The organism is Microbacterium sp. F1-18, assembly GCF_052921305.1.
Genome location: NZ_JBREVD010000003.1, coordinates 111,390 through 166,595 on the forward strand (window position 1 = coordinate 111,390; position 55,206 = coordinate 166,595).

General features: G+C 69.5%; 60 protein-coding genes and 1 tRNA gene (1 of these 61 cut by a window edge). 31 read left to right on the forward strand and 30 right to left on the reverse strand.

The genetic code is table 11. The features are described from left to right. Positions 1-38 precede the first annotated feature (38 nt). A complete protein-coding gene (locus tag ACU6RU_RS09200) occupies positions 39-683 on the forward strand; it encodes a TetR/AcrR family transcriptional regulator (RefSeq protein WP_446726377.1) in 645 nt (214 codons plus the stop codon). Between the two features lie 16 nt (positions 684-699). Here ACU6RU_RS09200 and ACU6RU_RS09205 read toward each other — a convergent pair whose 3' ends face one another. From ACU6RU_RS09205 to ACU6RU_RS09215, 3 genes are all read right to left on the reverse strand, one after another. Further along, positions 700-1,197, reverse strand: coding sequence for an HNH endonuclease (locus tag ACU6RU_RS09205; protein WP_120265052.1), 498 nt, complete (start codon positions 1,195-1,197; stop codon positions 700-702). Positions 1,198-1,511: 314 nt separating this feature from the next. Then, positions 1,512-2,387, reverse strand: a complete 876-nt coding sequence (locus ACU6RU_RS09210) for a M23 family metallopeptidase (RefSeq protein ID WP_259455392.1) — start codon at positions 2,385-2,387, stop codon at positions 1,512-1,514. 262 nt (positions 2,388-2,649) lie between these two features. Further along, entirely contained in the window at positions 2,650-3,348 is a 699-nt protein-coding gene (locus ACU6RU_RS09215; protein WP_446726378.1) for a metal-dependent transcriptional regulator, read from the reverse strand. A 124-nt stretch (positions 3,349-3,472) separates the two neighbouring features. On the opposite strand from ACU6RU_RS09215, the gene serC reads away from it, so the two are divergent. Next, positions 3,473-4,585 (forward strand): phosphoserine transaminase, encoded by a 1,113-nt coding sequence (serC, locus tag ACU6RU_RS09220; RefSeq protein ID WP_289329811.1) that lies wholly within the window; start codon positions 3,473-3,475, stop codon positions 4,583-4,585. Between the two features lie 76 nt (positions 4,586-4,661). Here the strand turns inward: serC and ACU6RU_RS09225 are convergent, their stop codons facing one another. Beyond that, a complete protein-coding gene (locus ACU6RU_RS09225; protein WP_446726379.1) occupies positions 4,662-5,324 on the reverse strand; it encodes a DUF3027 domain-containing protein in 663 nt (220 codons plus the stop codon). Beyond that, positions 5,308-5,691, reverse strand: a complete 384-nt coding sequence (locus tag ACU6RU_RS09230) for a cold-shock protein (RefSeq protein WP_023954781.1) — start codon at positions 5,689-5,691, stop codon at positions 5,308-5,310. Before ACU6RU_RS09230 ends, ACU6RU_RS09225 begins: the two co-directional genes overlap by 17 nt. A gap of 112 nt (positions 5,692-5,803) precedes the next feature. Between ACU6RU_RS09230 and ACU6RU_RS09235 the strand changes: the two genes are divergently transcribed. Genes ACU6RU_RS09235 through ACU6RU_RS09245 form a run of 3 tightly spaced genes read left to right on the forward strand, consistent with a single transcriptional unit; the run spans position 5,804 to position 9,512 of the window. Beyond that, entirely contained in the window at positions 5,804-6,079 is a 276-nt protein-coding gene (locus ACU6RU_RS09235; protein ID WP_120265034.1) for a multidrug ABC transporter ATPase, read from the forward strand. 1 nt (position 6,080) lies between these two features. Beyond that, positions 6,081-7,808 (forward strand): helicase-associated domain-containing protein, encoded by a 1,728-nt coding sequence (locus ACU6RU_RS09240; protein WP_446726380.1) that lies wholly within the window; start codon positions 6,081-6,083, stop codon positions 7,806-7,808. A gap of 60 nt (positions 7,809-7,868) precedes the next feature. Then, complete coding sequence (locus tag ACU6RU_RS09245; protein ID WP_120265032.1) at positions 7,869-9,512, forward strand: DNA repair helicase XPB; 1,644 nt, start codon at positions 7,869-7,871, stop codon at positions 9,510-9,512. A gap of 24 nt (positions 9,513-9,536) precedes the next feature. On the opposite strand, the gene ACU6RU_RS09250 is transcribed toward ACU6RU_RS09245, so the two are convergent. Beyond that, complete coding sequence (locus ACU6RU_RS09250; RefSeq protein WP_446726381.1) at positions 9,537-10,541, reverse strand: CPBP family intramembrane glutamic endopeptidase; 1,005 nt, start codon at positions 10,539-10,541, stop codon at positions 9,537-9,539. Positions 10,542-10,629: 88 nt separating this feature from the next. Between ACU6RU_RS09250 and ACU6RU_RS09255 the strand changes: the two genes are divergently transcribed. The 3 genes from ACU6RU_RS09255 (at position 10,630) to ACU6RU_RS09265 (ending at position 13,542) form a co-directional block, all read left to right on the forward strand. Then, entirely contained in the window at positions 10,630-11,322 is a 693-nt protein-coding gene (locus ACU6RU_RS09255; protein ID WP_023954791.1) for a response regulator transcription factor, read from the forward strand. 142 nt (positions 11,323-11,464) lie between these two features. Beyond that, complete coding sequence (locus ACU6RU_RS09260; RefSeq protein ID WP_446726633.1) at positions 11,465-13,123, forward strand: sensor histidine kinase; 1,659 nt, start codon at positions 11,465-11,467, stop codon at positions 13,121-13,123. A 131-nt stretch (positions 13,124-13,254) separates the two neighbouring features. Continuing rightward, the gene (locus tag ACU6RU_RS09265; protein ID WP_446726382.1) at positions 13,255-13,542 is read left to right on the forward strand and encodes a WXG100 family type VII secretion target; all 288 of its coding nucleotides are present in this window, start codon (positions 13,255-13,257) and stop codon (positions 13,540-13,542) included. A 60-nt stretch (positions 13,543-13,602) separates the two neighbouring features. On the opposite strand, the gene groL is transcribed toward ACU6RU_RS09265, so the two are convergent. The 5 genes from groL to ACU6RU_RS09290 form a co-directional block, all read right to left on the reverse strand. Beyond that, positions 13,603-15,222, reverse strand: coding sequence for a chaperonin GroEL (gene groL / locus ACU6RU_RS09270; RefSeq protein ID WP_120265029.1), 1,620 nt, complete (start codon positions 15,220-15,222; stop codon positions 13,603-13,605). A 173-nt stretch (positions 15,223-15,395) separates the two neighbouring features. Then, positions 15,396-15,599, reverse strand: a complete 204-nt coding sequence (locus tag ACU6RU_RS09275; protein WP_023954799.1) for a cold-shock protein — start codon at positions 15,597-15,599, stop codon at positions 15,396-15,398. A gap of 121 nt (positions 15,600-15,720) precedes the next feature. Next, positions 15,721-16,305, reverse strand: coding sequence for a LytR C-terminal domain-containing protein (locus ACU6RU_RS09280; protein WP_120265028.1), 585 nt, complete (start codon positions 16,303-16,305; stop codon positions 15,721-15,723). A gap of 29 nt (positions 16,306-16,334) precedes the next feature. Continuing rightward, on the reverse strand, positions 16,335-16,577 hold the full coding sequence (locus ACU6RU_RS09285) for a DUF3263 domain-containing protein (protein ID WP_120265027.1): 243 nt from the start codon (positions 16,575-16,577) through the stop codon (positions 16,335-16,337). Between the two features lie 9 nt (positions 16,578-16,586). Further along, a complete protein-coding gene (locus ACU6RU_RS09290; RefSeq protein ID WP_120265026.1) occupies positions 16,587-17,582 on the reverse strand; it encodes a DUF2332 domain-containing protein in 996 nt (331 codons plus the stop codon). Between the two features lie 66 nt (positions 17,583-17,648). Here ACU6RU_RS09290 and msrB point away from each other — a divergent pair, with 66 nt between their 5' ends. Both msrB and ACU6RU_RS09300 read left to right on the forward strand, forming a co-directional pair. Further along, a complete protein-coding gene (gene msrB / locus ACU6RU_RS09295) occupies positions 17,649-18,056 on the forward strand; it encodes a peptide-methionine (R)-S-oxide reductase MsrB (protein ID WP_120265025.1) in 408 nt (135 codons plus the stop codon). Next, complete coding sequence (locus ACU6RU_RS09300) at positions 18,053-18,589, forward strand: nitroreductase family protein (protein ID WP_120265024.1); 537 nt, start codon at positions 18,053-18,055, stop codon at positions 18,587-18,589. The genes msrB and ACU6RU_RS09300 overlap by 4 nt, the downstream gene beginning before the upstream one ends. A 24-nt stretch (positions 18,590-18,613) precedes the next feature. Here ACU6RU_RS09300 and ACU6RU_RS09305 read toward each other — a convergent pair whose 3' ends face one another. Next, positions 18,614-18,883, reverse strand: a complete 270-nt coding sequence (locus ACU6RU_RS09305; protein WP_120265023.1) for a helix-turn-helix domain-containing protein — start codon at positions 18,881-18,883, stop codon at positions 18,614-18,616. A gap of 56 nt (positions 18,884-18,939) precedes the next feature. Here ACU6RU_RS09305 and ACU6RU_RS09310 point away from each other — a divergent pair, with 56 nt between their 5' ends. The 6 genes from ACU6RU_RS09310 to ACU6RU_RS09335 are packed head-to-tail and all read left to right on the forward strand — an operon-like array spanning position 18,940 to position 24,904. After that, positions 18,940-19,278 (forward strand): helix-turn-helix domain-containing protein, encoded by a 339-nt coding sequence (locus tag ACU6RU_RS09310; RefSeq protein WP_183045419.1) that lies wholly within the window; start codon positions 18,940-18,942, stop codon positions 19,276-19,278. A gap of 49 nt (positions 19,279-19,327) precedes the next feature. Further along, entirely contained in the window at positions 19,328-19,693 is a 366-nt protein-coding gene (locus tag ACU6RU_RS09315; protein WP_289329816.1) for a helix-turn-helix domain-containing protein, read from the forward strand. Then, positions 19,662-20,111, forward strand: coding sequence for an ImmA/IrrE family metallo-endopeptidase (locus tag ACU6RU_RS09320; RefSeq protein WP_446726383.1), 450 nt, complete (start codon positions 19,662-19,664; stop codon positions 20,109-20,111). Before ACU6RU_RS09315 ends, ACU6RU_RS09320 begins: the two co-directional genes overlap by 32 nt. A 52-nt stretch (positions 20,112-20,163) precedes the next feature. After that, entirely contained in the window at positions 20,164-21,258 is a 1,095-nt protein-coding gene (locus ACU6RU_RS09325; RefSeq protein WP_120265020.1) for a 3-oxoacyl-ACP synthase III, read from the forward strand. Then, a complete protein-coding gene (locus tag ACU6RU_RS09330; RefSeq protein WP_446726384.1) occupies positions 21,252-23,933 on the forward strand; it encodes an alpha/beta fold hydrolase in 2,682 nt (893 codons plus the stop codon). Before ACU6RU_RS09325 ends, ACU6RU_RS09330 begins: the two co-directional genes overlap by 7 nt. Further along, the gene (locus ACU6RU_RS09335; RefSeq protein WP_120265018.1) at positions 23,930-24,904 is read left to right on the forward strand and encodes an NAD-dependent epimerase/dehydratase family protein; all 975 of its coding nucleotides are present in this window, start codon (positions 23,930-23,932) and stop codon (positions 24,902-24,904) included. The genes ACU6RU_RS09330 and ACU6RU_RS09335 overlap by 4 nt, the downstream gene beginning before the upstream one ends. 7 nt (positions 24,905-24,911) lie before the next feature. On the opposite strand, the gene ACU6RU_RS09340 is transcribed toward ACU6RU_RS09335, so the two are convergent. Next, positions 24,912-25,865 carry a DMT family transporter gene (locus ACU6RU_RS09340; RefSeq protein ID WP_446726385.1) on the reverse strand — a complete coding sequence of 318 codons (954 nt, stop codon included), beginning with the start codon at positions 25,863-25,865 and terminating at the stop codon, positions 24,912-24,914. Between the two features lie 119 nt (positions 25,866-25,984). Between ACU6RU_RS09340 and ACU6RU_RS09345 the strand changes: the two genes are divergently transcribed. From ACU6RU_RS09345 to ACU6RU_RS09355, 3 genes are all read left to right on the forward strand, one after another. Beyond that, on the forward strand, positions 25,985-26,350 hold the full coding sequence (locus ACU6RU_RS09345) for a DUF7882 family protein (protein WP_446726386.1): 366 nt from the start codon (positions 25,985-25,987) through the stop codon (positions 26,348-26,350). 22 nt (positions 26,351-26,372) lie between these two features. After that, complete coding sequence (locus ACU6RU_RS09350) at positions 26,373-26,648, forward strand: hypothetical protein (protein ID WP_289329821.1); 276 nt, start codon at positions 26,373-26,375, stop codon at positions 26,646-26,648. An 85-nt stretch (positions 26,649-26,733) separates the two neighbouring features. Then, entirely contained in the window at positions 26,734-27,093 is a 360-nt protein-coding gene (locus ACU6RU_RS09355) for a hypothetical protein (RefSeq protein ID WP_147374439.1), read from the forward strand. Between the two features lie 96 nt (positions 27,094-27,189). On the opposite strand, the gene ACU6RU_RS09360 is transcribed toward ACU6RU_RS09355, so the two are convergent. After that, a complete protein-coding gene (locus tag ACU6RU_RS09360) occupies positions 27,190-27,519 on the reverse strand; it encodes a DUF7882 family protein (RefSeq protein WP_446726387.1) in 330 nt (109 codons plus the stop codon). A gap of 201 nt (positions 27,520-27,720) precedes the next feature. Between ACU6RU_RS09360 and ACU6RU_RS09365 the strand changes: the two genes are divergently transcribed. Continuing rightward, the gene (locus tag ACU6RU_RS09365; RefSeq protein ID WP_289329825.1) at positions 27,721-28,068 is read left to right on the forward strand and encodes a hypothetical protein; all 348 of its coding nucleotides are present in this window, start codon (positions 27,721-27,723) and stop codon (positions 28,066-28,068) included. A 131-nt stretch (positions 28,069-28,199) separates the two neighbouring features. Here ACU6RU_RS09365 and ACU6RU_RS09370 read toward each other — a convergent pair. Then, positions 28,200-28,272, reverse strand: a tRNA-Thr gene (locus ACU6RU_RS09370). A gap of 65 nt (positions 28,273-28,337) precedes the next feature. Next, positions 28,338-29,318: a DsbA family protein gene (locus ACU6RU_RS09375; RefSeq protein ID WP_446726388.1), complete on the reverse strand. Its 981-nt coding sequence runs from the start codon at positions 29,316-29,318 to the stop codon at positions 28,338-28,340. A 246-nt stretch (positions 29,319-29,564) separates the two neighbouring features. Between ACU6RU_RS09375 and ACU6RU_RS09380 the strand changes: the two genes are divergently transcribed. Both ACU6RU_RS09380 and ACU6RU_RS09385 read left to right on the forward strand, forming a co-directional pair. Then, positions 29,565-30,668: an ABC transporter ATP-binding protein gene (locus ACU6RU_RS09380; protein WP_446726389.1), complete on the forward strand. Its 1,104-nt coding sequence runs from the start codon at positions 29,565-29,567 to the stop codon at positions 30,666-30,668. Positions 30,669-30,753: 85 nt separating this feature from the next. Continuing rightward, positions 30,754-32,061, forward strand: a complete 1,308-nt coding sequence (locus ACU6RU_RS09385) for a DUF4032 domain-containing protein (protein ID WP_446726390.1) — start codon at positions 30,754-30,756, stop codon at positions 32,059-32,061. A 6-nt stretch (positions 32,062-32,067) separates the two neighbouring features. Here ACU6RU_RS09385 and ACU6RU_RS09390 read toward each other — a convergent pair whose 3' ends face one another. From ACU6RU_RS09390 to cysS, 4 genes are all read right to left on the reverse strand, one after another. Further along, positions 32,068-32,706, reverse strand: a complete 639-nt coding sequence (locus ACU6RU_RS09390; protein ID WP_289329827.1) for an NAD(P)-dependent oxidoreductase — start codon at positions 32,704-32,706, stop codon at positions 32,068-32,070. A 55-nt stretch (positions 32,707-32,761) separates the two neighbouring features. After that, positions 32,762-35,212, reverse strand: coding sequence for a glycogen/starch/alpha-glucan phosphorylase (locus tag ACU6RU_RS09395; protein ID WP_446726634.1), 2,451 nt, complete (start codon positions 35,210-35,212; stop codon positions 32,762-32,764). 162 nt (positions 35,213-35,374) lie between these two features. Then, positions 35,375-36,364 carry a 23S rRNA (guanosine(2251)-2'-O)-methyltransferase RlmB gene (gene rlmB, locus ACU6RU_RS09400; protein ID WP_120264961.1) on the reverse strand — a complete coding sequence of 330 codons (990 nt, stop codon included), beginning with the start codon at positions 36,362-36,364 and terminating at the stop codon, positions 35,375-35,377. Beyond that, complete coding sequence (gene cysS, locus ACU6RU_RS09405) at positions 36,357-37,757, reverse strand: cysteine--tRNA ligase (protein WP_446726391.1); 1,401 nt, start codon at positions 37,755-37,757, stop codon at positions 36,357-36,359. The genes rlmB and cysS overlap by 8 nt, the downstream gene beginning before the upstream one ends. A gap of 72 nt (positions 37,758-37,829) precedes the next feature. Here cysS and ACU6RU_RS09410 point away from each other — a divergent pair, with 72 nt between their 5' ends. Beyond that, positions 37,830-38,759 (forward strand): DMT family transporter, encoded by a 930-nt coding sequence (locus tag ACU6RU_RS09410; RefSeq protein WP_446726392.1) that lies wholly within the window; start codon positions 37,830-37,832, stop codon positions 38,757-38,759. 1 nt (position 38,760) lies between these two features. Then, positions 38,761-39,255 (forward strand): GNAT family N-acetyltransferase, encoded by a 495-nt coding sequence (locus ACU6RU_RS09415; protein ID WP_446726393.1) that lies wholly within the window; start codon positions 38,761-38,763, stop codon positions 39,253-39,255. Between the two features lie 108 nt (positions 39,256-39,363). Here the strand turns inward: ACU6RU_RS09415 and ispD are convergent, their stop codons facing one another. Further along, entirely contained in the window at positions 39,364-40,545 is a 1,182-nt protein-coding gene (gene ispD / locus ACU6RU_RS09420) for a 2-C-methyl-D-erythritol 4-phosphate cytidylyltransferase (protein WP_446726394.1), read from the reverse strand. A gap of 22 nt (positions 40,546-40,567) precedes the next feature. Beyond that, complete coding sequence (locus ACU6RU_RS09425; RefSeq protein WP_076690104.1) at positions 40,568-41,050, reverse strand: CarD family transcriptional regulator; 483 nt, start codon at positions 41,048-41,050, stop codon at positions 40,568-40,570. Between the two features lie 155 nt (positions 41,051-41,205). On the opposite strand from ACU6RU_RS09425, the gene ACU6RU_RS09430 reads away from it, so the two are divergent. Further along, a complete protein-coding gene (locus ACU6RU_RS09430; protein ID WP_120264956.1) occupies positions 41,206-41,721 on the forward strand; it encodes a DNA modification methylase in 516 nt (171 codons plus the stop codon). A 131-nt stretch (positions 41,722-41,852) separates the two neighbouring features. Here the strand turns inward: ACU6RU_RS09430 and ACU6RU_RS09435 are convergent, their stop codons facing one another. Continuing rightward, on the reverse strand, positions 41,853-42,536 hold the full coding sequence (locus ACU6RU_RS09435; RefSeq protein ID WP_289329832.1) for a response regulator transcription factor: 684 nt from the start codon (positions 42,534-42,536) through the stop codon (positions 41,853-41,855). Next, positions 42,533-43,741 carry a sensor histidine kinase gene (locus tag ACU6RU_RS09440; protein ID WP_120264954.1) on the reverse strand — a complete coding sequence of 403 codons (1,209 nt, stop codon included), beginning with the start codon at positions 43,739-43,741 and terminating at the stop codon, positions 42,533-42,535. The genes ACU6RU_RS09435 and ACU6RU_RS09440 overlap by 4 nt, the downstream gene beginning before the upstream one ends. Positions 43,742-43,912: 171 nt before the next feature. On the opposite strand from ACU6RU_RS09440, the gene phoU reads away from it, so the two are divergent. Beyond that, the gene (phoU, locus tag ACU6RU_RS09445; RefSeq protein ID WP_289329833.1) at positions 43,913-44,599 is read left to right on the forward strand and encodes a phosphate signaling complex protein PhoU; all 687 of its coding nucleotides are present in this window, start codon (positions 43,913-43,915) and stop codon (positions 44,597-44,599) included. A gap of 64 nt (positions 44,600-44,663) precedes the next feature. Here phoU and ACU6RU_RS09450 read toward each other — a convergent pair whose 3' ends face one another. Then, positions 44,664-45,413, reverse strand: coding sequence for a phosphoglyceromutase (locus ACU6RU_RS09450; RefSeq protein ID WP_446726395.1), 750 nt, complete (start codon positions 45,411-45,413; stop codon positions 44,664-44,666). Positions 45,414-45,453: 40 nt separating this feature from the next. Between ACU6RU_RS09450 and ACU6RU_RS09455 the strand changes: the two genes are divergently transcribed. After that, complete coding sequence (locus ACU6RU_RS09455; RefSeq protein WP_446726396.1) at positions 45,454-46,272, forward strand: class I SAM-dependent methyltransferase; 819 nt, start codon at positions 45,454-45,456, stop codon at positions 46,270-46,272. Positions 46,273-46,296: 24 nt separating this feature from the next. Here the strand turns inward: ACU6RU_RS09455 and ACU6RU_RS09460 are convergent, their stop codons facing one another. The 5 genes from ACU6RU_RS09460 to ACU6RU_RS09480 all read right to left on the reverse strand — a co-directional run bounded on the left by ACU6RU_RS09460 (position 46,297) and on the right by ACU6RU_RS09480 (position 50,669). After that, on the reverse strand, positions 46,297-46,971 hold the full coding sequence (locus tag ACU6RU_RS09460; protein ID WP_120264950.1) for a HEAT repeat domain-containing protein: 675 nt from the start codon (positions 46,969-46,971) through the stop codon (positions 46,297-46,299). Between the two features lie 409 nt (positions 46,972-47,380). Next, positions 47,381-48,499 carry an FUSC family protein gene (locus ACU6RU_RS09465; RefSeq protein ID WP_446726397.1) on the reverse strand — a complete coding sequence of 373 codons (1,119 nt, stop codon included), beginning with the start codon at positions 48,497-48,499 and terminating at the stop codon, positions 47,381-47,383. Position 48,500: 1 nt separating this feature from the next. After that, complete coding sequence (ygfZ, locus tag ACU6RU_RS09470; RefSeq protein ID WP_289329836.1) at positions 48,501-49,589, reverse strand: CAF17-like 4Fe-4S cluster assembly/insertion protein YgfZ; 1,089 nt, start codon at positions 49,587-49,589, stop codon at positions 48,501-48,503. Further along, positions 49,589-50,194: an FABP family protein gene (locus ACU6RU_RS09475; protein ID WP_446726398.1), complete on the reverse strand. Its 606-nt coding sequence runs from the start codon at positions 50,192-50,194 to the stop codon at positions 49,589-49,591. The genes ygfZ and ACU6RU_RS09475 overlap by 1 nt, the downstream gene beginning before the upstream one ends. Positions 50,195-50,378: 184 nt before the next feature. Beyond that, positions 50,379-50,669 carry a hypothetical protein gene (locus ACU6RU_RS09480; protein WP_120265182.1) on the reverse strand — a complete coding sequence of 97 codons (291 nt, stop codon included), beginning with the start codon at positions 50,667-50,669 and terminating at the stop codon, positions 50,379-50,381. A gap of 108 nt (positions 50,670-50,777) precedes the next feature. Here ACU6RU_RS09480 and ACU6RU_RS09485 point away from each other — a divergent pair, with 108 nt between their 5' ends. From ACU6RU_RS09485 to pstS, 4 genes are all read left to right on the forward strand, one after another. Then, positions 50,778-51,476: a winged helix-turn-helix domain-containing protein gene (locus tag ACU6RU_RS09485; protein WP_446726399.1), complete on the forward strand. Its 699-nt coding sequence runs from the start codon at positions 50,778-50,780 to the stop codon at positions 51,474-51,476. A 50-nt stretch (positions 51,477-51,526) separates the two neighbouring features. Then, positions 51,527-53,695, forward strand: a complete 2,169-nt coding sequence (locus ACU6RU_RS09490) for an RNA degradosome polyphosphate kinase (RefSeq protein ID WP_120264946.1) — start codon at positions 51,527-51,529, stop codon at positions 53,693-53,695. Continuing rightward, a complete protein-coding gene (locus ACU6RU_RS09495) occupies positions 53,692-54,630 on the forward strand; it encodes an NUDIX hydrolase (RefSeq protein ID WP_446726400.1) in 939 nt (312 codons plus the stop codon). The genes ACU6RU_RS09490 and ACU6RU_RS09495 overlap by 4 nt, the downstream gene beginning before the upstream one ends. A 162-nt stretch (positions 54,631-54,792) precedes the next feature. Continuing rightward, a protein-coding gene (gene pstS / locus ACU6RU_RS09500) for a phosphate ABC transporter substrate-binding protein PstS (protein ID WP_120264944.1) crosses the window boundary here: on the forward strand, positions 54,793-55,206 show its 5' portion. 690 nt of this gene lie beyond the right edge of the window; 414 of the gene's 1,104 nt are visible here — the first part of the coding sequence; the start codon lies at positions 54,793-54,795; the stop codon falls past the right edge of the window.

The window sequence follows — 55,206 nt, forward strand, 5'->3', positions numbered from 1 at the left end:
AGCGGTGTAGATTTGGGCTTGCGAGAAGAAGGATGGCGATGATCGATGCGAGCCCGGTCCGGCAAGGCCAAGAGCAGAAACGCTCCGCGATACTGACGGCGGCGCGAGAGCTTTTCGTCGAGGTAGGCGTCGAGCGATCGAGTATGGATGCGGTCTCCGCACGCGCAGGCGTGTCCAAGCGCACCGTCTACGACTACTACGGCGACAAGCGGAGGCTCCTGCTCGGAGTGGTCGAGAACGCGGGCGAGACAGCCGTGAGCACCCTTCGCGAGCTGGCCGAGAAGCACCTGCCCGACGCCATCGCGCTCGAAGCGCACGGCGGTCTGCACCGGGCCGTGAGCGCATTCGCGGCCGAACTCGGGGGCTTCCTCGCCACATCGACGAACTACGCTGCCGCGATCAAGCTGATCTCGGAGAACGAGTCACTCCTGCCCGAGCTCGAGGACCACCCTCTGGACCGAGCGCACGCCGAAGTCCTCGCCGAGCGCTTCGCTCACTTCGCGACCGCGGGCCTGCTCGACCTCGACGACCCGCGACTCGCCGCCGAGCACTTTCACGCACTTACGACGCTCCGCGTGCTCAACGAACCGGCTCGCCGCCGGACCGACACCGAACGGGTTCGGCAGATCATGACCGATGGCGCCGACGCGTTCCTGCGCGCCTACGGCCGACAACCGGAGTAGCAGCGCACAGCGACGATCAGGCCGCGAGCGACAGGTAGGGCTCCCACCGCGGATCGGATCGCTCCGTTCCGCGCACCGTCCACTGCGGTCCGCGCGGCGGCTTCGGCGACCACCGCAGCTCCCATCCCATCTCCTGCGGCGTGTGATCGCTCTTGAGGTTGTTGCACCGCAGGCAGCAGGCGACGAGGTTCTCCCACGAGTTGCTACCGCCGCGCGAACGAGGCATGACGTGATCGATAGTCGATGCCGCCTTTCCGCAGTAGGCGCATCGGTGTGCATCGCGACGGAGCACCCCGCGTCGCGTCACCGGCACTCGGCGCGCATTCGGGATACGGACATACCGGGTCAGGACGATCACCGCCGGGCGCTCGTACGTCCCGTCGATCCCGAGAACGGGGTCGTGGACGACGTGCTCGACGATCGTCGCCTTGTCGTTCAACACCAGGAGGAGGGCCCGACGGAACGACACCACAGCGAGTGGCTCATACCCGGCATTCAGTACCAGAGTGCGCATTTCCTGTCCTCACGAACTGCCCTGACGGCTTCAGCGGATGTTCGATGACCGACGTCGCGCATGCCGTGCGGGCAGGTCCCGCGAGGGTGCGAGCACGAAAAAAGGCGCCGTCATGAAGACAGCGCCTTGATTCACGGCCGAGGCCGCAGTGGTGCACACGATGCCGCAGGACGTAGCGACCGATCGCATTCACGGTTCGAATGCCCGGTACTGGTCCCATCAGCTCCCCCTCGGCGTGCGCGAGCGTCGCGTTCAGGGTAATACACCCTCGACCCCGGAAAGGTCGACGGAAGATGAACGGATGATGCGTGTCGTCAGCCCGCGTTCGCGACGAGCCATGACTCGGCGTTGACGTACGCGCCGTCGACCACGATCTCGAGATGCAGGTGCGTGCCGAACGCGCGCCCCGTGTCGCCGACCTGGCCGAGCAGCTGACCCGCAGAGACGGTGTCGCCGACCTGCACCGCGCGGGTGCCCCAGTCCATGTGGGCGTAGAGGCTCGTGACGTTGGTGCCGTTGATGTTGTGGGCGACCTTCACGTACACGCCCCAACCCGGTCCGCTCTCGCTCGACGCGACGACCGTGCCGTCGGCGACCGAGTAGATCGGGGTGCCGCGGTCGGCCATGTAGTCGGTGCCGCGGTGGCCGGCATACGGGGTGCCGAAGTTGTTGAACGACATCAGCGGACGACGCACGAGGCCTGAACCCGGAGCGACGAGCGGAATGGGCTCGCCGTACGAGGACGACGCGGTCGAGCTGCTCGCCGAGATGCGGTTCGCGAGGGCCTCGGCGGCGGCCTTGGCGGCAGCCTCCTCGTCCTTCTTCTTCTGGATCTCCTCGGGCGTGGTCGCGGTGAACCCACTGCGGTCGAGGGAGGCGGGGCCCACCTCGGACGCGACGACGATCGACTGCGCGTTGTCGGCGGCGACCTGCTGCAGCGTCATCGCGTCGGCCGACGTGCCGCGTACAGCGGCGAAAGCCGGGATGGCGACGGTGGCGACGAGACCCACCACGGCCGCGACCGTGAAGGTGCTGCGCACGGGGTGCACCCGGCGATTACGGCGGCGGGCAGCGCGATTTTCGACGGTCGCGACTTCCCGCGATTGCTTCTTCGCCAGCGGGAAGCGGCGGCCACGCAGAGCGCGACCGGAACGGTCGGGATTCGTCGCGTCGACCTCGGGTACGTCCACCGACGAATCGTTGTTTTCAGCCAAATCAGTCCTCCGGCGCCTCTGCGCGATGACCTGCGCTGGCTCGTCGATACTGCGTGTAGGTCCACGCGACGTTCGGGTGTCACCGCGGAGACGACGAGCCGAAGAGGCAATCCACGCAGCGGTCTCGGGCGGGCTTCTCGCCTGAAGACTTCTCGAGGCTACCGGAAGGTAACGAATAAGTCACGCCGTCACTCCCATCCCCACCCGACGCTCAGGGTCGGGCGGCGGGGAGGCGACCTCAGTCGCGGCGCGTGAGGAAGATGTGCGACGCGACCTCGACCGGAAGCTCGAGCCCCTCGTCGATGCCGTCCATCTGCACGAGCACGTACCCCTCGGAGAACTGGAACGTGCCGTCGCGACCGGGGACGACGCCCGCCGCCCGGAGCTGCTGAAGCAGTTCGGGATCGACCTGCGCCGGCTCGGCGAGGCGACGCACGGTGCCTTCGATCGGACCGCCGGTCTCGTTCAGCAGGCGGACGAGGCCGACCACACCGTCGTCGAACGTGCGCGCCGGCACGTCTCCCAGCTGGTCGAGGCCGGGGATCGGGTTGCCGTAGGGCGACTCGGTGGGGTGGCCGAGGAGCTCGATGAGGCGACGCTCGACGAGCTCGCTCATCACGTGCTCCCAGCGGCACGCCTCTTCGTGGACGTAGGCCCAGTCGAGACCGATGACGTCGCTGAGCAGGCGCTCGGCGAGACGGTGCTTGCGCATGACGTCGACCGCCTTCTGGCGACCGCTGTCGGTCAGCTCGAGCGAGCGGTCTTCCGAGACGACGACCAGGCCGTCGCGCTCCATGCGGCCGACCGTCTGCGAGACGGTGGGGCCGGAGTGCCCGAGGCGCTCGGAGATGCGGGCGCGCAGGGGGACGATCGCCTCTTCCTCGAGCTCGAGGATGGTACGCAGATACATCTCTGTCGTGTCGATGAGATCGGTCATCACAGCCCTTGTCGTGCGCGTGGTCGAGAGGATCCCAGCCTATCCGCTGGCGAGGACATCCGAGGCTGCCCTTACCTCCGGCCCGTGGCACGGCGGAGCCGGGCACCGCCCCTAGAATCGGCTCATGGCGCACGTCACCCTGCCCCGAGACATCCTCCCCCGCGACGGCCGCTTCGGCTGCGGCCCCGCCAAGATCCGGCCCGAGCAGGTCGCCGCCCTGTCGGGCCCCGGCTCGATCCTGCTCGGCACGTCGCACCGCCAGTCGCCGGTGAAGAGCCTCGTCGGTCAGGTCCGATCGGGTCTGTCCGATCTGCTCCGACTCCCCAACGGGTACGAGATCATCCTCGGCAACGGCGGATCGACCGCATTCTGGGATGCCGCGGCCTTCGGCCTCATCGAGAACCGCAGCCAGAACCTCGTCTTCGGCGAGTTCGGCGGCAAGTTCGGCGCGGCGGCGTCAGCCCCGTGGCTGCAGGCACCCGACATCCGCAAGGCCGAACCCGGGTCGAGCATCGCGGCGGAGCCCGTCGAAGGCATCGACGTCTACGCCTGGCCGCACAACGAGACCTCGACCGGTGTCGCCGCCCCGGTGCGCCGTGTCGTCGGCGACGACGGCGCACTCACCGTCATCGACGCGACGAGCGCGGCCGGCGGCATCGATTTCTCGGTCTCGCAGTGCGATGTCTACTACTTCGCTCCGCAGAAGAACCTCGGTTCCGACGGCGGCATCTGGTTCGCCGCGGTCTCTCCCGCAGCGATCGAGCGGATCGAGCGCGTCGCCGCCTCCGGCCGCTACATCCCCGAGTTCCTGAGCCTCAAGAACGCGCTCGACAACTCCCGCCTCAACCAGACGCTCAACACTCCGGCCGTCGCGACGCTGTACCTGCTCGACAAGCAGCTCGAGTGGATCCACAGCAACGGCGGCCTCCAGTGGGCGGCCGACCGCACCGCCGAGTCCTCGTCCGCGCTGTACGACTGGGCCGAGGCCTCGGAGCACGCGACGCCGTTCGTGGCCGACCCCGCCGACCGCTCCCCCGTCGTGGTCACGATCGACTTCGACGACACCGTCGACGCAGCGGCCGTCGCGAAGAGCCTCCGCGGCAACGGCATCGTCGACACCGAGCCGTACCGCAAGCTCGGCCGCAACCAGCTGCGCATCGCGACGTTCGTGTCGATCGAGCCCGACGATGTGCGTCAGCTCATCAAGTGCATCGACTACACCATCGAGCGCCTCTGATCGCCTCGCGCCACTGAACCGACGAAGGGATGCCGCATCGCGCGGCATCCCTTCGTCGTCAGGCGTGTGAGAGCGGTCAGCGCTCCCAGAGCGATTCGTCGTGATCCGACTCCTCGTCCTCGTCGTCTTCGGCGTCTTCGTCGCCGGAGTCGGCGCCCGAAAGGTCGTCGTCGTCGAGAGCGGCGTCGTCGTCGAGAGCATCGATGTCGACGCCGTCGACATCGCCCGCGTGGGTGACCGCAGTGCTGCCGTCGGCGAAGTCGTCCTCGTCCACCTCGTCGTCGTCTTCATCGTCGATGTCATCGGCGTCGTCGAGCTCGGCCGCGTCGTCATCGTCGAGGTCGTCGGACTCGTCCTCATCAGCGGCTGCCTGAGCGGCCTGGTAATCCGCGAGCCGCACGGCCCATGGCACCCAATCGGGGGCCAGCAGTGCACCCGCCGCGGGCAGCAGTTCGACCTCGAGCACGGTGGGCTCGGCGCCGTCGACCGCTGCGACGCTGACCGTCCAGAGCCATCCGGGGTAGCCGGCGAGACGGTTGGCGAAGCGCAGCGAGACGACGCCGTCGGCCTCGATGACGTAGTCGACCGGGTCGCCGATCGTCGAGGCGGGGGTGATCTCGGCGAGCGCCGCGCGTGCCAGATCATGCGCAGCGAGCAGTCGCTCGTCGACGGTCACCGCCTCGGGGGCCGTGGGCTCGTCCGACGTCGAGACGTCGGGAGACTCAGGCGTCGAGGTCATCGGCGACCTTGCGCAGCACCGCGGCGATCTTCTTGCCGTGACCCGAGCTGGGGTATCGGCCGCGACGGAGATCGGCGCCGATGCCGTCGAGGAGCTTCACCAGGTCCTCGACGATGATCGCCATGTCGTCGGCGGGCTTGCGGTTGCGCTTGCTCAGGCTCACGGGAGCCTCGAGCACGCGAACGGCCAGCGCCTGCAGGCCGCGTTTGCCGTCGGCGACGCCGAACTCGAGGCGCGTGCCCGGCTTGAGCGACTCGGTGCCCGCCGGGAGTGCCGTGGCGTGCAGGAAGACGTCCTGGCCGTCATCGGAGGAGATGAAGCCGAACCCCTTCTCGTCGTCGTAGAACCTGACCTTGCCGGTGGGCATGTGCGTACCTCGCTGTCACGGACCGCGTTTCGCGGGCAGAACGGAATGCCGGGGCCGTGTGAGCCCCGGTAACCAGCCTACGGCACCGCCGCGAAGCGCTACGCTGATGCGGATGAGCACGCGCAGCCCGAGCGACGACCTCCCGGTCCGCCGTATAGACCGCATCCTCGCGTTCATGTCGCTGGGGCTGCTGGTCCTGGCGATCGTCTGCTTCTTCGCCATCATCATCGGCACCGCGACCGGCCTCGAACAGGCGGACTTCGGTTCGGGAGCCTGGCCGACGGTCAGCGCGATCGTGTGGATCGCTCCGCCGATCGCATTCGCCCTGCTGCTGACGGTGCTCATCATGACCTTCATCCGACGGAGCCGGGCCAACAAGGGCCGGTGACGTGTCTCCCGTCGACGCTCGTGCCCTCGCGACCTGGCTCGCCACGGTCGACGACGACGCCCTGACGGCACTTCTGCGTCGCCGTCGCGTCGGGGCCGATGCCGCCTGGGCCGATTTCTTCGACGCCGCCGAGGCCCTGCTCGATCCCGCCGCGGTCGCGAAGGCCGCTCCGCTGCTGTCGCGACCGCTCGTCGCTGCCATGGACGAGGCCGTGGCGTCGGACGCGCCGGTGCCCCCGGGCGCGGCGCGCGAGGAACTTCTTCACCTCGGGCTCGTCTCCCCCGACGGGCTGCCCTACGCCGGCGCCGCATCAGCATGGCGCGACCTCTCTCGACCCGACGCCGCCGCCCCGCTCGTCGCTGACGCGTCTCGCGAAGACGACGCGCAGCTGGCGGAGCGAGCGTTCACCGCGCTCTCGTCGCTCGCCGACGTCCTGTCGTTGACCCAGCCGTCACCGCTGGGACGCACCGGGGCGGGAACCCTCGGCGCGGGTGATCGTCGCCGCCTGATCGAGGCCGGAGCGGTGCCGGATGCGGCGACGGTCGACCTCGTGATCGGCATCGGTCTCGACGCAGCGCTGCTGGGTCCGGTCGACCGGGAATGGCGCGTGACGACCGAGGGCAGCGCGTGGCTCCTGCGCGGATCGGTCGATCGGTGGGTCGAGACCGCGTCACACCTGCGTGACGCGCTCCCCGCAGCTCTGCGCACGACGAGCGGCGGCTGGCAGCCGCTGACGGAATGGCATCACGCGTACCCGCTCGACCCGCAGTGGCCGGCACGTGCCGAGCGTCTGGCTGCGCAGTGGCGGTTCTGGGCGATCATCGACGCCTCGGGTCGGCCGGCCGCGTGGGCGACGGCCATGGCCGACGGCGGCGATGTCGACCGGGCTGCCCTCCAGCAGAACCTGCCGGGCGAGGTAGACCGCATCTTCCTCCAGAACGACCTCACCGCCATCGCGCCGGGCCCCCTCGAACCGGCGATCGACGCGCGGCTGCGCCGGGCGGCACGCCGCGAGTCACGTGCACAGGCCTCGACCTATCGTTTCTCCGCCGAGTCGATCGGAGCGGCGCTGGCCGCAGGCGAGGATGCGGCATCCCTCGCCGAGTTCCTCACGACCATCTCGCTCACGGGCCTGCCTCAGCCGTTGGCGTACGAGCTCGAACGCGCCGCGCAGCGCCAGGGCCGGCTGCGCGTGGGGACCGACGCGACCGGTCGGACGCAGGTCACCGCATCCGATCGGAGCGCACTCGACACGCTCGCGGTGGATCAGGCGCTCCGTCCCCTCGGACTCGTGCGTGATGGTGACCGGCTCATCAGCCGCAGCTCCGTCGACGCCGTCTTCTGGATGCTGAGCGATGCCCGCTATCCCGTCGCCGCGGTCGACGACGACGGAGCGGTGCGGATCCTCGACCGGGCCCGTCTGACCGACTCGTCCGAGGTCGCGACGGCCCGCTCCGAGGACGCGTCGTACCGCACGCTGATCGACCGCATCCGCGGCGCGCACTCCTCCGACGACGCGGATGCGGCGTGGCTGGGGCGCGAGCTCGAGCAGGCGGTGAAGGCGCGCGCGGTGATCGAGGTCAGCGTGCGCCTGCCCGACGGGACGACGCGCGACTTCGTGCTCGAGGCGACGGGTCTCGGCGGCGGCCGCCTGCGCGGGCGCGACCGCGCGTCGGACGTGGAGCGCACCCTCCCGGTGTCGAGCATCGTGTCGGCACGTCTGGCCTGAGCATCGCCGACGCTCGGCGCGCAGGCCGATGTCCGCTCAGCACCGGTACGATTGCTCGTTATGGCTGATGGCCCCCTGATCGTCCAGAGCGACCGCACCGTGCTGCTCGAGGTCGCCCACCCGAACGCAGAGGACGCACGCCACGAGCTCGCGATCTTCGCCGAGCTCGAGCGTGCACCCGAGCACATCCACACCTACCGCATCACGCGGCTCGGCCTGTGGAACGCACGTGCGGCCGGGCACGACGCCGAAGACATGCTCGCCACGCTCGACCGGTGGTCGCGCTTCCCGGTGCCGCCCTCGGTGTCGACCGACATCCGTGAGACGGTGACGCGCTACGGACGTCTCGTGATCGAACGTGATGACGAGGGAACGCTCGTGCTGCGCTCGCACGACGCGGCCGTCTTGGCGGAGGTCACCCGCAACAAGCGGATCCAGCCGCTGCTGCTGGGCCACCCCACCCCGGAGACCTACATCATCGATGCCTGGGCGCGCGGTCAGATCAAGCAGGAGCTGCTGAAGATCGGATGGCCCGCCGAAGACCTCGCCGGTTTCACCCCCGGCACGCCCCACGAGATCGAGCTGCACGAAGACGGGTGGAGCCTGCGGCCCTACCAGCGCAAAGCCGTCGACATCTTCACCGAGGGCGGTTCGGGCGTCGTCGTGCTCCCCTGCGGCGCGGGCAAGACGCTCGTGGGCGCCGCGGCGATGGCCGACACCAAGACGACGACGCTCATCCTCGTGACCAACACCGTCAGCGCACGGCAGTGGCGCAACGAGCTGCTCAAGCGCACGAGCCTGACCCCGGAAGAGATCGGCGAGTACTCCGGTCAGTCGAAGGAGGTCAAGCCGGTCACGATCGCGACCTACCAGATCCTCACGGCGAAGCGGAAGGGCGAGTACGCCCACCTCGCGCTCCTCGACGCTCTCGACTGGGGCCTGGTCGTGTACGACGAGGTGCATCTGCTCCCCGCTCCCGTGTTCAAGCTGACCGCCGATCTTCAGGCGCGACGCCGCCTCGGCCTGACCGCGACCCTCGTTCGCGAGGACGGCCGCGAAGGCGACGTGTTCAGCCTCATCGGACCCAAGCGATTCGACGCGCCTTGGAAGGAGATCGAGGCCCAGGGCTTCATCTCCCCCGCCGTCTGCTACGAGGTGCGCGTCGACCTCCCGGCATCCGACCGCCTCGAGTACGCCGCCTCGGCCGATGACGAGCGGTACCGTCTGGCGGCGACCGCGCACGCGAAGATCGGGGTCGTCCGAGACCTCGTCGCGAAGCACGCGGGTGAGCAGATCCTGGTGATCGGGCAGTACCTCGATCAGATCGATGTGCTCGCCGAGGCGCTCGGGGCACCGAAGATCACGGGGTCGACTCCCGTCGATGAGCGCGAGGAGCTGTACGACGCGTTCCGGACGGGCGAGGTCCCCGTGCTGATCGTCTCGAAGGTCGCGAACTTCTCGATCGACCTGCCCGACGCCTCCGTCGCCATCCAGGTCTCGGGCTCGTTCGGCTCGCGCCAAGAAGAGGCGCAGCGTCTCGGACGCCTGCTGCGACCGAAGTCGAACGGCCACACGGCGAGCTTCTACACCCTCATCGCGCGCGACACCGTCGACCAGGACTTCGCGCAGAACCGGCAGCGCTTCCTCGCCGAACAGGGATACAGCTACACGATCCTCGACGCCGAGAAGCTCGAGGCAGCCTGAGCGCACCGCCGCCGGCGGGCTGCGTCAGGGCTTGGTGAGCTCGGGCGTCGGCTCGCCGGGAAGCGGAACGGTCGCCGTCGGCGTGGGCATGGGGATCGGCGCCGGCATCGGCGTCCGCGGCATCGCGTATGTGCGCGCGATCGGGCGCCGCCGAAGCACGTACTCGACGGCGAGACAGTACCCCCCGAGCAGCAGGACCGACGTCGCGAAGCTCACCCAGCCGACATCCGTCGCCGAGGGGTCGGACCCCGCCACGATCCCGGTCACGAAGGCCAGCAGGTTGTTGACGATGTGCACCGCGATGGCCGCCTCCAATCCTCCGGTGCGCCAGGTGAGCCAACCCGCCGCGATCGCGAAGAGCGCCACGCCCGCCTGGCCGACCGGGTCGTACAGGTGCCCGATGACGAACAGGGGTACCGGGAGCAGGATCGCGAAGAGCGGATGCCGCAGCCACCGCCCGATCGACTGCATCAGGTAGCCGCGGAAGACGTACTCTTCCGCGGTGGCTTGGACCGGCACGACGAGGACGACCACGAGCAGACTCAGCCACAGGGCGCCGCCCGTCGGGGGCGTGAGCTGTGCCCCGGGATCCTCGGCGGGCAGCAGCGCGGTCACGAGGGTGATGACGAGCGCGACGGCGACGCCGAGCCCGGAGCACACGAGCAGCCAGCGCCATCGCAGTCGGCCGAACACGGCGGAGACGAATCCGAGGCGACGCCCGTTGACGATCAGAGAGGCGAGCAGGTAGGCGGGCAGCAGCAACGCGACCGAGCCGAGACCGATCAGCAGCGACAGCGGATTCGTGACATCCAGCGCCCCGGGATCGTCGAGCACGCGGTTCAGCGCCCGTGCCGCGTCGTCGTTCGACAACGCGACGAGGATCGCGGCGAGCGAGACGACGAGCACCATGAGCAGGAACAGGATGATGCCGAGAGCACCCACCGCGAGCGGCGTCCACCAGCCGGAACGACGGCGCGCGAAGACGAGTCTGTGGAATGCGAGACGGTCGGAATCGATCGGACGCGGCATGCTTCCATCCTCTCCCGACCTCTACCAGGTCGACCCACTGCCGCGCGATATCCAGCAAACCGATGGGATCCGGTGCCAGTATGGGCCTATGACAGCACCGCGCATTCTCGTCGTGGACGACGAACCGAACATCCGTGACCTGCTGATCACCGGGCTGAAGTTCGCCGGATACCAGGTCCGCGCCGTCGGCAACGGCGCGCAGACGATCTCGGCGGTGCTCGAGGAGGAGCCCGATCTGATCGTGCTCGATGTGATGCTGCCCGACATGAACGGCTTCAGCGTCACCAAACGGCTCCGCGGGGCGGGATACACCGCGCCGATCCTCTTCCTCACCGCCAAGGACGAGACCGAGGACAAGATCGAGGGCCTCAACGCCGGGGGTGACGACTACGTCACGAAGCCGTTCAGCCTCGACGAGATCGTCGCTCGTATCCAGGCCATCCTTCGCCGCACGATGCAGGCCGACGAGGAGTCGATCATCCGCGCCGGCGAGCTGACGATGGACCAGGACACCCACGATGTCCAGGTCGGCGACGTGTCGATCGATCTGTCGCCCACCGAGTTCAAGCTGCTGCGCTACCTGATGCTCAACCCGAACCGGGTGCTCAGCAAGGCGCAGATCCTCGACCACGTGTGGGAGTACGACTTCAACGGCGACGCCGGCATCGTCGAGAGCTACATCTCGTACCTGCGCCGCAAGATCGATCCGCACTCCTCCGAGCCGCTCATCCAGACCAAGCGCGGCTTCGGGTACATGCTCAAGGCCGACAAGTCGGCCTGATCCGCGGGAGCGCAGACGCCTGAGCGATTCCGCGAACGACGGCGTCACCCGCTGGTGGCGCGGCATCAGCCTGCGCACCAAGGTGACGGGGGTCATCGTCACGCTGCTCGCGATGGGGCTGATCGCCGCGGGCGTGGGCACGATGATCTTCCTCCGCAACGCGCAGGTCGCGGCCCTCGACGGCAGCCTGCGGTCGCTGGCTCCGACCGATCTGGCGAGCACCGTCATGGACGTCACCGTCGAGGACGGCATCGCCCTCTTCGAGGGGAAGGCGGCGCCGGCGCCGACCAACTTCGTCGTCGCGATCTACAGCGCCGAGGGAGAGCTGCTGTCGGTCGCGGGCGGACCCGAATCGGTGCGCCCCGACCTGCCCGCCTCGTTCCCCCTCGACCGGACGGTCGTCAAGGGCACGGAGCCCTTCGAGCTCCCCGCCCGCCAGGGCAACGGCACCTTCCACGCGAGCGTCGACGTGCTCCAGCCCGAGGGTTCGCGTGAGAGCTACACCCAGCTCGTCGCCCTGCCACTGACCTCGGTCACGCAGACGGTCGCCAACTTCATCAGCATCTACACGGTGATCGCCGCGCTGATCCTCCTCGCCGGCGCGCTCGGCACCCGGTGGCTGGTCACCCTGACCTTCCGCAGCCTCGGCCAGGTCGAGGAGACGGCGATGACGATCGCGGCGGGCGACCTGAGTCAGCGCATGGGCGACATCTCGCCCGGCACCGAGGTCGGGCGCCTGAAGATCGCCATCAACGCGATGCTCGACCGTATCGACACCGCGCTCGCGCAGCGCGACGCGACCGTGCAGCAGATGCGCCGCTTCATCGGCGACGCCAGCCACGAGCTGCGCACTCCGCTCGTGACCGTCCGCGGCTACGCGGAGCTCTACCGCATGGGCGCGATCACCGATGCGGAGCACACCGCGCAGTCGATGGAGCGCATCGAGAAGGAGGCCGTTCGCATGAGCGGCCTCGTCGAAGACCTCCTGGCCCTCGCGCGTCTCGACGAACGACGCGACCTCGTCATCAAGCCCGTCGATCTGCGTCCGATCGCCCGCGATGCCGCGCTCGACACGCGGGCCGCAGCACCCGAGCGCGAGGTCTCGGTGATCGAGTTCTCCGACGAGACCCTCACGGTCGAGGTGCCGACGAACACGGGAACCGGATCGACGACCAAGCGTCCGGGCGGCGCCCGCAACCGCACCGGCCAGACGCTCTCACGCTTGCGGCGACGCCCCAAAGACGAGCGTTCCACCCGTTCGGGAGGCGACACGGCTCCGACGTCGCGGAGGACGGATGCCGCGTCAGCGGGCACCGCCGCCGACACCACCTCCGACACGAAGCCGCTGCTGCAACCGGCCGAACCGCCCCTGGTGCCCGTGGTGCTCGGCGACGAGAACCGCATCCGCCAGGTCGTCGCGAACCTGATCGGCAACGCGCGACGCTACAGCCCGGAGGGCACCCCCATCGAGATCGCGGTGGGCCTGGATCGTGACGCCCGCATGGGGTGGATCTCGGTGATCGACCACGGGGAAGGCATCCCCGAGCCGCTGCGCGAGAAGATCTTCCAGCGGTTCTGGCGGGCCGACACCTCGCGCACGCGTGAGACCGGCGGCTCAGGTCTCGGCCTGTCGATCGTGGCCTCGATCGTCGAGGCCCTGCACGGCTCGATCGATGTCCAGGGCACGCCGGGCGGCGGGGCAACGTTCCGCGTCGCCTTCCCTCTTGCAGATCGCCGCGAGGCAGCCGAGCACCTGTGGATCGAGACGCAGCCCTTGCCGCGTCTGCGCGACGAGCGCTAAGCCGAGCTCCGCGGGGTTTCTCCCCCGCCGCATCGGGCTCACCCCTGTCCCCGATCGCCCGCGCGCGCGAGCGCGGCCCGGCACCCACGACATAGCGTTTCGGCAACCCACCGCACGACGCAAGGAGCGACATGGCCATCTTCTCGATCGACAGCGACGCCGTGGCGAGCGCGACCGCCGCCATCCGGGCCACCTCGGCACGCCTCGAGACCGATACGGGGGCCATGATGGCCCAGCTGACGCAGTTGCAGGGCTCGTGGACCGGGGGCGCCGCCCTCGCCTTCCACGCGGTCGCCGAACGCTGGCGCGCTGCACAGCGCGAGGTCGAAGCGGCACTGGGCGACATCGGGTCGGCGTTGGACGCGGCGGGCCAGCAGTACCTGCAGGCCGAGGCCGCGGCAGCAGGCATGTTCCGCTGACGCCACCTCCAAACGCAGAACGGCCCCTCCCGAAGGAGGGGCCGTTCTGTATGCGATGGATCAGAAGTCCATGCCACCCGTGGGGTCGCCCGCGGGAGCCGGGGTCTTCTCCGGCTTGTCGGCCACGACCGCCTCGGTCGTGAGGAACAGGCCCGCGATCGACGCCGCGTTCTGCAGCGCGGAGCGCGTCACCTTGGCGGGGTCGATGATGCCCTGCTCGAACAGGTTGCCGTACTCGCCGGTCGCGGCGTTGAGGCCGTGACCGATCTCGAGCTCGGCGACCTTGTTGGCGACGACGCCCGGCTCGAGGCCGGCGTTGAGGGCGATCTGCTTGAGCGGGGCCTCGATGGCGACGCGAACGATGTTGGCACCGGTCGCCTCGTCACCCGTGAGCTCGAGCCCGGCGAACGCGTTCTTGCCGGCCTGGATGAGCGCGACGCCACCACCGGCGACGACACCCTCTTCGACAGCCGCCTTGGCGTTGCGGACGGCGTCCTCGATGCGGTGCTTGCGCTCCTTGAGCTCGACCTCGGTCGCAGCTCCGGCCTTGATGACGGCGACGCCACCGGCGAGCTTCGCGAGGCGCTCCTGGAGCTTCTCGCGGTCGTAGTCGCTGTCGGTGTTGTCGATCTCGCGGCGGATCTGGGTCACGCGGCCCTCGAGCTGAGCCGAGTCACCGGCACCCTCGACGATCGTGGTCTCGTCCTTGGTGATGATGACCTTGCGAGCGCGGCCGAGCAGGTCGACGGTCGCGTTCTCGAGCTTGAGGCCCACCTCTTCGGTGATGACCTGGCCGCCCGTGAGGATCGCGATGTCCTGCAGCTGCGCCTTGCGGCGGTCGCCGAAGCCGGGAGCCTTGACGGCAGCCGACTTGAAGATGCCGCGGATCTTGTTCAGCACCAGCGTCGCGAGAGCTTCGCCCTCGACGTCCTCGGCGATGATGAGGAGCTCCTTGCCCTCCTGGATCACCTTGTCGACGATGGGCAGAAGGTCCTTGATGTTCGAGATCTTCTGGTTCGCGATGAGGATGTACGGGTCCTCGAAGACAGCCTCCTGGCGCTCCGGGTCCGTGACGAAGTACGGGTTGATGTAGCCCTTGTCGAAGCGCATACCCTCGGTGAGCTCGAGCTCGGTGCCGAAGGTGTTCGACTCCTCGACGGTGACGACGCCTTCCTTGCCGACCTTGTCGATCGCCTCGGCGATCAGCGCGCCGATCGAGGGGTCAGCGGCCGAGATCGAAGCGGTGGCAGCGATCTGCTCCTTCGACTCGACCTCCTTGGCGTCAGCGAGGAGCTGGTCGGTGATGGCCTTGACGGCCTTCTCGATGCCCTTCTTGAGCGAGATGGGGTCGGCGCCGGCTGCGACGTTGCGCAGACCTTCGCGCACGAGCGCCTGAGCGAGAACCGTCGCGGTGGTCGTTCCGTCACCGGCGACGTCGTCGGTCTTCTTGGCGACCTCCTTGACGAGCTCCGCACCGATCTTCTCGAACGGGTCGTCGAGCTCGATCTCCTTGGCGATCGAGACGCCATCGTTCGTGATGGTGGGGGCACCCCACTTCTTTTCGAGCACGACGTTGCGACCGCGCGGGCCGAGCGTCACCTTGACGGCGTCGGCCAGCGTGTTCAGGCCGCGCTCGAGGCCTCGGCGGGCCTCCTCGTCGAAAGCGATGATCTTTGCCATGTGTGTGTCGTCCCTCCCGGACGGTGGAGAACAGTCTTTAGCACTCGATGAAGGTGAGTGCTAAAGCCATTCTGGCACTCGCCCATGGGGAGTGCAAGCCGCGTCGTCGGCGACCGGCCGGGAAACGACAGAGCGCGCCGCGACGGCGGCGCGCTCTGTGCGAGAGGCGGGTTTCAGGCGACGACACGCACCGATTCCGCTTGCGGGCCCTTCTGCCCCGTCCCCACGGTGAACTCGACCGCCTGCCCCTCCTCGAGCACACGGAAGCCGCTCATCTCGATGTTGGAGTAGTGGACGAAGACATCCTGTCCCTCGTTCACGGTGATGAAGCCGAAACCCTTCTCGGCGTTGAACCACTTGACGGTGCCCTGTGTCATGCGAATCTCCTGATGCTGTGCGACAGCGTCATCGTAAGCAGGGCGTTCCGCCGGATCAGGCGGTTCCGGTCACTGTTGACACGGCCGCATCGAGAATTTCACGAGCGTGAAACACGCCCGCTCATTCGCCGTCCGATGTCCCGCTCGCGCGGTCCTGTCCGACGACGACGGTGAGTTGCTTGCTCGGCGCCCCGTCGGCGCTGTCGGGGCCGGCATACGCCTCGCTCATCTCCACGTCCGCGCCGCCGATGACCTGCGCGAGGCCTCGCGCGGCGCCTTCGTCCGCCGCGGTCACGTAGAAGATCGTGGTGGTCGCGAAGTCATGAGTGCTCGCTTCGCCCGCGTCGACGACATCCGAGCTCCATCCCGCGCCCACGACGGTGTCGCGCAACGAGCTCGCCAGCCCCCGCTCCGACGTGGCGTTGAGGATCAGCACCGGATACGAGGTGTCGACCACAGGGTCGGCCTCGACCGGAGCCTCGACCACGGCCGTCGCGGTCGGCTCCGCCGGGAAGAGTGCGATGCGTCCGGTGACGATCATGGTGCCGACGACACCCGCCGCGACCAGGACGAGGATCGCCACCGCTGCCCACACCAGGAGGACGCCGGCGCGCAGCCGGGGATTCTCCGCCCGGTGGGCGCCGACTCGGGTGGTGTCGGCGGGGAGCTCGTCGAAGCGGTCTTTCGGGTATGTCGTTGTCGGCACGGAGGAATGCTATCTGCCGAAGCTCCGCGTCACATGGCCGCGCGGTCGGCGCGTGAGCGCTCGGCCGCCGCCCGCATACGCCGCAGCCGGTGCACGAGCAACGGGTCGTGCGAGACCGCGTCGGGCGAGTCGATGACGCGCCCGAGCAGCTGGTAGTAGCGTGCGGGACTCAGCGAGAGCTCCTCGCGCACGGCCTCTTCCTTCTCCCCGCTGTGGGCTCCCCAACGTGCCTCGAAGTCGAGGAGCGAACGGTCGCGATCAGACAGGGCCACGTGTCAACGCTACGACGACGGACGCCCGGAGCCCGGACGCCACTCCCACCACCGACCGAGCGGGTCGGCCGCGGCGTCGATCTCGCCGTCGAGGGCGACGGCGAAGCCGCCCGGCCAACCGGTCGGCACGGCCGCGGACCACCCCTCGTGGGTGGCCGGGTCGTCGATCGTGAGCCACCGGCCGAGCCCACGCGCGCGCTCGATCACCGGGGCGCGGCGCTCGCGCGGGATGTGCACGAGCACGCCGGGTGTCGTGACCACCAACGTCGCCTCGGCCGGCGCGAGGGCCGCGACCTCCGGGAGCAGATCGAGGGCGTCCCCCGCGAACATCAGCGGCGGTTCGGATGCCGCGACCGCGGCCGCGGCCCGGATGCGTTCGGCACGACCGTCCTCCCCGGGCCAGACCAGACGCGCGAGCCAGTCGACGTCGCTGCGGTCGCGCACGTCGAGCGGCGCGAGATCGATGCCGGCACGCCAGACGATCTCGGGATGCCGCACCTGCGGCATCCGCTCCCCCACGACCTCGGTGACGAGCTCCACCTCCGAGGTTCCCGCCGCCGGATCGAGCCGCACCTCGCCGTCGGCACCGACGTAGCGGTACGAGTAGCGGTCGGGATACAGGCACAGCCCCGCGCTCGCCCCCACCTCCAGCAGCGCGATCGGACCTTCGATACGCGACAGCGTCGGAAGAAGCACCGCGCACCGCAAGGGCTCGTTCGTCTGCACCGAGCGGGCAAGGCTCTCGGCGACGACAGCGTCAGCGTTCTCGAGCACCCACGCCGCCCACGACTCGGCGGCCACATCACCCGAGCCGAGCAGCCGGCACACCGCGAACACGAGCGGCGGCTGACGACGGTTCGCCGGCAGCCGGGAGAGGACCTCCTGGAGAGCCGTGTCGTCGACGACACGCCGCGCCCAGGCGGCGTACAGGTCGGAGCGCCCGGGGGCCTCGTCTCGGGCGAAACGCCGGTATCGCTCGATCACGGCGGCTAACTCGTCGGACATGAGGACATTCTCCGGGAACATCGACCCGCAACGTCGAGTTGAATAGGACGAGGCGAAGGAGCAGACATGACGTATTCCGTGAACAAGACCGACGAGCAGTGGCGCGAGGAGCTCAGCCCCGAGCAGTACGCGGTGCTGCGCCAGGCGGGCACCGAGCGCGCCTGGACAGGTGAGCTGCTCGACGAGAGCCGCGCGGGCTTGTACACCTGCGCCGCCTGCGGCGCCGAGCTGTTCCAGAGCGGAACCAAGTTCGACTCGCACTGCGGCTGGCCGAGCTTCTACGAGTCGGTGCGCCCCGAGGCGGTCGAGCTCATCGAAGACCGCTCGCACGGGATGGTGCGCACGGAGGTGCGCTGCGCCAATTGCGGTTCGCACCTGGGCCACGTCTTCCCCGACGGCTTCGGCACCCCTACCGGCGACCGCTACTGCATGAACTCGCTGTCGCTGTCGTTCACGCCCGAGCAGGAGAAGTGACCGGAGCCTTCGAGGCCGCCGGCGCGCGCCGGTCGTGGTCGAAGGTCACCGACGAGGCGCCCAGCCATGACGAGCTCGTGCGGCTGGTGTCAGCCGCGGGGCGCGTCGCCGATCATTCGTCGTTGCGCCCGTGGCGGCTCATCGAGATCCGTGGCGACGGTCGCACCCGGCTGGGCCGCGCGTTGAACAAGGCCGAGGGCAAGCGGGGGGTCTCGACGAAACCGATGCGAGCGCCCCTCCTCATCGCCGTCGTGGCGAGCTACAGCAAGAAGAGCAAGGTGCCGCGCTGGGAGCAGGAGGCCGTGGCATCCGGTGTCGCACACCTCCTGAGCCTGCTGCTCGACGAGGCCGGCTGGGGCGTCTTCTGGCGCACAGGAGGTGCCACACGATCGAAGGCCGTCGCGAAAGCCCACAAGCTCGGCAAACGCGAAGAACTGCTCGGGTGGCTCTACGTGGGCGGCAAGCCCGCCGATCGCGACTCGGGCCGCCGCAAGACGATCGACGGCGAGGCCTTCCTCAGCCCGATGCCCTGATCGGCTCGGGTCCGAGACTGGGCTTCAGGTCGGCGGCTGAGCGCGGGATCCCACCCGGCGGGTCGTCAGGCGGCTGTCGTCGAGCAGGTCCGTCATATCGACCTCGAGTGCCGCCGAGATCCGCGCCAGCTCTTCGATCGACATCGCCGACGGGCGCCGCACGTGCAAGCGACGAGCGAGCGTGCGCATCGGAATGCCGCTCGCCTCGGCAAGCCATTCCTGTGTCAACCGCTCGTCCGCGAGGACCGCGCGGATGGAGCGGGCCACGCGGGTACTTAGCAAGCCGTCTGCCATATGGCAACACTATTGACACTCTTGCTACATGGCAATTGTTCCGCCAAACTTGGCACGTGCCCACAGGAAAGAGACCGGAACCCGGCCCACTCAGTCGTCATGTCGCCGAGGTGCTCGCCAGCGAGATCGCGCGGCGCGGACTGCGTCAGACCGACATCGCAGCGCAGGCGGGCATGTCGGTCTCACAGTTGTCGCGCGTCCTCGGCGCCAAGAAGGTCTTCACGATCGACCAGCTCGACGCGGTGTGCCGTGCCGTCGGCATCCGCATCGCAGACGTCGTGGTGATCCCCGGCCAGCGGCGGAGCCGCGGCCCCGGCCCCATCGACATCTCGCGCAATGACGTGGGTGTTGCGAGCCGACCCCGTCGCGCGGTGGCCGAGTCGCCATCCGCCTGATCTGGGGACGGGGCGGCGGAACGGCGGCAACTCGGCCAAACTTGGGCACGTGCCCACAGGAAGAACACCGGAACCCGGCCCACTCAGCCTTCACGTCGCGAATGTGCTCGCCGGCGAGATCGCGCGGCGCGGGCTGCGTCAGACCGACATCGCCCTACAAGCGGGCATGTCGGCCTCGCAGCTGTCGCGTGTCCTCGCGGCGAAGAAGGTCTTCACGATCGACCAGCTCGACGCCGTTTGCCGCGCCGTCGGCATCCCTCTCCTCGATGTCGTCGTCATGCCGGGCCAGCGGTCCCGCCGCCCCCGCGACCGGTCCCACATCCCTCGCATCGATGTCGGACCCTCACGCGATACTGAGCGGGCGGTGGCCAAAGCGCCACCGCATGACCGCGGAGGGGATCACGGTGACGGATGACGAGCTTCTCGACACACTCGATGTTCTCGGCGTCAGCCTGAGCATCACCGATCTGCCACCCGACCGCGACGGCGAGTACGAGCACGGGCTCCGCATCGTCCGGCTCCGTCCGGGGATGGCCCGCCGCCTCCACCGGTCGGTGCTGGCGCACGAGTGCGCCCACGCCGTCTACGGTGACGTACCACTCCGCGATCCGCACCACGCCGAACGGCAAGAGGTGAGAGCCGACGAATGGGCGGCACGGATGCTGGTGCCGGTCGACGACTATGCGCGCGCCGAGAGCATCCACGACGGTCACGTGGATGCGATGGCCCTCGAACTGGATGTCACCGTCGACCTGATCCGGGCCTTCCAACGCACGCTCCAGCATCCTCGCGTCCTTCGCATGCCGGACATCCCGACGGGGGCGTCGCGGTAGCACAGCGTTCCGCATGCAGCCGACCGCATGAGTCGAGACGTAAAATCGACGGATGCCCGGATGCGCCTCGAGCGCGGGTCGGAGGCAGAAGCCGCTGGCCACCGGAGACACCGCGGGAGTCGCATTGCACGGAAACGCCACCACTCGTTACGACGACGTCGCCCTCCTCTCGGTCGCGAGTGTCCTCCCCTCTCGCGTCACCTCATCCGACGCGATCGAGGAACGATTGTCGGGCGTGCTGCGTGAGCTCAAGCTCAAGCCCGGCCTGCTGCGCCGCGTCGCGGGAGTGAACGAGCGACGAAACTGGGCGGCGGGCGAGTCGTCGGACGACGCGACGATCCGGGCAGGGCGCCGGGCACTCGACGAGGCCGGCGTGCGCCCCGACCAGATCGGCCTGCTCATCAACACCTCGGTGTCGCGCAAGCACCTCGAGCCCTCCGTCGCCGTTCGCCTGCATCACGGGCTCGGGCTGCCGACCTCGGCCATCAACTTCGACGTCGCCAACGCCTGCCTCGGTTTCATCAACGGCATGAGCCTCGCCTCGGGCATGATCCAGTCGGGCCAGATCGACTACGCCATCATCGTCAACGGCGAGGATGCCGATGAGATCCAGGTGAATACCGTCGAGCGCCTCAACCGCGGCGGTCTCGACCGCGAAGGCTTCATGAGCGAGTTCGCCTCGCTGACGCTCGGTTCCGGCGCCGCTGCCGCGGTGCTGGGGCGCGCGAGCGCGAATCCCGGCGGCCATCGCATCGTCGGCGGCGTGACGCGCGCCGCGACGCAGTTCCACGAGCTGTGCGTCGGGAGCGTCGACGGGATGTTCACCGATGCCAAGGCCCTCCTCAAGGGCGGACTGGCCCTCGTGGTCGACGCGTGGAAGGAAGCACAGTCGACCTTCTCATGGTCGACGGTCGACCGCTACGTCACGCACCAGGTCTCGTCGGTGCACACCAACGCGATCGTGAAGGCCGTCGGCCTCGATCGCCGTCGCGTGCCGGTGACCTACCCCCATCTGGGCAACGTGGGGCCGGCCTCGATCCCCATCACACTCGACGCGGAGAAGGCGACGTTGCAGCACGGCGACCGGGTGCTGCTCATGGGTGTCGGCTCGGGTCTGAACACGAGCATGCTGGAGCTCGCGTGGTGACCCCCACCGTGCCGCGCGGACTCCCCGGAATCGAGAGCGGCGTGTCGACGACGCGCGTCGTCGCCGGTGTCGGAGCCGACGCCGGCGCGCAGCGCCGGTGGCACCTGCTCGACACCGCGTCGGTTCTCGAGCGCGAGGGCATCTCTCCCGTCGGGACGATCGTCGCGGTGCACGGCAATCCGACCTGGTCGTACCTGTGGCGCGCCCTCGTCGCGACCTCGTTGGAGCGCGCGCGTGCCGGGGGTCCGGCGTGGCGCGTCGTCGCGGTCGATCAGCTCGAGATGGGCTACTCCGAGCGCACGACGCTGACGCGAGGACTGCCGCAGCGCATCGACGACCTCGGCGCGCTCATCGACGACCTGGACATCGCCGGCACGCTCGTCACCCTCGGCCACGACTGGGGCGGGCCGATCTCGTTGGGGTGGGCCGTTCGTCACCGCGACCGTGTCGACGCCGTCGCCGTGCTCAACACCGCCGTCCATCACCCCGCGGGGATGCCGCTTCCTTCCGCTCTGCGAGTCGCAGGCGCCCGGTCGCTGCTGGCCACGACCACGGTCAAGACGACCGCGTTCCTCGACACGACCCTGGCGTTGGCCGATCCGCCACTCGCTCCCGAGGTTCGAGCCGCGTATCGCGCGCCCTACGCGTCGAGCGAGCTGCGGCGCGGCATCGGTGCGTTCGTCGCAGACATCCCGGCGACCCCCGAACATCCGAGCACGCCGGCGCTCGATGAGCTGGCCGGAGGTCTGGTCGATCTGACGGTGCCCGCGCTGCTGCTGCGCGGACCGCGCGACCCGGTGTTCGGCGAGCACCATCTCGACGACCTCGCGCGCCGTCTGCCTCACGCCGATGTGCACCGTTTCGAAGGTGCCGGCCACATGCTCGCTGAGGAACGGCCGTACGCCGACATCCTGCTCGACTGGCTCGACGACGCCGGGCTCTCGTCCGCCGACGCAGGTGAAACCGAGGGCGCCGTCGACCGCGGCGCGTCTCCCGAGGTCGAGGATGCCGACGCGAGCGACGCGCAGGCGTTCGTGCCGATCTGGCAGCGGCTCGCCGACAGGCGGGACGACGACGACACCGCCGTGGTCGATCTCACGCGCCGAGTCGGCGGCGAACCGCTGGATGTCAGCTGGCGTGAGCTCGCGCAGCGTGTCGACGAGCTCGCCGCGGGGTTCGCGTCGTTCGGCATCCGACGCGGTGACCGCGTCTCGCTGCTGGTGCAGCCCGGACCGACACTGACCGCCGTGCTCTACGCGTGTCTGCGCATCGGCGCTGTCGTGGTCGTCGCAGACCGCGGACTGGGCATCCGCGGGCTCTCGCGCGCCGTCCGCGGCACCGAACCGGCGTTCGTCATCGGCGAGCGGGCCGGCCTCGCCGCGGCGCGGGCACTCGGCTGGCCGGGCCGACGCATCTCGGCTCCGAACCTGCCGGCCCCCGCGGCGCGCGCGCTCGGCGTCGAAGCCTCGCTCGCCGAGATCGCGGCGTCCGGTGCTCGCAGCGCGGTGCCGGCGCCGCCGTCCGCAGACGATGAGGCGGCGATCCTCTTCACCTCGGGTTCGACCGGACCCGCGAAGGGCGTCGTATACACGCACGCCCAGCTCGCCGCTCTCCGCGACGCCCTCGGTGCGCACTTCGATGTGACCCCCGACATCGGACTGGTGACGGGCTTCGCCCCGTTCGCCCTGCTCGGTCCCGCGCTCGGCACGCGATCGGCGACACCGCGCATGGATGTGTCCGCACCACGTACCCTCACCGCGACGGCGGTCGCCGAAGCGGTCCGCGCCTCGCGTGCCCGCATCGTGTTCCTCTCGCCGGCGGCCGTCGCCAACGTCTGCGCGACCGCCGGTGCCCTCACTGCCGACGACCGCGCGGCACTCGCACAGGTGCGGACGTTCCTGTCGACCGGGGCGCCGGTGAGCATCGACCTCCTGCGCCGGGCGCAGGAGTTGATGCCCGAGGCGGAAGCGCATACTCCTTACGGCATGACCGAGTGCCTGCTCGTCACGGACGTCACCCTCGACGAGCTCGAGCGCGCACAGCAGTCGCCCGATGCGGGGGTGTGCGTCGGTACGCCGATCGGCACGGGAACGGTACGCATCTCCGCTCTCGACGCCGACGGTCGTGCAACCGGAGACCTTTCGGACGCGCCCCACGTCACCGGCGAGATCGTGGTTTCGGCCCCGCACCTCAAGCGCGGCTATCACCGCCTGTGGGCGACCGATCGCGACGCCGTGCGCGACACCGCCTCTCACCCCGGGCGCTGGCACCGCACCGGCGACGTCGGACACCTCGACGCCGACGGCCGGTTGTGGGTCGAGGGACGACTCCCCCACGTCATCGTCACGAACGAGGGCCCAGTCACCCCCGTCGGCCCCGAGCAGCAGATCGAGAAGCTCGACGACGTCCGCCGCGCGGCGGTCGTCGGTGTCGGACCCCGAGGCCGTCAGGTATGCGTCGCGGTCGTCGAGACCACGCCGGGCGCGCGCCGGCCCGGCCTCGCGCCATCGGCACTGGCCGAACGCATTCGCGCGGCATCCGATGCTCCCGTCGCCGCCGCCCTCGTCGTCCCGGCGCTGCCCACCGACATCCGGCACAACTCGAAGATCGACCGATCGCGTCTGGCGGCCTGGGCCGAGCGGGTGCTCGCCGGCGAGAAGCCGAGCGCACCGTGATCGTCCTGGCCACCGGGGCATCCGGATTCCTCGGCCGCGCGGTCGTGGCCGATCTCATCGCCGCCGGGCATGACGTGCGCACGCTGCAGCGCCGACCCTCGGGCATTGCGGGAGCACGCGACATCCGCGGCTCGGTCACCGACGCGGCGACCGTGACGGAGGCCGTCGCCGGTGTGGAAGCCGTCGTCCACCTCGCCGCGAAGGTGTCGCTCGCCGGCGACCGACGCGAGTTCTACAACGTCAACGTCGGCGGCACGACGACCCTGCTCGATGCCGCCGCGGCAGCCGGGGTGTCGCGCTTCGTCCAGGTCTCATCCCCCTCGGTCGCCCACGCCGGCTCCGCCCTGGCCGGCGCCGCAGCCGATCCGGCCGATCCGGTCCGGGCGCGCGGCGAGTACGCCCGCACGAAGGCCGAGGCCGAACTGATCGCCCTCGGCCGAGACACCGAGGCGATGCGCGTCGTCGCCGTTCGGCCGCACTTGGTGTGGGGTCCGGGCGACCCGCAGCTCATCGAGCGCATCGTGGCTCGCGCCCGACGGCGCACACTGCCCCTCCTCAACGGCGGCACCGCCCTGATCGACACCACCTACGTCGACAACGCCGCGTCGGGCATCGTCGCGGCGTTGCACCGAGCGGATGCCGTCGGCGGCCGCGCCTACGTCCTCACGAACGGCGAACCGCGACCCGTCGGCGACCTCATGGCGGGCATCTGCCTGGCTGCGGGCGCCCCCGAGCCGAAGCTGCGCCTGCCGGCCGCCGTGGCCCGTGCCGCCGGAGCCGCCGTCGAGAAAGTGTGGGACGTCCGTCCCGGCGCCGACGAGCCGCCGATGACCCGGTTCCTCGCCGAACAGCTCTCGACCGCGCACTGGTTCGATCAGACCGAGATCCGTCGTGATCTGCAGTGGGCGCCGACCGTCTCGATCGACGAGGGACTGTCACGGCTCGCGGAGCACTACGCCGCGCGTCGCTGAATTCCGCTCAGCGCACGCGTCGCCGCCACGGCACGACCGCGATGACGACACCGACGAATGCGACGGCAGCAGCGGTCGTCGCGGCCAGCAGCGAAGGCCCCGACGGCGGCGGTGCGATCGCGTCGAGGACGATCGACGCGGCGAGCAACCCGACCACCGATCCGAGGCCGAGGAGCAGCACTCCGGTGCGCTTCACCAGAGCGGCCGAGATGACGATGTACACGACGCCCATCGCCCCGCCGAGGTACATCCAGGGCTCGGCAGGCAGCGCCGACGGCATCCCGTTGATCGTCACGCTCACCACCGCGGCGATACCGAGCGCGATGGAACCTCCCGTGAAGTTGACCACCGTCGTCGAGAGGGGGCTGCCCAGCTCCTGGCGCAGTCGGCCGTTGGTCCCCTGCTGCCAGGCGATGCCGGCTCCCGCGATGAGCGGCAGCGCCAGCATCCACCAGGCGACGGGCTCGCCACGTTGCCCCAGCGCGCAGAGCACGACGCCGACGATGGCGAGCAGTCCGCCGACCAGGCGCGGGACGGTCACGGCCACGACGCCGGCGGGGCCGTACCCGACGCGGTCGAGCACCAGCCCTCCCGCCGTCTGCCCCGCCACGAGACCGACGGTGAACAGCGCCACCCCGATCGTGGCGACCGTGAGCCCCTGGGTCGCGACCGTAACGGCCCCGGCGAGCCCGCCGAGGAGCATCCAGATCGGGATGCCGCGCCCCGCACCTGCCACGAGCCGGCGCAGACCCAGCCTGCCGCTGGGCACTGACAGGGTGATGACGAGGATCAGCACCAGTCCGGTTCCGAACGAGATGGATGCCGCGACGAAACCGTCTCCGAGCGCGGCGCCGAGCGCGCCGTTGATGCGCGCCTGCACGGCGGTGAGGACACCGATGAACACGGTCGCGGCGATCGCCACGCCGAGCGGCAGGGCCGGGGGTCGAGTCTGGTCGGTCACTCGGTCAATAGTGCATCAGGAGCGCCGCACACCACGAACCGCGGCCTCGCACTGCGTGTGCCCCCTCTTGACGTTGTCGTGGCGAACCGGGAGCGTGGATGAGGAGGACGGGGATCATCATGGGGCGATTCATCTATGGCAACGGCAACACCAAGGTCGAGATCGAGGATCGCGCGCTCGCGCACCTGCAACAGGTCATCGGATCCAAGCTGCGCCGCAACGAGTGCTTCTTCTTCACGTGGCGCGATGATGTGAGCATCGGCGACGGCCGTCGGTCGGTGTGGATCCACCAGAACGCCGACCTGGTCTTCAAGTTCCACGGCCATCGCTCACCGCAGCTGAATCGCGATTGGCTCGAAGCGCTCACCGCGGTCGCGAACTCCGGCAGCGGCCTCTACCTCACCCCCGAACCCGCGCCGCGCAGCCGCAGCAGCCAGGACCCCATGCCGCTGCCCGACCGAGCCGACGCGGTCGGTCTCGACTGACACCCGGCCTAGGCTGGTTCCCATGTACGTGGGCACCATTCGTCGGGTCGAGAACACCTCCGTCGAACTCGCGGGGCACTCGCTCGAGGAGATCCGGGATCAGGCACAGGCTGCGGCCCCCGAGGGTTTCGACCTCGTGTCGGCACCGGTGCAGATGATCAAGGGCAGCACCGAGCTCAAAGCCACCGCGACCTACCAGCGACGCGATGGCCTGCGCGACATCGAAGCAGACGACCGCGCAGCCCTGTTCGCAAAGGTGCCCGAGGGCTGGCAGCTCGTCAACATCCGCAAGCATTGACGCGACGAGAGCGCGCGCTAGCCCGCCGAACTCGACTTGGCAACCCCGTGCTCGTCGGGCGGCTGCCGTGGCATCGTGCAGGGCGATGCGTTACGTGAAGTACGGGGGCGAGACTTTCATCACCAGCGATGCTGTCGCCCGTGCCCTGCTGGCTCTGACGGCGAGCGTCGCGGCGACCTCGGGAAGCGAGGTCGTCACCATCCTCGCCATCGAGCCCGGTTCGGACGAGCCCGCGCAGGTCGACCTTGTGATCGGGAGCGGCATCCACATCCTCTCGCGGCCCGCGGCCGTCGACATCCCCGAACCCGACTTCGAGGATGCCGTCGGCTGGTTGCAGCTGCATCCCGACTTCCCCCGGCGCCAGCCGGAGTCCGACCTGGGGTCGAATGTCGAGGACCCGTCGTCGTGGAACGACGACTTCGGCGGAGCGATCGACATCATCTGAGCCCCGTTCCGGTCGGTGTGGCTACCGGGGGAACTTGTCAGCGGACGACAGATCTCCGGCACTCGGTTCTCGCGAGCGGCCGCGCGACCTGAGACATCAGTCGGCGGCAGGCTCGGGTATCAACCGCAGCCCCGACGAACTGTTCGCCGCCTCGTTGAGAAGCACCAACCACCGCCGATTGAGTGCACCAGACGGCGCCTCCGTGAAGCTGAAGTACAGCGAGGATGCGCGTGAGATCCACACACTTCCGTGGCGGCCATCTCGACCGTCGGCCGCGTCGTCGCCGTGCGTGTCGGGCTCACTACCCCACGTGAACATGAAGCTCTCGTCGCGTCGGAGCTTGGTGACGATCACCGCGCGCAGGTGCTGCAGCGCCCAGTCATCGATGTTGATGGCCGGTGCGACACCGTAGATCAGATGCCCCATGGTCCCCACCCTCTCGAGCAACGGTCCGGCCCCGACCTCGGGACCAGAGCACTCCTGACTCTGAGCGTCATGAGCGGCTGACCAAAATGTACCTCCACCGGGAGGGGTCACGTGACTGCGCCGTGCGCAGGAAGGGTGCGCGTCGGTCCCCGCTCGCACAACCCGCCTTGCGCACACTGCTCGCCCGGGGAGAATTGGCGGGTGCGTCGAATCATGTACGGAGGGGGCGTCGTCCTCACCACGGACGACGTCGCCGACGCGCTGCTCCGTCTCGGCGTCGCCCTCGCGAACCTCTCCCACACCGAGCGGGTCACCTTTCCCGTCGCTAGGGACGATCCTGCCTACGGCAGCGCCGACATACTCCTCGGCCCGGGCATCGCGATCATGTCCGAGCCCGCCCCGTGGCATGGGGACGAACCGGACTTTTCGACCGGCGCGACCCTGCTCCGGATGCATCCCCACTATCCGCACCGGGGTGCCACCGGGCGCGCGCAACCGGCGACGCCGATCGAAATGGACAATTGGGACCCGGATCTCGAGGGCTACTGACGCAGGCGACCCACGCGTCCCCCGATCGTCGTCGCCGACCAGGCCGACGGGAGCCGGTACCGTCTACGACCTCGTGGCGACCCGTGGGAAGCGCCGTCCGAATCGGCGGGTCGGCTGACCTGCGCTTTCAGAGCCGACTACGGGACTCGAACCCGTAACCCCCGTATTACAAGTACGGTGCGCTACCAATTGCGCCAAGTCGGCAAGGTGTCCAGTCTACCGACGGACAGGGGCCGCGCAGAAACTCCGACGGCCGAGGCTCGGGCGCGTCAGGACGCGGGCGCCTCGGTGGGCGTCGGGGTGGGGATGGGTGCCGACTTGTAGTACGCGTCACTCGCGGTCGTCAGGACGAACTGCGAGAACTCTGCCGGGTCGCTCAGATCGCCGATGTACTGCTTGCCGTTGACGAGCACCATCGGCGTGCCGGTGAGCGAGAGCCCGTTGGTGTCGGGGATGCCGGCCACGGCCCGCTCGGTCGCCGACTTCGCCCACGCGGCGTACGAGCCCGACTCGATGCAGTCGCGGACGACGCGGGTCGAGTCGACCCCGGAGGCCTGCGCCATGTTGGCGAGCTCGGTGTCGGAGTAGCCGTCGGTGTCGACCTCGGGCTGACGCGTGAGGAGTTCGTTGTTGAACGCGAAGAAGGCGTCGGGGGCGTTCGTCGCCACGCAGGCGGCGGCGCTGGCCGCGCGGAGCGAGTACTTCGTGCCGTTCGACTTCGCCGTCAGCATCGCCACCGGGTAGTAGCTGAGGGTGACGGCGCCGTCGTCGACCCAGGAGGTGAGCTGCTGAGCGTTGGCGACCTGCCACTCGCGCGCGCCGGCCGAGAGGTAGTCGACGTAGACGCGGATCTCCACGGGCGGGGTCGCCGTGCTCGTCGGGGCGGGAAGCCCTTCCGCGGGAGTCGCGGCCGCGGCATCCGGGGCGGCCTCTGCCGGCGCAGACGCGTCGGTCTGGGCGGCGATGTCGGTCGAGACCGAGGTGTTGACGACATCGGCGACGACGAAGCCGTCGCCCGACGCGGTCGCCGGCTCGAGCTGCGGCTTGCTGCCGGCGCTCGAGACCGTCCAGGTGACGGCGACGGCCGCTGCCGCCACGATCCCGACGGCCAGCACTCCCAGACCCGAGCGACGTGCGATGCGCGCACGCGACTGCCGGCTGTGAACCTGGAGCGCCTTCTCACGCACCGCCTCGCGGCGGTCGGTGACTGCCGGCGTTTCAGGTGCGTCAGGGGTGTCGTCAGAAGACATGGAACCTCGGGGAACAGAGAAAGGATCAGGGCCGAGTTGGCGGCGCTCGCGACGGGCTTCACGAGTGATTCGATGGTAATCAGCCAGCCTGGGAAAGCCCAGAGCACCGGCCCGATCGCGTTGTCTCCCGCGCGCTCGCGCCCGTGCCATACTGAGAGCGCGCCCGATGAGGGGCGTACGGGGGCGACCCCGTTCCATTCACAACGGATCGTCCGGCACGTACCTGCCGGTGAAGGAGAAGAAACGATGGCGACTGTCACTTTCGACAACGCAACCCGTCTGTACCCCGGTGGCACGCGCCCCGCGGTCGACAAGCTCAACCTCGAAGTGGGCGACGGCGAGTTCCTCGTCCTGGTCGGCCCCTCGGGTTGTGGAAAGTCCACCTCGCTGCGCATGCTCGCCGGCCTCGAAGAGGTCAACTCGGGCAGCATCCGCATCGGTGAGCGCGACGTCACCGACGTGCCCCCGAAGGACCGCGACATCGCGATGGTCTTCCAGAACTACGCGCTGTACCCGCACATGACGGTGGCCGAGAACATGGGCTTCGCGCTCAAGATCGCCGGTGTCGGCAAGGAAGAGCGCGCCCAGCGCGTTCTCGAGGCAGCCAAGCTCCTCGACCTCGAGGAGTACCTGACCCGCAAGCCGAAGGCCCTCTCGGGTGGTCAGCGTCAGCGTGTCGCGATGGGCCGCGCCATCGTCCGCAAGCCCCAGGTCTTCCTCATGGACGAGCCGCTGTCGAACCTCGACGCCAAGCTCCGCGTCCAGACCCGCACCCAGATCGCCTCGCTGCAGCGCAGCCTCGGCGTCACCACGGTGTACGTCACCCACGACCAGACCGAGGCCCTCACGATGGGCGACCGCATCGCGGTGCTGAAGGACGGCGTCCTGCAGCAGGTCGGCACCCCGCGTGACCTGTACGAGAAGCCGAACAACGTCTTCGTCGCCGGCTTCATCGGCTCGCCCGCCATGAACCTGTTCTCGGCGTCGCTCGCCGAGGGCGGCGTGCAGTTCGGCACCAAGGTCGCCGCGGTCGAGGCCGACACCCTCGGCAAGGCCCACGGCTCGGCCGTCACGATCGGCATCCGTCCCGAGGACATCATCGTCAACCCCGAGGACGGCCAGGGTCTGACCGTCGACGTCGACCTGGTCGAGGAGCTCGGTGCTGACGGTTACCTCTACGGCCACACGGACATCAACGGCAAGCGCACCGACATCGTCGCGCGCGTCGACGGCCGTCGTCACCCGAACGCGGGCGACCGGGTCGTGCTGGCTCCCGTCACCGGACACATCCACGTGTTCGACGGCGAGACCGGCGAGCGCCTGACCGACAAGGCCATCGCTTCGGCCTGATCCGGTATCTTCGTACGCTGCGGCGCGGGTGGCCTCTGGTCGCCCGCGCCGCAGTCTTTGCGCCTCACATCCGATCGGAGACCCCGTGACCGCTTCGCTCTCGATCACCGCCAGCAGTGTCGACCCGGGTCTGCTCGCCCTCCCCTGGTCGACGACCCTCGCCGACTGGTCGACGCCCGACATCGTCTACCTGCCCAAGGGCATCTCGCGCCACCTCGTGCGTTTCGCCAATCTCTCCGGACGGGTCGTGGCGATCAAGGAGACGACGGCGGCGATGGCTCGGCGCGAGTACGAGATGCTGGGTTCGCTGCAGCGCCTCGACGTGCCCTGCGTCGAGCGCGTTGCGGTCATCGACGGCCGCCGTGACAAGAACGGCGAGGAGTTGCCTGCGGCCCTCGTGACGGCGCACCTGAAGTTCTCGCTCCCCTACCGGGCCCTGTTCACCCAGGTGCTCCGCCCCGACACCGCGACGCGTCTCGTGGACGCCCTTGCCGTCCTCCTCGTGCGTCTGCACAACGTCGGCTTCTTCTGGGGTGACGTCTCGCTGTCGAACACGCTCTTCCGCCGCGACGCCGGCGCGTTCGCCGCCTACCTCGTCGACGCCGAGACCGGTGAGCTGCACGAACGCGGCCTCACGCGCGGTCAGCGCATGCACGACCTCGACATCGCCCGTACGAACATCGCCGGCGAGATCATGGACCTCGAGGCCGGCGGGCGCCTCGAAGGCGGCGTCGACGCGATCGCCGTGGCCGACGGCATCATGTCGTCGTACCACTCGCTGTGGGCGGCTCTCACAGACCAGGAGACGTTCTCGGCGAACGAGTCGTGGCGCATCACCGAGCGCGTTCAGAAGCTCAACTCGCTCGGCTTCGACATCGGCGAGATGTCGATCGACGCCGCAGCCGACGGCACGCGCGTGTCGATCCAGCCGAAGGTCGTCGATGCCGGCCACCACCAGCGGCGTCTGCTCCGGCTGACGGGACTGGATGTCGAAGAGAACCAGGCCCGGCGTCTGCTCAACGACCTCGACGAATTCAGTGCACGCGTGTCACGACTCGGATCGAACGAGGAGATGGTCGCGCACGAATGGCTGACCCGCGTGTTCGAGCCCGTCGTGCTCTCGGTGCCGTGGGATCTGAGGGCCAAGCTCGAGCCTGCGGAGCTGTTCCACCAGGTGCTCGAGCACCGCTGGTACCTGTCGCAGACCGAGGGCCGCTCGGTGCCGCTCGCCGAAGTGCTGTCGTCCTACGTCGAGAACGTGCTTCGTCACCGACGCGACGAAGCGACGGTGATGGGCCCGATGACCGAGACGATGTCGGTACCGACCATCACCGACGCGGTCCCGGTCGACGACGACGACGACACCGAGGTCGACTGGCGCGACCTGGTCTGACGTAGGTCAGTAACCGACGGTGAAGCGCTCGCGGACGTGCTTCGGGTTCTCGATCTCATCGACGACGGCGATGGCGAAGTCGGCGCCCGAGATGAACGAATCGCCGTTCTCGTCGGTCACGAGGACGTCGCCGCCGTCACGGTAGTGTCCGGTGCGCTCACCCGGGTTGAACGAGCCGAAACCACCCGCGGGGTGGATGAAGAACCAATCGCGGCCACTGTCGTCGGCCTGCAGGTCGTCGAGGATGCCGATGGCTTCGAGCGCCTCGTCCTTGAACTCTTCGGGGAAGCCGCTGTCGACCAGACGCGGGCCGCCCGGCGCGACCAGGCTGCCGCCCGCGCCGCCGACGACGCCGAGACGCACGTTCTCGGGCAGGCTCTCGGCCAGTAGCGCCGTGTTGGGGCGCACCTGACCCTGCATGTCACCGCGTGGTGCCACGGCCGAGACCACGACGTCGACCCCTTCCAGCTGCGAAACGAGGGCGGGCACGTCGAGCAGCGTCCCCTCCAGGTAGGTCGCACCCTCGACGCGCTCGGCGGGAACCTTGCGGGCGACGGAGACGACGGTGTGGCCGCGCGAGACGGCCTCCTCGACGATGTGGCTGCCGGCGTATCCGGTGCCTCCGATGACGGCGATGCGTGCCATGACTGTTTCCTCCATTGGGTGTCGAGCGCGGGCTCGGGCCCGCGCATGCGGCCGATCAGCGAGCGGGCTGGGTGTGCCAGATGCGGTCGATGTAGTCGCGGATCGAGCGGTCCGACGAGAAGAAGCCCGTTCGGGCGACGTTCAGGATGGCCGATCGGGTCCAGGCGTCGCGGTCGGCGTAGGCGGCATCCACCCGCTCCTGAGCGGCGATGTACGACGTGTAGTCCGCGAGCACCATGAAGCGGTCGTCGTAGAGCAGGTTCGACACGACGGGCTCGAAGGTCGAGCGGTCGCCGTCCGAGAATGCCCCGGAGCCGATGAGGTCGAGCGCGCGACGCAGCTCCTCGTCGGCCTGGGCGAACTCCCCCGGACGGTACCCCGCGGCCCAGAGCTCTTCGACCTCGGGCTCGCTCATGCCGAACAGGAAGAAGTTGTCGTCGCCGACGAGCTCGCGGATCTCGACATTCGCGCCGTCGTCGGTGCCGATGGTGAGCGCCCCGTTCAGGGCGAACTTCATGTTTCCCGTGCCCGAGGCCTCCTTGCCGGCGAGCGAGATCTGCTCCGACAGGTCGGCCGCGGGAATCACCCGTTCGGCGAGGGTGACGTTGTAGTTCGGCGGGAAGACGACCTTGAGCCGCCCCTCGAGACGCGGGTCGTTGTTGACGACCGAGCCCACGGCGTTGATGAGGTGGATGACGCGCTTGGCCATCGCGTACCCCGGGGCCGCCTTGGCCCCGAAGATGAATGTGCGCGGCTGCAGATCGGATGCCGCGACCCGGCCCGACACGACCCGCTCATAGAGCGTGACGATGTGGAGCAGCTTGAGGGTCTGGCGCTTGTACTCGTGCAGCCGCTTGACCATGACGTCGAGCAGGTGATCGTCGGCGATCTGGAATCCGTCGCGCTTCATCAGCACGTCGTTCAGGCGGCGTTTGTTCGACGCCTTGACGTCGGCGAACGCCGCACGGAAGTCCGGGTCTTCGGCGTACGACTCGAGCTCGCGGAGCCGCTCGAGGTCGGTGAGCCAGCCCGTGCCGAGCGCGGCGGTGATGAGATCCGACAGCTCGGGGTTCGCCAGACGCATGAAGCGGCGCGGGGTCACCCCGTTCGTCACGTTCGTGAACTTCTCGGGCATCATCTCGTCGAACTGATGCAGCACCTTCTCGCGCAGCAGCTGCGAGTGCAGCTCGGCGACGCCGTTGACCTTCGCACCGGCGACCGTGGCGAGGTAGGCCATGCGCACCGCGCGGTGCTCGGACACGATCGACATGTCGCGCAGGCGCTGCTCGTCGTCGCCGAACCGCTCGCGCACGCGCAGCAGGAACTCGTCGTTGATGCGGTAGATGATCTCGAGATGCCGCGGCAGCAGCCGTCCCAGCAGATCGACCGACCAGACCTCGAGCGCCTCCGGCAGCAGCGTGTGGCAGGTGTAGGCGAAGCACTTCTGGGTGATCGCCCACGCGGCATCCCAGTCGAGCTTCCGCTCGTCGACGAGAACGCGCATCATCTCGGGGACCGCGATGACGGGGTGCGTGTCGTTGAGCTGGAAGATCACGCGGTCGGGCAGATCCTCGATCACGAAGTCGTCGGGCAGCACCTTCGTCATGTAGTCGGCGATGGATGCCGCGACGAAGAAGTACTGCTGCTGGAGCCGCAGCTCCTTGCCCTGCGGCGTGGAGTCTTCGGGGTAGAGGACCTTCGAGATGTTCTCGGCGAAGGTCTGCGCGCGCACCGCCTCGACGTAGTCGCCGCTGTTGAAGGTGCGGAGATCGAATGCCTTCGTCGCCTCCGCGCTCCACAGGCGGAGGGTGTTCACCCGCCCGTTCTGGTAGCCGGGCACCATGTAGTTGTAGGGCACGGCGCGGACGCTCCAGGCCGGCACCCAGCGGCTGCGGATGACGCCCTCGTCGTCGTAGGTCTCGGTGTGACCGCCGAACGACACGGTCTGCGCCGCCTCCGGGTGGCGGAATTCCCAGGGCGACCCGAGCGCGAGCCAGGCGTCCGGCTTCTCGATCTGCTCGCCGTTGCGGAAGACCTGGCGGAAGATGCCGTACTCGTACCGGATGCCGTAGCCGATGCTCGGAACGCTGAGGGTCGCGAGCGAGTCGACGAAGCACGCGGCGAGCCGCCCCAGGCCACCATTGCCCAGCCCCGGCTCGACCTCGTGCCCGCGCATCGTGTCGATGTCGATCCCGCACGCGGCGAGCGCTTCGGTGGCGATCTCGGTGAGCCCGGCGGCAAGCAGGTTGTTGTCGAGCTGGCGTCCGAGGAGATACTCCGCCGACAGGTAGCACACGGCCTTGCGCTGGTCTTCGCGCTGACGACGCTGGTCCTCGAGCCACCGCGCCACGAGGTAGTCGCGCACGGTCGCGGCCAGCGCCATGTACTTGTCGGTCTCGGTGGCCGACGAGAGCGCGACGCCGCGTTCCATGTTGAGATTCAGCAGGAACTCGCGCACGAAGCCGTCGACCGTCGCCGGAGGCGAGGCCACCGGCGCGAGCGCCAGCGGGTGCGTCGCAACGGCCGTGCGGGAATCGGAGGTCTTGTCGTTCTCGCTCACGGTTCGAAACTACCCGGTCGACCGCGATCGCGTCGGGCCACCGGCCATGAACTGAGCGGAATTTACAGGAAGGTCATCGCCCGGTCACAGCCCGGCGCGACCTGCCGATCACTCCTGGGCCGCGCGGATCGTGGCGACCTGGTAGAGCGCGACGGATGCCGCGATCCCGGCGTTCAGCGACTCTGTCGCCGACGAGATCGGGATCGAGACGACCTGGTCGCACGTCTCGGTCACCAGGCGCGAGAGCCCCTTGCCCTCCGAACCCACGACGATGACCACCGGGCGGTCGGCGAGTTGCAGCGAGGGCAGCTCGACGTCGCCCCCGCCGTCGAGGCCGAGCACGAAGACGCCCTGCTTCTTGAACTCCTTGAGCGTTGTCGTCAGGTTCGGCGCGATCACGACCGGGATACGCGCGGCCGCGCCGGCGCTCGTCTTCCACGCCGCGGAGTTGACGCCGGCCGAGCGGCGCTGCGGGACGATGACGCCCTGGCTGCCGAAGGCTGCCGCCGAACGCATGATCGCGCCGAGGTTGCGCGGGTCGGTGACGCCGTCGAGGGCGACGAACAGCGGGGTCTCACCCGAGTCGATGACCTCCTCGAGCAGATCCTGCGGGTGGCCGTACTCGTACGGGGGCACCTTGATCGCGACGCCCTGGTGCACGCCGTCGAAGCCGGCCATGCGGTCGAGCTCCTGACGGGTGACCTCGAGCACCGGGATGCCGCGGTTCGTGGCGATCGACAGCATCTCCTTGACGCGATCGTCCATCTCGACGCGCTGCGCGATGTAGAAGGCCGTCGCGGGGATCTTGGCGCGGAGCGCCTCGAGCACGCTGTTGCGGCCCGTGACGGTCTCGGTGTCGTCACCCGACTTCGACTTCGGCGACCGGTTCGAGCTGCCCTGGCGCTGCTGCGGCTTGCCGCCTGCGGCGACGTAGCGCTCCTGGGCGGCCTTCCGCTTGCCGGCGGGGTGCCAGGCGCGATCCTCCGCCTTCGGAGTCGGGCCGCGCCCCTCGAGCGAGCGGCGGTTCTTCCCACCGGTGCCCTTCGTGGGCCCCTTCTTCTTGCCGCGTCCGGCGGACGGGTTTCCTGGCTTAGCCACGGTTCACACTCCAATGGGTCCCCTCGGGACCGTCTTCGAGGACGAGGCCGGCCGCCGCGATCGCGTCGCGGATACGGTCGGCTGTCGCCCAGTCCTTGGTGGCGCGCGCCTCGGCGCGCTGGTCGATCATCGTGCGCACGAGCGCATCGAGGGCGATGGTTCCGGCGTCGTCGCCGTGCGTTCGGTCGGCGGCGTCCAGCCCCAGGACGCGCAGCATCCCCGAGACGGCGGCGACGGCGGCCATGGCCGCCTCGCGGTCGCCCTCATCGAGAGCGGAGTTTCCCGCGCGCACGGTCTCATGGAGCACGGCCAGGGCCTGCGGCACGGCGAGATCGTCGTCCATCGCCGCCGCGAAGGCGGCGGGCAGCTCGCCGGGAGCGACCGACGCATCGGGCACGACGCGGTCGGCGCGTTGCAGGAACGACTGGATGCGCCCGAGGGCAGCCTCGGCCTCGTCGAAGCTCGCGGGCGTCAGATCGAGGCTGGATCGGTAGTGAGCGGCCCCGAGGGCGTACCGCACCACCTGAGGGTCACGCTCACACAGCACGTCGTCGGCGAGCAGGAAGTTGCCGAGCGACTTCGACATCTTCTGATCGCCGACGGTCACGAGGCCGTTGTGCACCCAGTACCGGGCGAAGGCGTCGCCCGCTGCGGTCGACTGCGCCAGCTCGTTCTCGTGGTGCGGGAAGCGCAGGTCGAGGCCGCCGCCGTGGATGTCGAACTCGCCGCCGAGGTAGCGCCGGCTCATCGCCGAGCACTCGATGTGCCATCCGGGACGGCCCGTCCCCCAGGGCGAGCTCCAGCCGGCATCCGACGGCTCTTCGGGCTTCGCGGCCTTCCACAGGGCGAAGTCGCGAGGATCCCGCTTGCCCCGCGGATCGGCGTCGGTCGCGGCCTCCATCGCATCGAGCGACTGGCGCGTCAGCGCCCCGTACTCGGGCCACGAGCGCACGTCGAAGTACACGTCGCCCGAACCGTCGGGCGCCGCGTAGGCGTGACCGCGTTCGATCAAAGTCTCGATGAGCTCGATCATCTGCGGAACGGACGCCGTCGCGCGCGGCTCGTACGTGGGGGGCAGCACCCCGACAGCCGCGTAAGCACGCGTGAACTCGAGCTCGATCCGATACGCCAGCGCCCACCAGGGCTCCGTGTCCGTCGCGTTCGCGAGGATCTTGTCGTCGATGTCGGTCACGTTGCGCACGAACGTCACACGCCCGTGACGGTGCTCGAGCCAACGGCGCAGGATGTCGAACCCGACGGCTGCCCGCACATGACCGATGTGCGGGCCCGACTGCACCGTCGGACCGCAGACGTAGACCGTGACGTTCGACGGGTCGCGGGGCGCGAAATCACGCAGCGCCTGCGCGCGGGTGTCGTAGAGGCGAACGGTCACTGCACCAGCCTACCGGCGGGGCGCCGCGCCGCCGTGGCATGCGCACGCTCGCCGACACGGTAGAACTGGAGGGTGCTGTCTGTGATCGCCGTCCTCGTCGCGGCGGTGCTGTTCGGCACCACCGGCACCGCGCAGGCACTCGGGCCCGGGGACACGACGCCGCTGGGCGTCGGAGCCGCTCGTCTCATCGTCGGAGGAACGGCCCTCGCGGTCGTCGGCCTCGCGATCGGAGCGCGCCGACAGCGCACGCGCCTCGCGCGTGACGGCATCCGCCCGGCCGGCGGTCCGCGGGCCGTCGCGCTGATGATCGTGACCGGGCTGTGCCTCGCGCTGTATCAACCGCTGTTCTTCCTCGGCACGGCCCGCAACGGTGTCGCCGTGGGAACGGTGATCGCTCTCGGCTCCGCACCCGTGCTCGCCGGCGTGCTGGAATGGGCGCTCACGCGGCGACGGCCGACCACGTCGTGGATGACCGCGACGGCGCTGGCCACCGCAGGAGTGGCGCTGCTCGCCATCGCGGGAGGCGGCTCGGCAGGAGCCGACGGCCTCGGCGTGATGGGGTCGGTCGGGGCGGGCGCGTCGTTCGCCGTGATCGCGAACGCCCAACGGCGGTTGATCTCCGGAGGCTGGGACGCGTTCACCGTCTCGGGCGCGATGGGCGCCGGAGCGGCGGTCTGCGGCGCCGCGATGGTTCCCTTCACCGACATGGGCTGGCTGACCGACCCGCGGGGCTGGACGATGGCCCTCTGGCTCGGCATCGCGACGGTCGCGCTCGCGTACGCCCTGTTCACGTGGGGACTGGGCGGCTTGAGTGCGGCGACCGCCGCCACCCTCACCCTCGCCGAGCCGCTGACCGCGAGCCTGCTGGGCGTGCTCATGCTCGGCGAACGCCTCGCCCCGTTAGCGCTGGTGGGGCTTGCGGTACTGGCCGCCGGGCTGGTGCTGCTCGCCGTCACCTCGCGGTCTCGCCGAAACCCCGCCCCTACGCCTCTGGAGGCCTGACATGACGCATTCCCTCACGATCGTGCGCGACGACCTGACCGGCGAGGCGACACGGGGTCTCATCGCCGCGCACCTGGCCGGGATGCTCGCCAACACGCCCGTCGAGAGCGTGCACGCACTCGACCTCGGAGAGCTGCAGCATCCGTCGGTCCAGGTGTACTCGGCCTGGATCGGCGATGAGATCGCCGCCGTCGGCGCGTTCAAGACCTTCGACTCCGATCGTGCCGAGCTCAAGTCGATGCGGGTCGCCGATGCGTTCCTGGGGCGCGGGCTGGGGCGCGCGATGCTCGTGCATCTCGAACGCGAGGCACGGCAAGCCGGCATCCGATCGCTCTGGCTCGAGACCGGGGCGGGCCCCGATTTCGTCGCCGCACGGGGCCTGTACGAGAGCGCCGGGTTCTCGTACTGCCCGCCTTTCGGCGACTACTCCCCCGACCCGCTGTCGGTGTTCATGAGGCTCGACCTCGCCCCCTCGACCGACCCGGCTGCGCTCTGAGCGGCCGCGCGGCGCGCATCGGGCGCAGTTCGACGCATCACACGCAGCTCGAGCCGCGCCTCACATCGCGAAGTGCGCCCGACATGCGCGAGACCGCCGGCTGAGACGTCAGCGGATGCGGTGCACGAGCGCGACCGCGGTGGCCGAGACGCCTTCGCCGGCGCCGGTGAACCCGAGGCCGTCAGTCGTCGTCGCGGCGACGGAGACCGGCGCCCCGAGTGCTTGCGTCAGCAGCGCCTCGGCCTCGGCACGGCGCGAGGCGAACCGCGGCCGATTGGCCTGCACCTGCACCGAGACGTTTCCGATCGCGAAGCCGGCCTCGGCGACGAGCTCGCGCACGCGACGGAGGAACACGACCCCCGAGGCACCCGCGTATTCGGGACGATCGACCCCGAAATTCGTGCCGATGTCTCCGAGACCTGCGGCGGCCAGCACCGCGTCGACGATGGCATGAGCGACGGCGTCGCCGTCGGAGTGCCCACGCAGCCCCGGTTCGCCGGGCCATTCCAATCCCGCCAGACGCAGCGCTCCGTCGCCGCCGAACGCGTGGACATCGGTACCGATGCCGACGAGGGGCAGGACGGATGCCGCGTTCGCGGCGGGCCCGAGAAGATGACGCGCCCGGTCGAGGTCGGCCGGCGTGGTGATCTTGAACGACAGGTCGTCACCGGCCACGGTGTGCACAGAGTGACCGACGGCGGCGAACAGTGCGGTGTCGTCGGTGTGTTCCTCGGTCGCCCCGGCATACACCGCTTCGAGGAGCGCACGCGGAAAGCCCTGCGGCGTCTGTGCCGCGACGAGCGGGGCGCGATCGACGGCTTCATCGACCACCCGGCCGGTCACGCGTTTGAGCGTGTCGACGACGGGGCGGACGGGCACTACGCCGGCACCGGTCCTCTCGACCTCGGCGATCACCCGTTCGAAGACCTCCGGCGGGGTCAGGGCACGAGCAGCGTCGTGGACGAGCACGACCTCGACGTCGGCCCACAGCGCGTCCAGCCCCGCGGCGACCGACTGCTGACGTGTCTGACCACCGACGACGACTGAGACGAGGTCGGCGCGTTCGCCGAAAACCGCCTCGGCTTCGGTCTGCGCGTCGCCCTCACGCCCGTGCGGCGCGACGATCACGACCTGGGCAGTCGGCGTGGCGACCACCCCCTCGAGAGCGTGCCTCAGGATCGAGTGCTCGTCGATGCCGACGAACGCCTTCGGCGCTCCGGCAGCGAGTCGCGTTCCGGAGCCGGCGGCGACCACGATGACCGCGACGCGCGGAACGGGGATGATGCCCACGGCAGCGGATGCCGACTCGGCCTCAGGAAGCGAGGACCTCGTCGAGGACGCCCGAAGCGTGCTCCTCGTCGGCCTTGAGCGCGAGCGCGATCTCTGACACGAGGATCTGACGCGCCTTCGCGAGCATGCGCTTCTCACCTGCGGACAGACCACGATCCTGGTCGCGACGCCACAGGTCGCGGACGACCTCGCTCACCTTGATGACATCGCCCGAGGCGAGCTTCTCGAGGTTGGCCTTGTACCGGCGCGACCAGTTGGTCGGCTCTTCGGTGAAAGGAGCACGCAGGACGTCGAACACACGCTCGAGCCCGTCCTTGCCGATGACGTCGCGAACGCCGACCAGATCGACGTTGTCAGCCGGGACCTCGATGATGAGGTCTCCCTGGGTGACGTTGAGCTTCAGGTATTTCTTCGTCTCGCCCTTGATGATCCGGTCCTTGACCTCGATGATCGTGGCTGCCCCGTGGTGGGGGTAGACGACGGTTTCGCCAACCTCAAAAAGCATGGAGTTATATCCCTTCGGCAACATCCAGGATAACACAGGGGGCATACAGTAAGGTTTGCCGCCGCTTGTGCCCGGCGGCATCCCGGCGGTGTCGGCGCGCGACCCCCGTCACCGTTTAGACTGCTGAGGTCGCTGTCTGCCTGCCTGGAGGATCCGTGAAACTGCGAATCGTCGCCTCGATTGCCGTGGGCGCCGCCCTGACCCTGGGAGCCACCGGCTGCAGCATGATCTCGCCGCAGGCGACGACCATCGACTTCTCCGCCTCCGACGGCGTGAACATCCCGCCGTCGGGCCCGCTCGACGTGCGCAACGCGATGGTCATCGCCGACGAGTCCGGCACCTCGGGCAACTTCCTCGCCGCCATCGTCAACCCCACCGATGACGACCACACACTCATCTTCGGGTTCGGCGGCGTCACCACGACCCTCGAGGTTCCGGCCCGCGACAGCATCAGCCTCGGTGTCGACGGCAACGAGCCGATCCTGCTCGACGGCATCGACACCCAGCCCGGCGCGACGCTGCCGATGGCGTTCCAGTCGGGCGACGCCGAGGGCGTTCTCATCGACGTCCCGGTCCTCGACGGCACGCTCCCGTACTACACCGAGTACGTCCCGCGCGAGGCGCCGACCCCGTCGGCCACTCCCACGCCGTCGGCCACGCCGACCCCGTGACGACTCGGCGCCTCTGACTTCCCGCTTCCCGCCTGCTGCGGGGCGCACGAACTTCGGAGTACGTCGCGGACCTCGGACCGTTTGCGCAGATTCCTCCGAGAGCCGCGTCACCCTCCGAAGTTCGTGCGTCGTCAGCCCTCGAAGCGGTAGCCGAGTCCGCGTACGGTGAGCAGCATCGACGGTCGCCCCGGATCGGTCTCGATGCGCGAGCGGATGCGCTTGATGTGCACGTCGAGCGTCTTCGTGTCGCCGAAGTAGTCGCTCCCCCACACGCGGTCGATCAGCTGGCCACGGGTCATCACACGGCCCGCGTTGCGCATGAGCACCTCGAGCAGCTCGAACTCCTTCAACGGCATATTGATCTCGCCGCCGTCGACGGCCACCGTGTGGCGGTCGAGGTCGATCGTGACCCGGCCGCCCACGAGGACACGCTCATCCACGTCGACATCGGCCGTCGCGGCCCGGCGCAGCACAGCGCGCATCCGTGCGAGCAGCTCGCGCGACGAGTAGGGCTTCGTGACGTAGTCGTCGGCACCGAGCTCGAGCCCCACCACGATGTCCACCTCGGAGTCCTTGGCGGTGAGCATGATGATGGGCGTCTTCGAGGTGGTCCGGATGATGCGGCAGACCTCGGTTCCCGGCATCCCGGGCAGCATGAGGTCGAGCAGCACGATGTCGGCTCCGCGCGACTGGAACGCCTCGAGCGCGGCGGGCCCGTCCTCGGCGATCTCTACCTCGAAACCCTCCCGCCGCAGCAGATACGCCAGGGGGTCAGCGAGGTCGGGCTCATCCTCCACGAGCAGGACACGGGTCATGATGGGTCTCCCTTGGGTCGGGCGGGCAGCGCCCGGCCGATCTTCTTTCTGGTCTTGCGCGGGGCCGTCGCCGCACCGTCGGGGGCGGCGATCGCGGGCAGGCGGATCGTGAACGTCGAGCCACGACCGGGGCGCGACCACAGCTGGACCTCGCCGCCGTGGCGCTGCACGGCGTGCTTGACGATCGCGAGCCCGAGCCCGGTGCCGCCCGTGCGCCGCGAGCGGGCATAGTCGGCGCGGTAGAAGCGCTCGAAGACACGCTGCTGCTCGCTCTCGGGGATGCCGATGCCGCGATCGGTCACCGCGATCTCGACCGTGTCGTCCGTGCCCCGGATGCCCACGCCGACCTGACTGGCGGGCGGCGAGTACACGATGGCGTTCGCGATGAGGTTGCCGACCGCTTCGCTCAGCACCTGCACGTCGCCGCGCACGTACAGGCCGCGATCGCCGCCCCGCACGAGCGCAACGCCCGCCGACTCGGCAGCGATCGCGTGCGTCTCGATCGCCGACGTCACGACCTCGTCGATGGCGACATCCCGCAGTTCGGTCAGCTCGTCGGACGACTGCAGCCGCGACAGGCTCATGATGCGCGAGGTGAGGTTCCCGAGCCGCATCGCCTCGGCACTGAGCCGGCTGGCGAACGAGCGCACCTGCTCGGGGTCGTCGGCCGCCGACTCGATCGCCTCGGCGAGCAGGGTGACGGCTCCGACCGGCGTCTTCAGCTCGTGGCTCGTGTTCGCCACGAAGTCGCGTCGCATCTCCGCGAGCCGCTCCCGCTCGGTGATGTCGCGCACGAGCACCAGCGTGAACCGGGGGGTGATGCTGCTCGCGCGCGCGACGATCAGCCGCGGCTCCGCGGGAGCCACCCCGCGACGCAGCTTGAGCGTGCCCGTCTCGGAGTGCGGCACGCCGCGGGAGGACCGCAGCAGCTCGCGCAACTCGTCGCCGGGGACCGTCTCGCCCTCGAAGAGCCCGAACAGCTCGGCGGAGGGAGACGTGGCCACGATGGTGAACGACGCGTCGACGATCAGCGCGGCTTCATCGAGTGCCGCGAGCACGTCGCGCGCGCCCGCCGGGAGATCGCCGTCGGCCTGCTCCTGCGCTTGGGCGCGCGCACGCCAGGCGAGGAAGGCCACAGCGCTGATGAGAAGGCCGACGAACGCGCCCGCGAGAAGGGCGACCAGCGCGAGCTGCGTCGGATTCATTCCTTCAGATTAAGACGTGGCACGCCGCCCTCCCATCGCGTCCGGGCCGTTCCTACCCCGACTCGGACTGATGTTCATCGCCTCGGCACCGTTCGTTAACCTTGTCGAGCGACAATCGCGTCGCCGTGAGTACGGCGTCGTGCTGTCTCCGCAAGAAGGAAAGGTGCTCCGATGCGCGAAGTCTTCCACCAGTCCCTCGAGGACGTCCAGACCCGCCTGGTCGAGATCTCCGAGCTGGTGACCGTCGCGATCGAGAAGGCCACGCGTGCATTCGGCACGAGCGACATCACCCTCGCCGAAGAGGTCATCGACGCGGATGCCGTCATCGACGACAAGGCCATCGCGATCGACGAGCTCGCCATCGAGATCCTCGCGCGTCAGCAGCCGGTCGCCCGCGACCTGCGCATCGTCGTCTCAGCGCTGCGCACGAGCGCGTCGCTGGAGCGCATGGGCGACATCGCCGAGCACATCGCGCAGCTGACGCGCATGCGCTTTCCCGAGCGCGCGATCCCGAAGGGCTTGAAGGGCACCTTCACCAAGATGGGCGAGATCGACGTCGAGGTCGCGCGTACGCTGACCGAGCTGCTGCGCTCCGAGGACCTCGCGCTCGTCGAGACGCTGCGTGGTCTCGACGACCGGCTCGACGACCTCCACCTGAGCGTCTTCGAGAAGGTCCTCAGCGAGAACTGGCAGGGCGAGGCGGCGGCGACCGTCGATGCAACGCTCGCCAGCCGCTACCACGAGCGCTTCGCCGATCACGCAGTGACGGTGGGCAAGCGCGTGGCCTACCTCGCCACGGGCGAATGGCGTCCCGACACCGAAACGATCAACGTCATCGTGAACGAGAACGGTCTCTGACCGACATCCGATCGACGACGAGGGGGCGGTGCCGATCGGCACCGCCCCCTCGTACGTGTCGTGCTTACGCCTTGCCCTGATTGGCCACGGCTGCGGCGCCGGCGGCGGCGGCCTCGGGGTCGAGGTACTCGCCCGGCCCGAGCGGCTTCAGGTGCTCGTCGAGCTTGTAGACCAGCGGGATGCCGGTCGGGATGTTCAGCTCGGCGATGTCGTCGTCGCTGATGCCCTCGAGCTGCTTGACGAGAGCGCGGAGCGAGTTGCCGTGAGCGGTGACGAGCACGGTCTTGCCGTCGCGCAGGTCGGCGGCGATGTCGGACTCCCAGTACGGCAGCAGACGGTCGATGACGAGCTTGAGCGATTCGGTGCGGGGCACCTCGCCGTCGATGCCGACGTAGCGCGGGTCGTTGACCTGGCTGTACTGGTCGTCGTCGGCGAGGGGCGGCGGCGGAACGTCGAACGAGCGGCGCCACAGCATGAACTGCTCGTTGCCGAACTCGGCGAGCGTCTGCGCCTTGTCCTTGCCCTGCAGCGCTCCGTAGTGACGCTCGTTCAGGCGCCACGACCGCTTGACCGGGATCCACAGGCGATCGGCGGCGTCGAGCGCGATCTGAGCGGTCTGGATGGCGCGGCTGAGGACGGACGTGTAGAGGACGTCGGGCAGCAGGCCGGCCTCGGCGAGCAGCTCACCGCCGCGCTGGGCCTCGGCCTTGCCCTGGTCGGTCAGTCGGACATCGACCCAGCCGGTGAACTGGTTGGACTTGTTCCACTCGCTCTGCCCGTGGCGGAGGAGGATCAGCGTGTACGGCGCACTCATACTCCGAGTCTATCGAGCCGGGGCCTGCGATCATGGGGGCATGGCCCCGGGACATATCGGGCAGGCCACCCGTGGAACCACCAACACGAATCGCCTGCGTCGCGTCGATCGCTGGATCGCGCGGCATCCCGTGCTGCGCCGGTGCGCCGATCCCCTCGTGATCGACCTCGGGTACGGGGCGAGCGGCGTGACGGCGTTCGAGCTCGAGGCACGTCTGCGCCTCGCACGAGCCGACGTCGAGGTCGTCGGACTCGAGATCGATCCCGAGCGCGTCGCCCGTGCGCGCGAGCAGCTCGAGGAGGTCCGCGCCGGGCGCACGCCCTTCGCACCGGATGCCCGCGTCGGGTTCGAACGAGGTGGATTCGAGGTGCCCGCGCCGGGTGGGCGCCGCCCCGCGATCATCCGCGCCTTCAACGTGTTGCGCCAGTACGACGAGGCGGATGTCGCCGACGCGTGGACGCGGATGACGTCGCGCCTCGCGCCCGACGGGATGCTCGTCGAGGGCACGTGCGACGAGATCGGCCGCGTCAGCACCTGGATCGAGGTGGGACCGGATGCCGCGCCCCGCAGCCTCACCGTCTCACTGCGCCTGTCTGGACTGGACTCGCCCGCCATCGCGGCCGAACGTCTGCCGAAAGCCCTCATCCACCGCAACGTCGTGGGCGAGCGCGTGCACGATCTGCTGGCCCTGCTCGACGACGAGTGGCGCCGGGCCGCGCCGGCATCCGCTTTCGGTCCCGTCCAGCGGTGGCGTTCCGCTCTGGGCGCGATGGCCGACCGCGGATTCGACCTTGGCGACCGCTCACGGTGGCGTTTGGGCGAGTTCACGGTTCCCTGGAGTGCGGTCGCGCCGCGCTGAGCCCGGGCGCCGAGCGCCGCGATGTCAGCCTTCGTGCCAGTCGGCCGCGTCGCGCCGAGCGGCAGCGCGGCGGGCCACGGCGACGGCGGCCTCGTAGCCGTCCTCGGGGTAGGAGACGAGGTGATCGGTCGCGAGCGCGTGAAGACGGACATTCCATTGCGCCGACGCCGCTGCAGCGTCGATCGCTTCACGGCCCGATTCACCGAGCATCACGAACGCCCGGCTGAGGCTCTGCTGGAGGTCGTCCGGGCCGACTCCGAAGTGGGCGGCCAGCTCCGATGCGAGGGCGGCACGCTCGGCCTCGGGGGCGAGCCCCGCCGCCGTGCGCCACGCGGTCCGTGCGACAGCGGTGTCGTCGTCGTGCAGGAGCTCCCGCGTGATCGCGGGCCAGGCCCGCGGGTCGCGGATCTTCGAGAGCGTGTGGAGCGCCTGGGCACGCGCCTGCGGCGACGCCGATCCGAGCTCGGGCAGCACCGTCTCGAGGGTCGTGTCGCGGTCTTGTCGGGTCAGCGCCCAGGTGAGGGTCTCGCGCACGGTGAAGTCGGGCTCGTGGGCGCACTGCTCCACGAGAACCGGAACGTATTCGGGGCGGGGATACGTTCCGGCAGCCATCGCACTGCGGACCCGCTCGGACCCGTCGGCTGATCCCAGTGCGCGGCGCAGCAGGTCGGCGGCAGTCGGCGTGTTCTCGCTGGTCATGTCACATTCCTCCCCCTCCATCGAACACGCTCGCCGGCCCGCGGGCTCCGTGCGCGTCGATTTCACAACGCCGTCCCAGGTGGGACCGTGCGTGGCTTCGTCGGCGCCGCAATCAGGCTGGCCGCGACGATGGGCCGGTTGCAGCGACCGACGCACGAGCGCAGCCTGTTCGCGGCGCACAAGCCTGCGGCTCCATGCTTCGGTGCTCACGTCCCGCGCGGGCGACAGCGACCGGTCGCACGTCCGCTCCATTCGGTCGCGAGCCCGTTCCGGCGACAGGCTGAATGCGGCCCGGTGCACGGTTCGGCAAGCACGGCGCAAGTACAGCCTGCCGACGGCACCGTCCTCGGCGCTGAGCGGCGAGCCGTGGCGGCCGTGAGGCAGCGCCTCACGTGCGAGCGATACGGGCTCAGATGCGCGGCATCGTCGCGCGGGCCTCGGCCTGCGGCATCCCCGCGGCGGTCAGCAGATCGACCACGAGCGGACGCAGGGCGGTGATGACGTTCTGGTCTCCGAGCGAGGAACCGGGCGCCAGAGTCGTCGGGTCGAGGCGGGTCGCGACCGCGAGCAGCGACTCGCGGGCGGCGGGTTCGAGCGCGATGTCGTCGATCGACCTTCCCAGCAGGTCGGCCGCACGGGAGATCTGGGCGAGCAGGTCGGCGGCGATCGGGCGCGGTTGGCGGTCTTCGAGGGTGTAGACGACACGCCGGGCGATGACCCGGAGGTTGCGCGTGGCCAGGTCGAGTGAGGACCGCATGCGGTCCTGACGTTGCAACTCCTCGCGCTGGCGCCGGAGGAACGGCGAGATGCGGGCCACGGCGAGGCCGGAGTCGAGCGATGTCGTCCAATCGTCGACGAGCGGCTGTAGCGCCCGCGCCTTCTCGAGCCCCCGGTCGGCTCGGACCCGGTCGCCGCGGCGCAGTGCTTGGATGACGGCCGCGGCAGCGCCCTCGAACCCGGAGAACAGGGCCCGGCCCGCGCGCGAGACCTCACGCAGCGGTCGGCGCGGCAACAGGGCCGTCGCGAGCAGGGCGGCGACCGCGCCCACCGAGCCGTCGACGAGACGGAGGAACGGCATGCTCCCCGGAATCGCGATGACGATCACCGACTGGATCGCGGCCGAGATCGCGAAGCTCGGCTGTGCCGAGAGCAGCCTCGCGGTGAGCAGCGTCGCAGCGAGGGCCAGGGCGAGCTGCCAGGTGCCCGAACCGACGGCGAGCACGATGAGCTCCGACACCAGCACACCGACCAGCATCCCGATCACCGTCTCGAGCACGCGCCGCGGCCGGGCGTCGCGGACGAGCCCGAGGCTCGAGATGGTCACGGTCGCGGCGAGCAGGGGTGATGGGTGCCCCAGGACGAGGTGCGCGAACGCATAGGCCGCGGATGCCGCGACGACGATCTGCACGATGGCCGGAGCCGAGTCGCGGGCGCGTTCGAAACCCCGCCGTGGGCGTACGCGAGCCCGCCAGCCGGTCGCGATGGGCGCGGTGACGGCGGGCGGCTCATCGGCACGCTCGGGCGCCACGTCAGGTGCGGCGGCTCAGGCGAGGCAGCCGCGGCGGTGCGGCGGTGCGGCCGGCATCGGGCGGAACGACGACTTCCTGGACCGCCGCGACCGTGTCGTCACCGGCATCGACGATGAGGTCGGCGTCGACCGGCACCGAACGCTTCACGATGGCGAGGGCGATAGGCCCCTGCTCGAAGTGCCGCGCGGCCGAGGTGACCCGCCCCACCTCGTCGCCGTCGCGGCGCACGATCGCGCCGGGTTCGGGAATCACCGCGTCGCTGCCGTCGAGCTGCAACGCCACGAGGCGACGGGGAGGATGCCCCAGGTTGTGCACCTTCGCCACCGTCTCCTGGCCGCGGTAGCAGCCCTTCGACAGATGGACGGCGGTGCGGAGCCAATCGACCTCGTGCGGAAGCGTCATGCCGTCGGCCTCGGTGGTCGCACGCGGCCGCCAGGCGGCGATGCGCAGAGCGTCGGCCGCCCATCGTCCGGCGACGCGGCGGCGTCCCGCGACGGCGTCATCGGCGAGCCGGCGGAGTTCGTCGCGGTCGAGGACCGCCTCGGCCCAGTCACGTCCGGCCGCGGGATGACCCTCGTCCGCCGCGTATCCCCATCCACCGATGGAGACTTCCGGCCACGGATCGCGCCACACGACGGATGACGTCAGGTCGGCGACCGCGGCCGCCGTTCCGCCGACGACGGCGGTGTCGCCGGAACGATCGGTCACCTCGACGCGCAAGCGGAACCGCATGCGCGTGAGCCAGGTGACGAGCCCGTCGAGACGCTCGGCATCGGTGATGAGCCAGGTCGTCTCGCCGTCGTCGACGACGGATGCCGCGTGCTCCACGTGACCCTGCGGGTCGAGCACGAGCAGCTCGGTGCTCTCGCCCGGGAGAAGCCGCGTCAGCGCCTGCGAGGTCAGCGAGTCGAGCCAGCTGAGACGGTCGGGGCCCGCGACGGTCACCACCGCGCGATCGCCCAGCGGCGCGACGGCACTGCCGCTGTCGAGAAGCTGCTGCTCACGCATCGGGTTGCCGATGTGCAGGAGTCCGAGTTCGTCGCACACGGCCCCGTCGACGTCGGCGAAGGTCGCGCCGTCGCCCGACATCACTCGGCCTTGGCCAAGCGGGCCGACGCGTGTGAGGCGAGCTCGCCCCCGAGTGCGGCGATGTCCCAGGCCCACAGGAGATGCCCGTCGACGAGGCCGTACATGCGCGTGGCTGCGGTGTACTCCTTCGCCCCCGCGGTGCGCACGACCGCGTCGGTGGCGAGGTCGATGCGCGGACCGCGGACCTGCCCGAGGTACAGCTCGCTCACGCCGTCGGAGTGGACGAGCGCGACCTCGAGGTCGAAACCGCCTTCGTCGTTGCGGAGCGCCTCGACATCGTCGACGGTCCGCTCGCGCGCGGGAGCGGATGCCGGCAACAGGCCCGGTCCGGCGTGCTCGGCCGCGGCCGGTCGCGCGACTCGCCAATATCCGGTCTCGGCCACGAGCGGACGGATACGCGCACCACTGTCGTCGATCAGCCAGGCGTTGGCGGAGTAGTTCAGATAGTCGCCGCCGTCGTGACTGAAGCTCACCTGGTGCGCGAACTCGCCGGTGAGATGGCCGTCGGCCGTCTCGTAGTCGATGACGCCCGAGCCCTCCCAGACTCCGAGCAGCCACGACAGCGGAACGAGGTCCGCCGGCAGGTCGGTGGGCAGCTCGAGCACGGTGTCAGCGCTGGCCGCGGTAGAGGTTCTTCACGACAACGCCCGACACGAAGACGATGGCGAGCGACGCCAGTCCGAGCAGGCCCACGTAGAAGATTTCAAGCGCGAGGAGATCCATGCCTCTACTCTATGCCCGCACGGGCCGTCCGCGCCCGTAGAAGGGGGCCGTCGTGCCCCGCCGCGTTCACGCGCCGACGAGTGACGACAGCCCGAATCCGATGCCGATGAACCCCATGACGAACAGCGCACCGAGCACGCTGACCGCCACGCGCTCGATGAATCCCCGCACGCGCCCGAGCACCAGCTGGATCACGAACGCCAGGACGAGGCAGCCGCCCAGGGCCACCGGCATCCACATCGCACGCTCGTCGACCGGCGCGAGAACCCCCACCAGGATGGCCGCGACAGCGGCGGCGATCCAGACGGCGACGACTCCGGCGACGGTGCGCGGCGGTGCGAGATCGGGCGTGGTCACCGTCCCATTGTGGCCCACGGTGTCGCCCTGCGCGACGCTGCGCACAGCCCGCGCCCAGCGAACGCCTAAGATGAGTGCACGTCCCGGCCGCTCCCGGAGGAATCCCCGTTGGCACAGCTTCTCGTTCTGAGTTCCACGCACGGCGGTGGTCTCGCGCTCCCGGCGCTCGAGCTGCTCAGCCACCGGGTCCGGCAGATCCCCGCCGAACCCGCCCAGCTCGTCAACGCCCCCAGCGCCGAGGTGGTCTTCGTCGACGCGCGTCACGACCTCGTCGGCGCGAAGTCGCTGTGCAAGATCCTGGGCAGCACGGGTATCGATGCACCTCTCGTGCTCATCGTCACCGAGGGCGGCCTCACCGCCGTGTCCACCGACTGGGGCATCGACGACGTCATCCTCGTCACAGCCGGCCCCGCCGAGATCGACGCCCGCATCCGCCTCGCGATCGGACGCGTGAGCAAAGAAGCGGTGTCGAGCCGCATCCAGACCTCCGGCATCACGATCGACGAGTCGTCGTACTCGGCCAAGGTGCACGGGCGGCCCCTCGACCTGACGTACAAGGAGTTCCAGCTGCTGCACTTCTTCGCGACGCACCCCTCACGGGTCTTCACGCGTGAGCAGCTGCTGAGCGAGGTGTGGGGCTACGACTACTTCGGCGGCACCCGCACGGTCGACGTTCACGTGCGGCGTCTGCGCGCGAAACTCGGCGATCTCGAACAGCTGATCGGCACCGTGCGCAACGTGGGCTACCGCTTCAACGTCTATGAGGACGAGCCGGTTCCCTCCGGCGGCGACTCCGCGCAGAGCTGACTCTCCGTCTCGTTCACCGGCAGGACACGCAGGACTGCCATGATGAGGGGATGATCGACACCGAGGCTCTGGACTCCGGTCTGGGCGACGCCGACGACGACGACTTCGACCCGGCCGTCGAAGACGTCGACGCACAGCTGCCCGACCACCGCTACACCGACCGTGAGATCAGCTGGCTCGCGTTCAACCAGCGCGTGCTCGAGCTCGCCGAAGACCCGACTCTGCCGGTGCTCGAGCGAGCCAACTTCCTCGCGATCTTCGCCAGCAACCTCGACGAGTTCTTCATGGTGCGCGTCGCCGGGCTCAAGCGGCGCATCGTGACGGGTCTCGCCGTCCCCACCAACGTCGGGCGAGCTCCGCAGGAGGTGCTCTCCGACATCTCCGCCGATGCGCACGCGCTGCAGCTACGTCACGCGAGCGCGTGGGGAGACATGATCCAGCCGGCGCTCCGGGATGCCGGCATCGAGATCGTCGGATGGGACGACCTCGACGAGTCCGAGCGCGGACGCCTGTACGACTACTTCCAGGCGCAGGTGTTCCCCGTCCTCATGCCCCTGGCCGTCGACCCGGCGCACCCCTTCCCCTACATCTCGGGCCTGTCGCTGAACCTCGCTATCCGGATCCGCAACGCCAAGACCGGACGACAGGAATTCGCACGCCTCAAGGTGCCGCCGATGCTCCCCCGGTTCGTGGAGCTCAACACCGGCACCTCGGTCAAGCGCTACCTTCCGCTCGAGGACCTGATCGCCAACAACCTCGAAGACCTCTTCCCCGGCATGGAGATCCTCGAGCATCACACCTTCCGACTCACGCGCAACGAAGACGTCGTGATCGAGGAGGACGAGACCGAGAACCTGATCCAGGCGCTCGAGGCCGAGCTGCTCCGGCGTCGCTTCGGCCCGCCGATCCGGCTCGAAGTGACCGAGGATATGGACGACGTCACGCTCGACCTCCTGCTCGGCGAGCTCGACATCACCGATCAGGAGGTGTACCGCCTGCCGGGGCTGCTCGACCTGCGCGGCCTCTTCGACCTCGCCCGCATCGACCGTCCCGAGCTGCGGTACAAGCCGCACGTTCCCACGACGGCGACCGCGTTCCAGCCCGCCGAGCAGAACGGGCGCACCGACTTCTTCGGCGCCATCCGCGCCGGCGACGTGCTCGTGCACCACCCGTACGAGTCGTTCACGACGAGCGTCGTCGCGTTCCTCGAGCAGGCGGCGCGTGATCCTCACGTGCTCGCCATCAAGCAGACGCTCTACCGCACGTCGGGCGACAGCCCCATCGTGCAGGCGCTGATCGACGCCGCCGAGCGCGGCAAGCAGGTGCTCGCTCTCGTCGAGGTGAAGGCCCGTTTCGACGAAGCCGCGAACATCGTCTGGGCCCGCAAGCTCGAGAAGGCCGGTGTCCACGTCGTCTACGGCCTCGTCGGGCTGAAGACGCACTGCAAGCTGCTGCACGTCATCCGCGAAGAAGACGGCGCCCTGCGCAGCTACAGTCACATCGGCACGGGCAACTACAACCCCAAGACGAGCCGCCTCTACGAGGACTTCGGACTGTTCACGAGCGACGAGCAGGTCGGACGAGACCTGACGCGACTGTTCAACGAGCTCAGCGGCTACGCGATCGAGAAGAAGTTCAAGCGCCTGCTGGTGGCCCCCCTCCATCTGCGCAAGGGCCTGCTGCGCCACATCGACGCCGAGCGACGCAACGCGCTCGAGGGCAAGCCCGCCCACATCCGCATCAAGGTCAACTCGATGGTCGACGAGCAGATCATCGACGCCCTCTACCGGGCGAGCCAGGCCGGGGTGCGGGTGGACGTCTGGGTGCGCGGTATCTGCTCGCTCCGCACCGATCTTCCGGGCGTGACCGACAACATCACGGTGCGCTCGATCCTGGGACGCTACCTCGAGCACTCGCGCATCTTCACGTTCCACAACGCCGGCGACACCATCGCCTACATCGGCAGCGCTGACATGATGCACCGCAACCTCGACCGCCGTGTCGAGGCGCTCGTCCGGGTCGTCGCGCCGGCGCACGTTAAAGAGCTGACGACGCTGTTCGACCTCGCGATGAGCGACGCGACCAGCTCGTGGCATCTCGGCGAGGGCGGCGTCTGGACGCGCCATGCGTTCGACGACGATGGCAAGCCGCTCGCCGACCTGCAGGACCGCACGATGGCGCATGTGCAGCGGCGTCGCCGGGCGCGCGCGGTGCGATGACCGACACCGCGGTGTACGCGGCCGGTGGCGTGGTCTGGCGGTGGGTCGACGGCAAGGTCAAGGTGCTGATCATCCACCGCACCAAGTACCGCGACCTGACGCTTCCGAAGGGAAAGGTCGACCCCGGTGAGATGCTCGCCGAGACCGCCGTGCGCGAGATCCGGGAAGAGACCGGCATCTCGGTCCGGCTCGGGCCGCCCGTCGGTGTGTCGAGGTACCACCTGCCGAGCAAGAAGCAGAAGATCGTGCACTACTGGGCGGCGGAAGCGACCGACCTGGCCATCCGGATGTCGACGTTCGTGCCGAACAAGGAGATCGCGGCGCTGGAGTGGATGGGCCTCAAGAAGGCCCGCAAGGCGCTGAGCTACCCCGTCGACGTCGAGATTCTCGACGAGTTCGTGCGGCTGGTCGACGAGCGCGCCATCGACACGTTCCCCCTCATCGCTCTGCGCCACGCGAAGGCCGTGCCCCGCGAGGACTGGGACCGCGAGGATGCGGCGCGGCCGTTGTCGACCCGCGGCAAGAAGCAGGCGCACGCCATCGTCGGCCCGCTCCTCGCCTTCGGCGTCCGCCGCATCGTCTCCTCCGATGCGCGCCGCTGCGTGCGGACCGTGACGCCGCTGGCGGCGGCGATCAGCCGACGCATCGACACCTCGCACCACCTCTCGCAGGACGCATGGGAGAACGGCCGGGCCGATGTCCGGTCGGTCATCGGCGACCGTGTGCGTGCCAGGAAGCCCGTCGTGCTCTGCTCCCATGGCCCCGTGCTGCCCGACCTGCTGAACGAGATGGCGCTGGCCACCGGAACCCTGCGCGGGTCCTACCTCGGCAGTGCCTCGGCGCTCGAGACCGGTGCGTTCTCGGTCGTGCACCTGCCGCGCGAGAACCCGGGTTCGGGGATCGTCGCGATCGAAACGCACATGCCGAAGCTGTGATCTCGCACGCGACACCACACTGAGAGGCCCGTCGTTCCGCGGTTCACGAGCGTCGTTCACCTTCTGTTCACCCCCAGAGCGCACTCTCGTAAGGGACGGTGTCTACCGTTCGGGACGAACCTGCACCGGGTTCTCGTCATCAACATGCGAAGGATTCACACAGTGAAGCTCTCCCGACTCGCCCAGCTGGGCGCCGTGGCCGCCGTGGCCTCTCTTGCCCTCGCCGGCTGCGCTGCAAACGAAAGCGCTGCGCCCGGCGCCGGCTCGAGCGACTCCTCGGCCCCCTCCCTCGAGGGCAACCTCGTCGGCGGCGGCGCCTCGTCGCAGGAAGTCGCCGTCCAGGCCTGGACCCAGGGCCTGCAGACCGCGAACCCCGGTCTCACGATCGACTACGACCCCTCCGGCTCGGGCACGGGACGCGAGTCGTTCCAGGCCGGCGCCGTGCAGTTCGCCGGCTCGGACCGTGCGTTCAAGACCGACGAGATCACTGCCGGCCCGTTCGAGGCATGCGCGGCCGACTCCGACCTCGTCGAGCTCCCGACCTACATCTCGCCGATCGCCGTCGTCTTCAACATC

Excerpts from the sequence above, each read along its gene's own strand:
- ACU6RU_RS09200 (WP_446726377.1), top strand. The coding sequence starts at position 39 with ATGATCGATGCGAGCCCGGTCCGGCAAGGCCAAGAGCAGAAACGCTCC.
- ACU6RU_RS09205 (WP_120265052.1), bottom strand. The coding sequence starts at position 1,197 with ATGCGCACTCTGGTACTGAATGCCGGGTATGAGCCACTCGCTGTGGTG.
- ACU6RU_RS09215 (WP_446726378.1), bottom strand. The coding sequence starts at position 3,348 with ATGACCGATCTCATCGACACGACAGAGATGTATCTGCGTACCATCCTC.
- serC (WP_289329811.1), top strand. The coding sequence starts at position 3,473 with ATGGCGCACGTCACCCTGCCCCGAGACATCCTCCCCCGCGACGGCCGC.
- ACU6RU_RS09225 (WP_446726379.1), bottom strand. The coding sequence starts at position 5,324 with ATGACCTCGACGCCTGAGTCTCCCGACGTCTCGACGTCGGACGAGCCC.
- ACU6RU_RS09230 (WP_023954781.1), bottom strand. The coding sequence starts at position 5,691 with ATGCCCACCGGCAAGGTCAGGTTCTACGACGACGAGAAGGGGTTCGGC.
- ACU6RU_RS09235 (WP_120265034.1), top strand. The coding sequence starts at position 5,804 with ATGAGCACGCGCAGCCCGAGCGACGACCTCCCGGTCCGCCGTATAGAC.
- ACU6RU_RS09245 (WP_120265032.1), top strand. The coding sequence starts at position 7,869 with ATGGCTGATGGCCCCCTGATCGTCCAGAGCGACCGCACCGTGCTGCTC.
- ACU6RU_RS09250 (WP_446726381.1), bottom strand. The coding sequence starts at position 10,541 with ATGCCGCGTCCGATCGATTCCGACCGTCTCGCATTCCACAGACTCGTC.
- ACU6RU_RS09255 (WP_023954791.1), top strand. The coding sequence starts at position 10,630 with ATGACAGCACCGCGCATTCTCGTCGTGGACGACGAACCGAACATCCGT.
- ACU6RU_RS09260 (WP_446726633.1), top strand. The coding sequence starts at position 11,465 with ATGATCTTCCTCCGCAACGCGCAGGTCGCGGCCCTCGACGGCAGCCTG.
- ACU6RU_RS09265 (WP_446726382.1), top strand. The coding sequence starts at position 13,255 with ATGGCCATCTTCTCGATCGACAGCGACGCCGTGGCGAGCGCGACCGCC.
- groL (WP_120265029.1), bottom strand. The coding sequence starts at position 15,222 with ATGGCAAAGATCATCGCTTTCGACGAGGAGGCCCGCCGAGGCCTCGAG.
- ACU6RU_RS09275 (WP_023954799.1), bottom strand. The coding sequence starts at position 15,599 with ATGACACAGGGCACCGTCAAGTGGTTCAACGCCGAGAAGGGTTTCGGC.
- ACU6RU_RS09290 (WP_120265026.1), bottom strand. The coding sequence starts at position 17,582 with ATGTCCGACGAGTTAGCCGCCGTGATCGAGCGATACCGGCGTTTCGCC.
- msrB (WP_120265025.1), top strand. The coding sequence starts at position 17,649 with ATGACGTATTCCGTGAACAAGACCGACGAGCAGTGGCGCGAGGAGCTC.
- ACU6RU_RS09305 (WP_120265023.1), bottom strand. The coding sequence starts at position 18,883 with ATGGCAGACGGCTTGCTAAGTACCCGCGTGGCCCGCTCCATCCGCGCG.
- ACU6RU_RS09320 (WP_446726383.1), top strand. The coding sequence starts at position 19,662 with ATGACCGCGGAGGGGATCACGGTGACGGATGACGAGCTTCTCGACACA.
- ACU6RU_RS09325 (WP_120265020.1), top strand. The coding sequence starts at position 20,164 with ATGCCCGGATGCGCCTCGAGCGCGGGTCGGAGGCAGAAGCCGCTGGCC.
- ACU6RU_RS09345 (WP_446726386.1), top strand. The coding sequence starts at position 25,985 with ATGGGGCGATTCATCTATGGCAACGGCAACACCAAGGTCGAGATCGAG.
- ACU6RU_RS09350 (WP_289329821.1), top strand. The coding sequence starts at position 26,373 with ATGTACGTGGGCACCATTCGTCGGGTCGAGAACACCTCCGTCGAACTC.
- ACU6RU_RS09355 (WP_147374439.1), top strand. The coding sequence starts at position 26,734 with ATGCGTTACGTGAAGTACGGGGGCGAGACTTTCATCACCAGCGATGCT.
- ACU6RU_RS09360 (WP_446726387.1), bottom strand. The coding sequence starts at position 27,519 with ATGGGGCATCTGATCTACGGTGTCGCACCGGCCATCAACATCGATGAC.
- ACU6RU_RS09375 (WP_446726388.1), bottom strand. The coding sequence starts at position 29,318 with ATGTCTTCTGACGACACCCCTGACGCACCTGAAACGCCGGCAGTCACC.
- ACU6RU_RS09380 (WP_446726389.1), top strand. The coding sequence starts at position 29,565 with ATGGCGACTGTCACTTTCGACAACGCAACCCGTCTGTACCCCGGTGGC.
- ACU6RU_RS09390 (WP_289329827.1), bottom strand. The coding sequence starts at position 32,706 with ATGGCACGCATCGCCGTCATCGGAGGCACCGGATACGCCGGCAGCCAC.
- ACU6RU_RS09415 (WP_446726393.1), top strand. The coding sequence starts at position 38,761 with ATGACGCATTCCCTCACGATCGTGCGCGACGACCTGACCGGCGAGGCG.
- ACU6RU_RS09425 (WP_076690104.1), bottom strand. The coding sequence starts at position 41,050 with ATGCTTTTTGAGGTTGGCGAAACCGTCGTCTACCCCCACCACGGGGCA.
- ACU6RU_RS09435 (WP_289329832.1), bottom strand. The coding sequence starts at position 42,536 with ATGACCCGTGTCCTGCTCGTGGAGGATGAGCCCGACCTCGCTGACCCC.
- ACU6RU_RS09440 (WP_120264954.1), bottom strand. The coding sequence starts at position 43,741 with ATGAATCCGACGCAGCTCGCGCTGGTCGCCCTTCTCGCGGGCGCGTTC.
- phoU (WP_289329833.1), top strand. The coding sequence starts at position 43,913 with ATGCGCGAAGTCTTCCACCAGTCCCTCGAGGACGTCCAGACCCGCCTG.
- ACU6RU_RS09450 (WP_446726395.1), bottom strand. The coding sequence starts at position 45,413 with ATGAGTGCGCCGTACACGCTGATCCTCCTCCGCCACGGGCAGAGCGAG.
- ACU6RU_RS09455 (WP_446726396.1), top strand. The coding sequence starts at position 45,454 with ATGGCCCCGGGACATATCGGGCAGGCCACCCGTGGAACCACCAACACG.
- ACU6RU_RS09460 (WP_120264950.1), bottom strand. The coding sequence starts at position 46,971 with ATGACCAGCGAGAACACGCCGACTGCCGCCGACCTGCTGCGCCGCGCA.
- ygfZ (WP_289329836.1), bottom strand. The coding sequence starts at position 49,589 with ATGTCGGGCGACGGCGCGACCTTCGCCGACGTCGACGGGGCCGTGTGC.
- ACU6RU_RS09490 (WP_120264946.1), top strand. The coding sequence starts at position 51,527 with ATGATCGACACCGAGGCTCTGGACTCCGGTCTGGGCGACGCCGACGAC.
- ACU6RU_RS09495 (WP_446726400.1), top strand. The coding sequence starts at position 53,692 with ATGACCGACACCGCGGTGTACGCGGCCGGTGGCGTGGTCTGGCGGTGG.